The organism is Salinimicrobium terrae DSM 17865 (genome assembly GCF_000424665.1).
GTDB classification, from domain to species: Bacteria; Bacteroidota; Bacteroidia; order Flavobacteriales; family Flavobacteriaceae; genus Salinimicrobium; species Salinimicrobium terrae.
This window is the reverse complement of sequence record NZ_AUKI01000023.1, coordinates 1-57,671: the sequence shown is the minus strand read 5'-3', so window position 1 is coordinate 57,671 and position 57,671 is coordinate 1. Positions and strand designations below refer to the sequence as shown.

Annotated in this window: 46 protein-coding genes and 1 pseudogene (1 of these 47 running past the window's edge); 27 read left to right on the top strand and 20 right to left on the bottom strand. The window is 40.1% G+C overall.

The annotated features are described in order from the left end of the window. The 7 genes from H148_RS0111025 to H148_RS0110985 all read left to right on the top strand — a co-directional run. Positions 1 to 1,270, top strand: partial view of a S9 family peptidase gene (locus H148_RS0111025; RefSeq protein WP_029034849.1) — the 3' portion only. Its footprint begins 617 nt before the window's first position; only the last 1,270 of its 1,887 coding nucleotides appear in the window; its start codon lies off the left edge, out of view; it ends in the stop codon at positions 1,268 to 1,270. A 145-nt stretch (positions 1,271 to 1,415) separates the two neighbouring features. Further along, positions 1,416 to 1,754, top strand: a complete 339-nt coding sequence (locus H148_RS0111020; protein WP_029034848.1) for a hypothetical protein — start codon at positions 1,416 to 1,418, stop codon at positions 1,752 to 1,754. Between the two features lie 125 nt (positions 1,755 to 1,879). Further along, complete coding sequence (locus H148_RS0111015; protein WP_029034847.1) at positions 1,880 to 2,353, top strand: membrane protein; 474 nt, start codon at positions 1,880 to 1,882, stop codon at positions 2,351 to 2,353. Positions 2,354 to 2,713: 360 nt separating this feature from the next. After that, positions 2,714 to 4,525: an ABC transporter ATP-binding protein gene (locus H148_RS0111000; protein ID WP_245583422.1), complete on the top strand. Its 1,812-nt coding sequence runs from the start codon at positions 2,714 to 2,716 to the stop codon at positions 4,523 to 4,525. A gap of 90 nt (positions 4,526 to 4,615) precedes the next feature. After that, positions 4,616 to 5,164 carry a 2'-5' RNA ligase family protein gene (locus H148_RS17750; RefSeq protein ID WP_051286404.1) on the top strand — a complete coding sequence of 183 codons (549 nt, stop codon included), beginning with the start codon at positions 4,616 to 4,618 and terminating at the stop codon, positions 5,162 to 5,164. A gap of 105 nt (positions 5,165 to 5,269) precedes the next feature. Beyond that, positions 5,270 to 7,249 carry a monovalent cation:proton antiporter family protein gene (locus tag H148_RS0110990; protein ID WP_029034845.1) on the top strand — a complete coding sequence of 660 codons (1,980 nt, stop codon included), beginning with the start codon at positions 5,270 to 5,272 and terminating at the stop codon, positions 7,247 to 7,249. Positions 7,250 to 7,353: 104 nt separating this feature from the next. After that, positions 7,354 to 9,039, top strand: a complete 1,686-nt coding sequence (locus tag H148_RS0110985) for a formate--tetrahydrofolate ligase (protein ID WP_029034844.1) — start codon at positions 7,354 to 7,356, stop codon at positions 9,037 to 9,039. Positions 9,040 to 9,098: 59 nt separating this feature from the next. Here the strand turns inward: H148_RS0110985 and H148_RS0110980 are convergent, their stop codons facing one another. Then, the gene (locus H148_RS0110980) at positions 9,099 to 9,542 is read right to left on the bottom strand and encodes a DUF2267 domain-containing protein (RefSeq protein WP_029034843.1); all 444 of its coding nucleotides are present in this window, start codon (positions 9,540 to 9,542) and stop codon (positions 9,099 to 9,101) included. Positions 9,543 to 9,765: 223 nt separating this feature from the next. On the opposite strand from H148_RS0110980, the gene H148_RS0110975 reads away from it, so the two are divergent. Genes H148_RS0110975 through H148_RS0110965 form a run of 3 tightly spaced genes read left to right on the top strand, consistent with a single transcriptional unit; the run spans position 9,766 to position 13,184 of the window. Further along, entirely contained in the window at positions 9,766 to 11,223 is a 1,458-nt protein-coding gene (locus H148_RS0110975) for a RimK family protein (RefSeq protein ID WP_029034842.1), read from the top strand. Further along, positions 11,220 to 12,446 carry a carboxylate-amine ligase gene (locus H148_RS0110970; protein ID WP_029034841.1) on the top strand — a complete coding sequence of 409 codons (1,227 nt, stop codon included), beginning with the start codon at positions 11,220 to 11,222 and terminating at the stop codon, positions 12,444 to 12,446. Before H148_RS0110975 ends, H148_RS0110970 begins: the two co-directional genes overlap by 4 nt. Before the next feature lie 48 nt (positions 12,447 to 12,494). Next, a complete protein-coding gene (locus H148_RS0110965) occupies positions 12,495 to 13,184 on the top strand; it encodes an N-formylglutamate amidohydrolase (protein WP_029034840.1) in 690 nt (229 codons plus the stop codon). Here H148_RS0110965 and H148_RS0110960 read toward each other — a convergent pair. From H148_RS0110960 to H148_RS17745, 3 genes and pseudogenes are all read right to left on the bottom strand, one after another. After that, positions 13,181 to 13,594 (bottom strand): OsmC family protein, encoded by a 414-nt coding sequence (locus H148_RS0110960; protein ID WP_029034839.1) that lies wholly within the window; start codon positions 13,592 to 13,594, stop codon positions 13,181 to 13,183. The genes H148_RS0110965 and H148_RS0110960 overlap by 4 nt on opposite strands. Positions 13,595 to 13,604: 10 nt before the next feature. After that, a complete protein-coding gene (locus H148_RS0110955) occupies positions 13,605 to 14,657 on the bottom strand; it encodes an NAD(P)-dependent alcohol dehydrogenase (RefSeq protein ID WP_029034838.1) in 1,053 nt (350 codons plus the stop codon). A 57-nt stretch (positions 14,658 to 14,714) separates the two neighbouring features. Next, a pseudogene (locus H148_RS17745) lies at positions 14,715 to 15,592 on the bottom strand (AraC family transcriptional regulator). 220 nt (positions 15,593 to 15,812) lie between these two features. Here H148_RS17745 and H148_RS0110945 point away from each other — a divergent pair. Further along, complete coding sequence (locus H148_RS0110945) at positions 15,813 to 16,400, top strand: T9SS type A sorting domain-containing protein (protein WP_156877244.1); 588 nt, start codon at positions 15,813 to 15,815, stop codon at positions 16,398 to 16,400. Positions 16,401 to 16,473: 73 nt separating this feature from the next. Here the strand turns inward: H148_RS0110945 and glgB are convergent, their stop codons facing one another. Genes glgB through H148_RS0110930 form a run of 3 tightly spaced genes read right to left on the bottom strand, consistent with a single transcriptional unit; the run spans position 16,474 to position 24,610 of the window. Beyond that, entirely contained in the window at positions 16,474 to 19,314 is a 2,841-nt protein-coding gene (gene glgB / locus H148_RS17740) for a 1,4-alpha-glucan branching protein GlgB (protein ID WP_342663251.1), read from the bottom strand. 3 nt (positions 19,315 to 19,317) lie between these two features. Then, entirely contained in the window at positions 19,318 to 22,617 is a 3,300-nt protein-coding gene (gene treS / locus H148_RS0110935; protein WP_029034836.1) for a maltose alpha-D-glucosyltransferase, read from the bottom strand. 13 nt (positions 22,618 to 22,630) lie between these two features. Continuing rightward, the gene (locus H148_RS0110930) at positions 22,631 to 24,610 is read right to left on the bottom strand and encodes an alpha-1,4-glucan--maltose-1-phosphate maltosyltransferase (RefSeq protein WP_029034835.1); all 1,980 of its coding nucleotides are present in this window, start codon (positions 24,608 to 24,610) and stop codon (positions 22,631 to 22,633) included. A 192-nt stretch (positions 24,611 to 24,802) separates the two neighbouring features. On the opposite strand from H148_RS0110930, the gene treZ reads away from it, so the two are divergent. The 4 genes from treZ (at position 24,803) to malQ (ending at position 33,258) form a co-directional block, all read left to right on the top strand. Beyond that, positions 24,803 to 26,623 carry a malto-oligosyltrehalose trehalohydrolase gene (gene treZ, locus H148_RS0110925; RefSeq protein WP_029034834.1) on the top strand — a complete coding sequence of 607 codons (1,821 nt, stop codon included), beginning with the start codon at positions 24,803 to 24,805 and terminating at the stop codon, positions 26,621 to 26,623. A 68-nt stretch (positions 26,624 to 26,691) separates the two neighbouring features. Continuing rightward, positions 26,692 to 29,118: a DUF3536 domain-containing protein gene (locus tag H148_RS0110920; protein ID WP_029034833.1), complete on the top strand. Its 2,427-nt coding sequence runs from the start codon at positions 26,692 to 26,694 to the stop codon at positions 29,116 to 29,118. Next, positions 29,115 to 31,751, top strand: coding sequence for a malto-oligosyltrehalose synthase (gene treY, locus H148_RS0110915; RefSeq protein ID WP_029034832.1), 2,637 nt, complete (start codon positions 29,115 to 29,117; stop codon positions 31,749 to 31,751). The genes H148_RS0110920 and treY overlap by 4 nt, the downstream gene beginning before the upstream one ends. A 1-nt stretch (position 31,752) precedes the next feature. Continuing rightward, positions 31,753 to 33,258 carry a 4-alpha-glucanotransferase gene (gene malQ, locus H148_RS0110910; RefSeq protein ID WP_029034831.1) on the top strand — a complete coding sequence of 502 codons (1,506 nt, stop codon included), beginning with the start codon at positions 31,753 to 31,755 and terminating at the stop codon, positions 33,256 to 33,258. 89 nt (positions 33,259 to 33,347) lie between these two features. Here malQ and H148_RS0110905 read toward each other — a convergent pair whose 3' ends face one another. From H148_RS0110905 to H148_RS0110865, 9 genes are all read right to left on the bottom strand, one after another. Further along, positions 33,348 to 33,668 (bottom strand): four-helix bundle copper-binding protein, encoded by a 321-nt coding sequence (locus H148_RS0110905; protein WP_029034830.1) that lies wholly within the window; start codon positions 33,666 to 33,668, stop codon positions 33,348 to 33,350. A gap of 98 nt (positions 33,669 to 33,766) precedes the next feature. Next, the gene (locus H148_RS0110900) at positions 33,767 to 34,549 is read right to left on the bottom strand and encodes an ABC transporter permease subunit (RefSeq protein WP_029034829.1); all 783 of its coding nucleotides are present in this window, start codon (positions 34,547 to 34,549) and stop codon (positions 33,767 to 33,769) included. After that, positions 34,542 to 35,249 carry an ABC transporter ATP-binding protein gene (locus H148_RS0110895; RefSeq protein ID WP_029034828.1) on the bottom strand — a complete coding sequence of 236 codons (708 nt, stop codon included), beginning with the start codon at positions 35,247 to 35,249 and terminating at the stop codon, positions 34,542 to 34,544. Before H148_RS0110895 ends, H148_RS0110900 begins: the two co-directional genes overlap by 8 nt. Further along, entirely contained in the window at positions 35,243 to 36,478 is a 1,236-nt protein-coding gene (locus H148_RS0110890; protein ID WP_029034827.1) for a nitrous oxide reductase family maturation protein NosD, read from the bottom strand. The genes H148_RS0110895 and H148_RS0110890 overlap by 7 nt, the downstream gene beginning before the upstream one ends. Beyond that, positions 36,475 to 36,918: a nitrous oxide reductase accessory protein NosL gene (locus H148_RS17735; protein WP_083961649.1), complete on the bottom strand. Its 444-nt coding sequence runs from the start codon at positions 36,916 to 36,918 to the stop codon at positions 36,475 to 36,477. Before H148_RS17735 ends, H148_RS0110890 begins: the two co-directional genes overlap by 4 nt. A 10-nt stretch (positions 36,919 to 36,928) precedes the next feature. Further along, positions 36,929 to 37,537 carry a hypothetical protein gene (locus H148_RS0110880; RefSeq protein WP_029034826.1) on the bottom strand — a complete coding sequence of 203 codons (609 nt, stop codon included), beginning with the start codon at positions 37,535 to 37,537 and terminating at the stop codon, positions 36,929 to 36,931. Between the two features lie 93 nt (positions 37,538 to 37,630). After that, on the bottom strand, positions 37,631 to 39,598 hold the full coding sequence (gene nosZ / locus H148_RS0110875) for a Sec-dependent nitrous-oxide reductase (RefSeq protein ID WP_029034825.1): 1,968 nt from the start codon (positions 39,596 to 39,598) through the stop codon (positions 37,631 to 37,633). A gap of 90 nt (positions 39,599 to 39,688) precedes the next feature. Beyond that, positions 39,689 to 40,282: a fasciclin domain-containing protein gene (locus H148_RS0110870; RefSeq protein WP_029034824.1), complete on the bottom strand. Its 594-nt coding sequence runs from the start codon at positions 40,280 to 40,282 to the stop codon at positions 39,689 to 39,691. A gap of 25 nt (positions 40,283 to 40,307) precedes the next feature. Continuing rightward, positions 40,308 to 40,814, bottom strand: coding sequence for a c-type cytochrome (locus H148_RS0110865; RefSeq protein WP_211222989.1), 507 nt, complete (start codon positions 40,812 to 40,814; stop codon positions 40,308 to 40,310). A gap of 248 nt (positions 40,815 to 41,062) precedes the next feature. Between H148_RS0110865 and H148_RS0110860 the strand changes: the two genes are divergently transcribed. Further along, entirely contained in the window at positions 41,063 to 41,491 is a 429-nt protein-coding gene (locus tag H148_RS0110860) for an RrF2 family transcriptional regulator (RefSeq protein WP_029034822.1), read from the top strand. A gap of 37 nt (positions 41,492 to 41,528) precedes the next feature. Here the strand turns inward: H148_RS0110860 and H148_RS0110855 are convergent, their stop codons facing one another. Together H148_RS0110855 and pta are read right to left on the bottom strand one after the other, a co-directional pair. Beyond that, positions 41,529 to 42,716, bottom strand: a complete 1,188-nt coding sequence (locus H148_RS0110855; RefSeq protein WP_037325100.1) for an acetate/propionate family kinase — start codon at positions 42,714 to 42,716, stop codon at positions 41,529 to 41,531. A 27-nt stretch (positions 42,717 to 42,743) separates the two neighbouring features. After that, positions 42,744 to 44,837, bottom strand: a complete 2,094-nt coding sequence (pta, locus tag H148_RS0110850; protein ID WP_029034820.1) for a phosphate acetyltransferase — start codon at positions 44,835 to 44,837, stop codon at positions 42,744 to 42,746. Between the two features lie 190 nt (positions 44,838 to 45,027). On the opposite strand from pta, the gene H148_RS0110845 reads away from it, so the two are divergent. The 6 genes from H148_RS0110845 (at position 45,028) to mscL (ending at position 52,744) form a co-directional block, all read left to right on the top strand. After that, positions 45,028 to 45,762: a class I SAM-dependent methyltransferase gene (locus H148_RS0110845; protein ID WP_029034819.1), complete on the top strand. Its 735-nt coding sequence runs from the start codon at positions 45,028 to 45,030 to the stop codon at positions 45,760 to 45,762. Positions 45,763 to 45,936: 174 nt separating this feature from the next. Further along, positions 45,937 to 47,031: a redox-regulated ATPase YchF gene (ychF, locus tag H148_RS0110840; protein ID WP_029034818.1), complete on the top strand. Its 1,095-nt coding sequence runs from the start codon at positions 45,937 to 45,939 to the stop codon at positions 47,029 to 47,031. Positions 47,032 to 47,272: 241 nt separating this feature from the next. Further along, positions 47,273 to 49,126 (top strand): DNA topoisomerase IV subunit B, encoded by a 1,854-nt coding sequence (locus tag H148_RS0110835; RefSeq protein WP_029034817.1) that lies wholly within the window; start codon positions 47,273 to 47,275, stop codon positions 49,124 to 49,126. A 1-nt stretch (position 49,127) separates the two neighbouring features. Then, positions 49,128 to 49,610, top strand: coding sequence for a hypothetical protein (locus tag H148_RS0110830; protein WP_029034816.1), 483 nt, complete (start codon positions 49,128 to 49,130; stop codon positions 49,608 to 49,610). Beyond that, the gene (locus H148_RS0110825; RefSeq protein WP_029034815.1) at positions 49,611 to 52,289 is read left to right on the top strand and encodes a DNA gyrase/topoisomerase IV subunit A; all 2,679 of its coding nucleotides are present in this window, start codon (positions 49,611 to 49,613) and stop codon (positions 52,287 to 52,289) included. It begins immediately after the preceding gene. Beyond that, on the top strand, positions 52,289 to 52,744 hold the full coding sequence (gene mscL / locus H148_RS0110820) for a large conductance mechanosensitive channel protein MscL (protein WP_037325092.1): 456 nt from the start codon (positions 52,289 to 52,291) through the stop codon (positions 52,742 to 52,744). Before H148_RS0110825 ends, mscL begins: the two co-directional genes overlap by 1 nt. A 43-nt stretch (positions 52,745 to 52,787) precedes the next feature. On the opposite strand, the gene H148_RS0110815 is transcribed toward mscL, so the two are convergent. Then, entirely contained in the window at positions 52,788 to 53,162 is a 375-nt protein-coding gene (locus tag H148_RS0110815) for a hypothetical protein (protein WP_029034813.1), read from the bottom strand. Between the two features lie 31 nt (positions 53,163 to 53,193). Continuing rightward, a complete protein-coding gene (locus H148_RS0110810; RefSeq protein ID WP_029034812.1) occupies positions 53,194 to 53,601 on the bottom strand; it encodes a helix-turn-helix domain-containing protein in 408 nt (135 codons plus the stop codon). A 278-nt stretch (positions 53,602 to 53,879) separates the two neighbouring features. Here H148_RS0110810 and H148_RS17730 point away from each other — a divergent pair, with 278 nt between their 5' ends. From H148_RS17730 to H148_RS0110785, 5 genes are all read left to right on the top strand, one after another. Next, positions 53,880 to 55,043, top strand: coding sequence for a M14 family metallopeptidase (locus tag H148_RS17730; protein ID WP_037325089.1), 1,164 nt, complete (start codon positions 53,880 to 53,882; stop codon positions 55,041 to 55,043). A 78-nt stretch (positions 55,044 to 55,121) separates the two neighbouring features. Continuing rightward, entirely contained in the window at positions 55,122 to 55,601 is a 480-nt protein-coding gene (locus H148_RS0110800; protein ID WP_029034811.1) for an Lrp/AsnC family transcriptional regulator, read from the top strand. A gap of 83 nt (positions 55,602 to 55,684) precedes the next feature. Beyond that, on the top strand, positions 55,685 to 56,755 hold the full coding sequence (locus tag H148_RS17725) for a YihY/virulence factor BrkB family protein (RefSeq protein WP_083961647.1): 1,071 nt from the start codon (positions 55,685 to 55,687) through the stop codon (positions 56,753 to 56,755). 115 nt (positions 56,756 to 56,870) lie between these two features. Continuing rightward, the gene (locus H148_RS17720) at positions 56,871 to 57,470 is read left to right on the top strand and encodes a type 1 glutamine amidotransferase domain-containing protein (protein ID WP_051286398.1); all 600 of its coding nucleotides are present in this window, start codon (positions 56,871 to 56,873) and stop codon (positions 57,468 to 57,470) included. Further along, positions 57,463 to 57,671 (top strand): ISAon1 family transposase N-terminal region protein (locus H148_RS0110785; RefSeq protein WP_029033138.1); only part of this gene is annotated, 209 nt, incomplete at its 3' end. The genes H148_RS17720 and H148_RS0110785, both read left to right, overlap by 8 nt.

Genomic DNA, 57,671 nt, shown 5'->3' with positions numbered 1-57,671 from the left:
TGATCTAAGTTCCGGTACAACTACAAATATTACCGATGACAATGAGGGCTATGACACACAACCGGCTTTTTCTGCAGAGGGAGTATTGGCCTGGCTTCAAATGGATGAGCCGGGATATGAATCAGACAAAAATGACATCATTATTCTTCAGGAGGGAGAAAAGGTAAATCTAACGGGTAACTGGGATGGAACAGTCAGTAGTTTTGAATGGAGTAACGACGGAAAAACTATATATTTTATAGCACCGGTGATGGGTACAAAACAACTTTTTGTACTTGAGCCTTATAAAAAAGGAGTTCCAGAAATCAAACAACTTACAGAGGGACAGTTTGATATAACCGGACTCGTGGGACAGACAGGCAATACAATGGTGGTCACCAGAACAGATATGAATCGCGCTGCTGAAATCTACACTGTAAATCTAAGAACAGGAGATTTAACTCAACTTACCAGTGTCAATGATTCAATTTACCAGGATATACTATTAAGCGAGGTCGAAAAAAGAATGATCCCTACTACAGATGGTAAGGAAATGCTTACCTGGATAATTTATCCACCCGACTTTGATCCAACAAAAAAGTATCCAACTCTGCTGTATTTGCAGGGTGGACCTCAATCTCCTCTGTCTCAGTTCTATTCCTATAGATGGAACTTTCAGTTAATGGCTGCCAATGGTTATATAGTAGTGGCACCAAACAGAAGAGGAATGCCGGGATATGGTGTAGAATGGAATGAACAGATAAGTGGGGACTGGGGCGGACAGAATATTCAGGATTATTTATCGGCCATTGATGCAGTAAGTAAGGAACCTTTTGTAGATACAGAAAGAATTGGTGCCGTGGGAGCTAGCTATGGTGGTTACTCTGTTTTCTATCTGGCAGGAATGCACGAAAACCGATTTAAGACATTCATTGCACATGACGGGATCTTCAATACTCGCAGTATGTATGGAACAACAGAAGAACTCTTCTTTGTAAACAAAGATCTTGGTGGTCCCTATTGGGAAACTCCTACTCCAAAAGCCTACACAGATTTTAATCCAATTAATTTTGTAGACAAATGGAATACTCCCATTATGATCGTGCAGGGAGGTAAGGATTTTCGGGTGCCGGTGGGACAGGGGCTTGAGGCATTTCAGGCGGCGCAGTTGCGCGGTATTAAGAGCAAGCTACTTTATTTTCCAATGGAGAATCATTGGATCTTAACTCCACAAAATGCCATAGTGTGGCAAAGGGAATTTTTTAAATGGCTGGAGGAAACCCTAAAATAATGAATCATTTTATTGACATTGGAAATAAGTAAAGCTTAGGAGAACCCCGAGGAATGAGTCGCAGGCCCTGAAATTATATTGTGAAGCTATACGACTAAATTAAATATTTTGTTAATTTCGATTTATAGTTTTTAAATTTCAAACAATGAAGGCCAGAACCTGTCCAAACTGCGGCTATAAATATTCATTTTGGCTGCATCTTCGAAAACATTTTTTTCAGAACGTTTTTTCCTCCTGGGAATGTAGAAATTGTGGTGCAAGGCTTACAGTAGATGCCCGCAGGAGGATCCTTCTTGCAGTAGTAGGAATTTTACCTGCAGCTGCACTTCCAATTCTGGTGGATTTCTTTATGGGTTATTACCTGGGTCGTCCTATAAGCTGGACAGTTTCTATTGTATTAGTAATAATCTGGGCCACTTATATTTTTAGTCTTGATCATTTTTACCTTGCCGAAGGAAAGTCCATCCAGGGAGATAAAGAATAAGCTTTAAAAAGATTAATTTTAAGGAGATTTAAATTTAAAAACCGAAGAAAATTTTTCGTAAATAGTTATAAAAGGCTTGGATCCAGAAATTAGGACAGGAAACATAAAGTAACATTTTTGTATTAATGGATTATTTTACCCTTGCCCGCGTTCTTCACGTTTTGGCTGTTGTACTGTGGATAGGAGGTGTTGGGATGGTTACTACCGTCATAATACCGGCAGTTAAGAGGATGAAATCCAGAGAAGAGCAAATGGAAGCCTTTGAAAAGACCGAAGGAAGGTTTTCTCTGCAGGCTAAGATTACTACTCTAATTACTGCAATTACCGGTTTTTATATGCTGCATCTTTACGGTTGGGAAAGATTACTGGATCTAAAATTCTGGTGGATACACGCAATGATCCTGGTGTGGCTGATTTTTACTGTAATTCTCTTTATTCTTGAACCATTTTTCTTACACAAATTATTCAGGAAATATGTAAAAAAGGATCCAGGTAAGGCGTTCGAAATAATCCATCGGGCGCATTGGGTATTGCTTATTCTTAGCCTGCTTACAATTTTTGGTGCCGTTGCAGGCAGTCACGGCTGGTATTTCATTTAAATATTAACTGAATTAGCAGGAATTTTTTTTGCTGAATGACATAATTTGTAATTCTGATCGTCTTTAGGAGCATGGGCCATTTTCTATAGATGAGTTAAAAACTTAAAAGATTCATCGTACAACTCTTTATGTGGCATCACCTTCGGGAAAATTAATTCCTGCCGAAGAATATCCGAAACTTAAGAATTTTCTTGCTGAAGATCTTCATTATTTTTTCTGGATCTTTAGAAATCTATAGGTACACCTAAAAAATGGAGTGGTTATATAGCCGAAACAATCTGCTTTAAAAATGCTAATTTTGGGATCTCTGTAGCTGCCCTAATTTTAACCTGAAGCATTTTGCCACGACCAAAACAATCCATGTCGCCAAATAAGTTTAGATTCAGGGAAAGCTTTTCTTCTCTGAAGTTTGTTCCCCGTTTTTTTAATGAGATACGGAAAGTTAATCCCGGGCTCTTCTATGCCAATGTGCTGGGGCGGCTTATAAATGCCCTCCTGCCTGTTCTAATGCTTTTGGTGGGTAAGCTCATCATTGATGAGGTGGTTCTTCAAATTGCGGCAGAGGTGAAGGATATGGATCGCCTGTGGATGCTGGTCGCCGTAGAATTTGCATTGGCAATAATTTCGGACTTTTTAAGCCGTGGAATTAGCCTGAGTGACGCGCTGCTTGGAGATCAGTATTCCATTGATACTTCTGTAAAGATCATCAAAAAAACTTCTGAAGTCGACCTCGATGAACTGGAAGATTCAGAATTTTATGATAAGCTGGAAAGAGCCCGGCAGCAAACAACGGGAAGGGTAGGACTTATGTCAAACATCCTAACCCAGGGAGAAGACATTATTGTAATCATTTCCTTACTGGTGGGGGTGGTTGCTTTTGAACCGTGGCTTATAATTCTACTGGTGGTCTCTATTATTCCTACGATGATCAATGAGGTCAAATTCAGCGGCACCAGTTATTCCCTTGCCAGGAGCTGGACCCAGGAACGCCGGGAACTTGATTATTTACGTTATGCCGGGGCGAGTGATGTTACGGCCAAGGAAGTAAAATTATTTGGTTTAAGTGAATATCTCGCTCACAGATTTAAAGACTTATCTGACAAGTATTATGTACAGAGCAAAAAACTGGCAAAACAACGTGCGGGCTGGGGTTCATTTTTCAATATGATTGGAACAACTGCTTACTATGCTGCCTATGTACTAATAGTATTCCGCACCGTGGCCGGCATATTTTCTCTTGGAGATCTCACCTTCCTTGCAGGTTCCTTTAACCGCCTGCGCCAGAAGTTGCAAGGCTTTTTTACGCGCTTTACCGCCATAACAGAGAGTGCGCTTTACCTTCAGGATTATTTTGAGTTTCTTGATCTTAGCTATGTAGAACGTACTTCTGAAGGAAAACATCCTCTTCCCGGAACCATCCGTAAAGGTTTTCAATTCATCAATGTCGGGTTTCAGTATCCGAAGTCCGAAAGATGGGTGGTAAGAAATATTAATTTTGAACTAAAGGCTGGAGAAAAACTTGCATTTGTGGGAGAGAACGGAGCCGGAAAAACTACGCTGATAAAGCTTCTGCTACAATTTTATGAACCTACGGAAGGAGAGATCCTGCTGGACGACATTCCAATAAAAGATTACGACCGTACAGCTTATCAGCAGTATTTTGGAGTCATCTTTCAGGATTTCGTAAAATTTGAACTTACATTGAGGGAGAATATAGCGATGGGGGAGATCACAGAAATTGAAGATCAGGCGAGGATTGAAGGGGCGGCTTCAAAAAGCCTTGCAGATCAGGTAGTGACTGAGCTTCCTTTTGGATACGATCAGCAGTTAGGGAAAAGGTTTAAACAGGGAAAAGACCTTTCAGGAGGGCAGTGGCAAAAAATTGCCATTGCAAGGGCTTATATGAAAAATGCCGAAGTCTTAATCCTCGACGAACCCACTTCGGCTCTTGATGCACGTGCAGAGACTGAAGCTTTTGACAGGTTTATAAAACTTACAGCAGGTAAGACTGCAGTGATTATTTCCCACCGCTTTAGTACGGTAAGAATAGCCGACAGAATTATGGTACTCAAAAACGGTGCTGTGCTGGAAATAGGAACACATGAGGAACTTATGCAGAACAACAGGCTCTACTCTGAATTGTTCAACCTTCAGGCCGCAGGTTATAAATAAGTGCTTTTAAAGCCTTCGCTTTTCATAATCCTTTTTTAAGTATTAAAATTTAAAATTCATTTCATAACCGCAAGATCCAACCTCTCAAAAATGGCAATTTCTAAAGCACTTTATTTTGTAGCTCTTGTTCCACCTCCCGCAGTAAAAGAGGAGGTGCTGGAAATGAAAAAGGAAATTAAAAACAGGTTTGGAGCTGCTCATGCTTTAAAATTGCCGGCTCACATTACTTTAATACCTCCTTTTTGGCTGGAACAGGAACAGTCGTTTATAGATGCTTTAGGCCTGACCATTCAAAAAATTAAATCATTTTCTGTGGAACTAAAGGATTTTGGACATTTTGGGCAGCGGGTGATCTTTTTAAATGTTGAAGATCATGAGCCTATACGAGAGCTGCACCAAATTCTTTTGAAATCGATGGCAGAGTTCCTTCCCGGTAATAAAACCTCCAAAATCCATCCCCATATTACTATCGCTACAAGAGATCTCACAAGGGAAAAATTTTCCCTGGTGTGGGAGGAATTCAAAAATCGGCCTTACCAGGCGCAGTTTAAATGTACTGCTTTAACTCTTTTTAAGCACAATGGTAAAACCTGGGACATTCTGGAAGATTATTCGTTTTCAGGAAAAGAAGATTTTTAAATGCCATTTTAAAGGGGAAATATTTTTCTGCTAAACTAATCTGTCAAAAGCTTCATGTTCGTTAGGATTTAAATAAATTAGGGATTAGTAAATTTAATTTTCAACATGCATTTTCCTTTACTTCAGGACATCGTGGTTTTAATGGGATTTTCGGTGGTGGTAGTATTGCTACTGCAGCGCCTGCGACTACCATCTGTTCTTGGATTTCTTATAACCGGAATAATCATAGGACCTTTTGGATTTGGATTAATTGAGAATCCACATCAAATTGAATTACTTTCAGAAATTGGGGTAATCCTGTTGATGTTCGTGATTGGAATGGAGCTGTCCCTCAAACAACTGGCTTCTATGAAGCGTACCGTTTTTTTGGGCGGTTTTATGCAGGTGGCACTGAGTATCGCAGTTACAGCTTTTATTTTTTATGTTCTCGGATTTTCCTGGAATGAATCTGTTTTCATCGGGTTTCTCTTCTCCCTCTCAAGTACGGCAATAGTTCTAAAGATCCTTTACGACCGTAATGAGATGACCGCTCCTCATGGACGTATGGCCCTGGGTATCCTCATTTTTCAGGATCTTATTGTGGTGCCTATGATGTTGGTAACTCCAATCATGGCAGGAACTTCTACTAATGTTCTTCATGAAGTGCTCTTTTTGATCCTGAAAAGTGCCCTGGTTCTTGCACTTACTTACATTGGAGCCAAATATATTGTTCCGCGAGGGATGCACCTCATTGCGCGATCAAGAAGTAAAGAACTCTTCTTGCTGGCTACAATAACCCTCTGTTTTACGGTCGCATTTATTACTGCTGCAGCCGGTCTTTCACTGGCTTTTGGTGCCTTTCTAGCAGGACTTATTATTTCTGAATCTGATTACAGCCACCAGGCCACCAGCACTATTCTCCCTTTTAGGGAGCTCTTCATAAGTTTCTTCTTCATATCGATAGGAATGTTGCTGGACCTTGACTTCTTTATGAAGAACGGCTGGATGATCCTTCTTATGGTCCTGATCGTATTCATAGTAAAAGGAGGATTGGTTTCGTTAACTGCGGCAGTCTTAAAGTATCCTTTGAGAACCGTTCTGTTGACGGGAATGGCGCTTTTTCAGGTAGGGGAATTTGCTTTTATTCTTTCCAGGATCGGAATCGAAAATGGTCTCCTTTCGCCGCAAATGAACCAGTATTTTCTTTCGGTTTCGGTTTTCACAATGTTGCTCACGCCATTTATCTTTCTCTTTTCGGGTAAGAGTGTAAATTTTATTCTGAAGAGGGTTTCACCCGGTTCTGCCAGAGTCGAGATGCATGGGGAAGTTTCTCTTAAGGGAGATGGCGATGAAGGTCCCGAGGATCACCTGCTTATTATAGGTTATGGGATCAATGGTACCAACCTGGCCAGAGCTGCGAAATATGCAGACATTCCATATATGATTTTGGAGCTTAATGCTCAGGTTGTGAAGGAGGAAAAAGCCAAGGGTGAGCCTATAATTTATGGAGATGCGGTGCAGGAACACATGTTGGAAGCAGTAAACGTTCAGAAGGCCAGAGTAGTGGTGGTGGCCATCTCCGATCCCCGGGCTACTAAAGCAATCGTTTCGAACATTAGACACATTTCGCCATCTGTACATATAGTGGTGAGGACCCGGTATGTCAAGGAAATCGAGACGCTACTTTCCCTGGGAGCCGATGAAGTTATTCCTGAAGAATTTGAGACTTCAATAGAAATATTTTCCCGGGTCTTAACCAATTTTCTTGTACCTATCGATGAATTGGAGACCCTCATTGATTCGGTAAGGGCAGACAACTATCAGGTGTTTCAATCCCGTAAACGCCTTCCTACTTTCAGTTCCTCTACTATACCCGATTTTAAAATTAGTTGTATACGAGTAATGACAGAAAGTGGATCTGTAGTGGGTAAAACTATTGAGGAAATAGATGTGAGGAAGAATTTTGGAGTGAATGTTCTGGCGGTTTCCCGTAAAGGAGAAATGATCAAAACAATTCTTCCCAATGTCAAGCTTCTAAGGGAAGATCTGGTGTTTGTAAGCGGGGATCAGGAACATATCGACTCTTTTTATAAAGCAGTTACTTAGAATTAACGAAAACGTTTGAAAAAAGTGGTAAAACCTGATCCTTATCATTCCCGGTCCTTAACGTTGACCGTATTTTTGACCTGTAATTAAAAGCTCAAAGATCAATGACGACAACTACACCGCTTACAGATCTGGACATCGCCCAAAAAGTAAAATTAATCCCAATAACAGAAATAGCAAAGAAGCTTGGTCTTGATCCCGACGACATTGAGATGTACGGGAAATATAAGGCAAAATTACCTCTGAATAAGATTGACAGGGAGAAGGTAGATAAAAGTACCCTTATCCTGGTGTCGGCTGTATCTCCCACTCCGGCCGGGGAGGGAAAAACGACGGTTTCTATTGGTCTTTCGGAAGCTTTGAACAGGCTTGGAAAAAAGACTACTGTAGTTTTAAGGGAACCTTCCCTGGGACCGGTATTCGGTATTAAAGGAGGAGCAACGGGAGGAGGATATTCTCAGGTCTTACCCATGGAAGATATTAACCTTCATTTTACGGGAGATTTTTCGGCCATTGAAAAAGCGCATAATCTTCTGGCAGCTTTAGTTGATAATAATATACAGTCAAAAACTAATAATCTGGGAATTGACCCAAGAACCGTTTCCCTGAAACGGGTGATGGATGTGAATGACCGTGCACTGCGAAACATCGTAATTGGCCTTGGCGGAACAGGTTCGGGTATCCCAAGGGAAAGCGGATTTGATATTACTGCGGCTTCAGAAATCATGGCCATAATGTGTTTGGCCGAAAACCTGGAGGATCTAAAAGGCCGTTTAGGAAGTATATTCATAGGTTTTACTTTTGACAAACAACCTGTATACGCCCGTGACCTGAATGCACAAGGCGCCATGGCTACCCTTCTCAAGGATGCACTTAAACCAAACCTGGTACAAACGATAGAAGGGAATCCTGCTATTATCCACCTGGGGCCATTTGCCAATATTGCTCAGGGAACAAACTCAGTTATAGCTACCCGCATGGGAATGAGTCTTTCTGACTATACTGTGACCGAAGCAGGTTTTGGATTTGATCTTGGTGCAGAAAAATTTCTCGATATCAAATGCCAAAGTGCCGGTTTAGCTCCAAAAGTCGTGGTGATGACAACCACTATAAGAGCTTTGAAATATCATGGAGGCGCACCTCTTTCTTCGCTCACTATTCCTAATGTTGAAGCTTTAAAAAAAGGATTGCCGAACCTTGAAAAACATTTGGAAAATGCCAGACAGTTCAATATTACTCCTGTTATAGCCATTAATAAATTCTACAGCGACAGCGATGAAGAAATACAAGTGATTAAGGAACTGGCAGAAAAATTGAAAATTAAAGTGGCCATCTCCGACGGTTGGGCAAAAGGAGGGGAAGGAGCCTTAGACCTGGCTAATAAAGTAATCGAAGCTATTGAAGAAGGAAGGTCAGACTTTAAACCATTATACGACTGGGAAGATTCTGTGATCTATAAAATTGAAACGATAGCTAAAAAGATCTATGGTGCCGAAAAAGTTGAATTTGCACCAAAAGCTATGCGGGATTTAAAGACTATTACTAACCTTGGGCTGGAAAACCTGCCGGTTTGTATAGCTAAAACACAAAAATCATTATCAGATGATCCTATACTTTTGGGAAGACCCTCCGGGTTTACCCTACATGTTCGTGAAATTGAGATCGCTGCCGGGGCAGGATTTTTGATTCCCATCACCGGAGATATGATGCGTATGCCGGGGTTGCCTGCGCACCCTGCATCGGAGAAAATAACTGTTGATTTGGAAGGAAATATTTCGGGGCTAATTTAGAGCAAGATTTCTTTTCTTCCATGAACAAGAACCTTCCGGAATTCCGGAAGGTTTTCTTTTTATTGTACTAATTTTTGCACCTCTTCTGGTAACTGGCCTCTTAAATGTTCCAGTTGATTCCCCTGCATAAAGAGTTGTAAAGAATTCAAAGTGATGGAGATAATCTCTTCTGTAGATTTATTCCAGGGAAAATCTTCTTCTCCATGCTGCGCCTGAAGAATTTCAACCTCATTCTTCATTTCATCAATGGTGTTGTAATTTTTTGGAGGCTTTTCATTGTACTTCCAGCCTTCAACGTAGATACCTTTAAAGATCATTGGCAGGGGGTCCATCAATTGCATTGATTCTCCTGGGTGTATGCGATCCCGTACTGTGTGCATTACTGCCCGCCATATAATTAAAACCCTTTCTTTTTCCTCAGGATGACCTAAATTTCGTGCCAGTTCATTTACATAATCATAAGCTTCTTTTGCAAATTTGTCAAAACTTAAATTAGATGCCATAGCGTATATTACTTTAGATTAAACTTTAGTTCCTTATCATATTTAATATAAGGAAAATGAGGATAGAATAAAAAAGTTTAAAGATGCTTAACTTACTGCAAAACATATTTTATAAAAATTTATAACAGGTACTTTTCTCAGGATTAAAAAGTTTGAAATTTAATTGAGCAGAAGGATTTTCGGTCAAAATTTAATATACATTTGATGTAAATATTATTATTTAATGAAGAAGTTTTTAGTTGTAAATAAACCCGAAAATTGGAATCTTTCCCTTGAGAATATGGAAGTGATTTCTGCCCGGGATTATCTTACAAATCCCGAATATTCGCGTCTCAAGAAGGCCCGTATTTTCAATTTATGCAAGGATTACTCGTACCAAAGTAAAGGCTATTATGTATCTCTCCTGGCCGAGGCCCGGGGACATCTTGCAATTCCCACAGTCATGAATCTTGTGGATCTTAGAGAACCAAAACTCGTGAAAATTGTCTCAGATGAATTCGATGACCTTATTCAGAAAAGTTTAAAGGGAATTAAATCTCCTGAATTTACCCTCAGCATCTATTTTGGCCAGAATGTGGCGCAGAAGTACCGTGAGTTGAGTGCCATGTTTCACAGACATTTTCAGATCCCTTTTTTAAGGGTCAAATTTAATTATACCAATAAATGGAATATTAAATCAATAAAGGCTTTATCCGAAATTGAAATTCCGGAGGAGCATCGTCCTTTGATGCATGAATTTGCAGTTCAGTATTTTGCAAAAAAACGCTATGATACTCCGAAAAATGAATCATATGAATATGATCTTGCCATTCTTGTACAGGATCATGATCCCGCACCGCCAAGTAATCCAAAAGCACTAAAAAAATTCGCTGAACTAGCCGAAAAAATGAACTTTTATGTGGAATTTATTTCTCCTAAGGATTTATCCAGGCTTTCGGCTTTTGATGCTTTGTTTATCAGGCAAAGTACAGAAGTGAATAATGAAGCTTATGCCTTTGCCAGAAAGGCACAGCAGGAGGACATTGCCATTGTGGATTATCCCGATGCGATCCTCAAGTGCTGTAACAAGGTCTTTATGGCTGAAGCTCTTGAAAATGCTGGAATACCTACTCCCAGAACTATAATTGTACATAAAGATAACCGGAATAATATTATTGAAAAAACCGGACTCCCCCTGGTACTCAAATCTCCCGATTCTACTTTTTCTTTCGGTGTCAAAAAAGCAGCTACAGCCGAAGAATATGAGAAGCTGGTAGGGGAGATGCTTAAAAAGTCAGAATTGGTGATAGCACAGGAATTTACTCCTTCAGATTATGACTGGAGAATAGGAATCCTGGATGATAAGCCCCTTTTTGCCTGCCGTTATTACATGGCAAAAGGTCACTGGCAAATCTATAACTGGAACGCCAAGAAAAAAGATGATCAGGAAGGGAATGCCGATGTTATGTCTATAGAAGAGGTGCCAAAACGAATATTGGATGCTGCTTTAAAATCAGCAAAATTAATGGGTAAAGGGCTCTATGGAATTGATGTCAAAGAAGTAAATGGAAAACCGCTTGTAATTGAAATTAATGACAATCCAAATATTGATTTTGGCGTGGAGGATCGCTTTTACGGCGACAAAGTGTATATCGAAATCCTTACAGCTCTAAAGAACCGTCTAGAAAAGAAAAACGAATGAGTTATCACCTTTTTGAAGTTTTTGGGATAGAGCTGGAATATATGCTCGTAAATTCCTCTACATTTAAAGTATATCCTATAGTTGATAAACTGCTCACCAGGAAAAACGGTACGCTTTCTTCAGATGTGGAAAATGGAAAAATTGAATGGAGCAATGAACTTGTAGCTCATGTGGTGGAAATGAAAACCAACGGTCCCACGGCCGATCTTGAGTCGCTTGATGAATTATTTGCTGAAAATGTAGCTGAAATGAACCTGTTGCTGAAGGATTTTAATTCTCAACTGTTACCTACTGCAGCTCACCCCCTGATGCATCCTGAATCTGAAATGCAGTTATGGCAGCATAATTACAGCAAAATTTATGCGCTTTATAATCGCATTTTTGACTGTCGGGGTCATGGTTGGAGCAATGTGCAGAGTATGCATATAAACCTTCCTTTTTCCGGGGATGATGAATTTGAAAAACTGCATGCAGCCGTTAGGATCTTGCTACCCATTATTCCGGGATTAAGTGCCAGTTCTCCCATTTTTGAAGGGAAATTTACGGGTTATAAAGATGCCAGAATGCATGTTTATAAAACAAACCAGAAGGAAATTCCGGAGATGACCGGAAAGGTTATTCCTGAGCGACTATTCAGTAAGAAAGATTATACCAAAGGAATCTTTGATCCCATTAATAAAGCCATAAAACCGCACGATACCGACAATATTCTGGATCATCATTTTTTGAATTCCCGGGGTGCCATTGCCCGCTTTGATCGTGGTGCAATTGAGATACGGGTTATAGACGTGCAAGAATGTCCAAAAGCCGATATTTCTATTGCCGTGCTCATCATTGAAGGCTTAAAACTACTGGTAAGCGAAGAACTGGTTTCTCTTGAAGATCAAAAAAAATGGCATGAAAATGACCTTTTTGAGATCTTTAATTCAGTCATTGTTGATGCCGAAGAAACTACTATTGAAAACCCCGCATTCGCCGATATATTTGATTTACAGCCTAGAGTTAGTGTAATGCAGATTTGGAATAAAATATATGCTCTTGTCAAAGAGAATATTTCTGAAAAACATCAAAGTAGTATAGAATTTTTGCTCCAGAACGGCAGTCTTTCCACGAGAATTTTAAAAGCCCTGGGAGAGAATCCTTCAGAAGAGAATATTCTGAGAGTTTATCGGGAACTGGGAAAGTGCCTGGAGGAGAATAGTTTTTATGTCAATAATCAGTAACTATTGACTATTAGCAGTCAATAAATTTTAAATCCTGAATTTTAAATCTTGAATTTACTTCTGACTTGTGAACATGCCGGAAATGAGATCCCCGATGATTACAGTTCCTTTTTTTCCGGAGCGGGAGAGGATTTGGAAACTCATCGTGGATATGATCCCGGGGCTTTGGATCTTTTTCGGGAGCTTTCACGTTTGGCAGTATTTAGTCAGGAGTATATGATAAGTCGCCTCCTGGTTGAACCAAACCGTTCCTTAGGTCATCCGCAACTGTTTTCAGAATTCACAGCTCCACTTGCAGAGGCTCAAAAAGAGCAAATTCTGGATGACTTTTATTTGCCTTATCAGAATTACATTGAAGAAAAGATTGGTTCATTAATTTCTGAAGGGAAGATAATACTTCATATTTCTGTGCACACTTTTACGCCTCAACTGCACGATGAGATAAGAAACGCCGACATTGGTTTACTGTTCGATCCCGCCAGGAAAAAAGAAAAAGAGTTTTGTGAAAAATTCAGAAGTGATCTTCTTCAGCAGGATAAAGAATTACTGGTACGTTATAATTACCCATACCTGGGAATTGACGACGGATTCACAACTTATCTCCGCCAAAAATTTCCGGAGCAATACTTGGGGATTGAACTGGAGATAAATCAAAAATATGTACAGGAAAATAAAATGAAAAAGCGCCTCAAAAATGTCATTTTTGAAGCGCTTTCTAATTATAAATCTGAGTCTTAGCCGTTAAGGGTAGACTCGATAGTAATATTTGTGTTTAGTAATTTAGAAATAGGGCAGTTTTCTTTTGCATCGGTCACCAGCTCTTTAAATTTTTCCTGAGAAATTCCCGGCACCTTGGCCGACAGGATAAGATGGGATTTAGTCACACTTCCATCTTCAAAGGTAATCTCACATTTGGTTTCCAGCTCTACCGGGTTAAAATCCTGCTCACTTAAGTTTGCCGAAAGTTGCATGGTAAAGCAACCTGCATGAGCCGCCCCTATAAGTTCTTCAGGATTTGTTCCTTTTTCGTCCTCAAACCGTGTATGGAATGAGTAAGGGGTTTTTTGCAGCACCTGGCTTTGAGTTGATAAATTTCCTTTTCCTTCTTTGATCGTGCCGTTCCATACGGCTGTAGCTTTTCTTTTCATTACTTTAATTTTAGTTTTTTAGTGATTTCATATCTATTACGAACCGGTAGCGCACATCTGCGCTTAAAGTCCTCTCGTACGCTTCGTTTATTTGATCAATATTGATCATTTCAACTTCTGATACTATGCCATGTTCTGCACAGTAATCCAGCATTTCCTGAGTTTCTTTAATTCCTCCCACCAGAGAGCCTACAAGGCTTCTTCTTTTCATGATCAATTGTCCCGCCTGCACATCTGAAGGTTTTGGAGGTATCCCAAGCAATACCATAACTCCATCTGTTTTCAGGAGGTTGAGATATTGGTTGTAATCGTGTTGTGCCGAAACTGTGTTGATGATAAGGTTGAAACGCCCGGCCATCTTTTTCATGTTTTCCTCATTAGTGGTAAGTTCAAAATGGGCAGCGCCTAATTCATTCGCATCCTGTTCCTTTTCGGGAGAACGGCTTAACATGGTAACTTCGGCCCCCATGGAGGAAGCGAGTTTTACTGCCATATGCCCTAATCCTCCTAATCCAACTACGGCTACTTTATCTCCCTTCTTCACGTTCCACCGGCGAAGCGGAGAATAGGTTGTTATACCGGCACACAAAAGTGGTGCTACGGCCTCAAGAGGTAGTTTATCTGAAATTTTCAGAACAAAATCTTCCTTCACAACAATATGAGTGGAATACCCGCCATAGGTGTGAACCTTCTTATCTAATGGGGAAGGGGAATTATATGTGGCTGTAGGTCCGTTAAGGCAATACTGTTCAAGGTCTTCTTCACAATTCTCACAGTGACCACAGGAATCAACAAAGCAACCTACTCCCACCGTGTCACCTTCCTTGTATCGTGTCATTTCATTTCCAACTCTTGTAACTTTTCCCACGATCTCATGTCCCGGAATGCAGGGATATTTAGTTCCACCCCATTCGTTACGGGCAGTGTGAATGTCGGAATGGCAAACTCCACAGTATAGAATTTCAATTTCCACATCCAGAGGTCCGGGTTCATTCCTGTTTATTTTATACGGAGCCAAATCTTTATCTGAAGCTTCGGCTGCGTATGCCTTAATGTCTTTCATGTATTCTTTTTTTAGGCTATTGAAGATACGGCTTTAACAAAGAAACTTCAGCCTAAATCAGGTTAAAACTACCTTAAGTTCATTCCGGTACACGGAAGGGGATTTTCCAGTAAACTTTTTAAACTGCTTATTGAAGTGGCTAAAATTATTGAAACCACTCTCAAAACAGACATCAGTAATACTTATTTGTTTCTCATGCAGTAGTTTGGCAGCATGTACAAGACGATATTCATTTACAAACTGGATAAAAGTCTTTCCGGAAGTCTTCCTGAAATACCTGCAAAAAGCCGGTACAGTCATACTCACCATGTCCGCAACTTCTTCCAGATTTATAGACCTTTGAAATTCGTTCTTTACAAAATTGAATACAAGATTTACCCTTTGATTGTCCTGAAGTCCTGTCTCTAAAATAAAACCTTGTGCGTTTAGTACCGAATAATCTCTTGAGCTTTCCAGTAACCTGAAAATTCCAACAGACCCACGAGGCGTTCGAACGTATCTTTTTCTTCAAGAGACTCAATTCTTTCTCCAATAACTTGTTTTGATTCTCCGGAATATACTATTCCCATTTTTGCCCTTTCAAAAAGTGCTTTAATGTTCTTCATTTCGGGAATGTCAAAGAATCGGGCTCCCAGAAAGTTGGGGTTTAATTGGATAACAGTTTCTCTGTCATGTCCTGAAAGCCCTTCGGTAAAGCCACAATGTGGAAGATTTGATCCTATTAGAAGAAGGTCACCAGTGCGGTAGTAGGAAATATGACTTCCAATTTGTCTTTTTCCAGAGCCTCCATTCACATATACTAATTCGATCTCCGGGTGATAATGCCAGAAAGTATGATTTTTATTTTGATGATCCTTGTTGTAGGTTCTATAAGAGAAAGAGCTGCCAAAAACTGGCTCAACTCTCTCAAGTTCCGGTTTTATGGATTTTTTCATTAAAAGCTGTTTATTGTGTGTATAATGTAACGTTTAGTTATTTGCCTTACTTCATCTAAATTAACTCTATTATGTTCATTATTAACTTATATATAAAATCATATAATCAATAGAAATCAATATTAAACATATTTGTGTCAATTCTCAACTGTTTTTAGATCTAAATTCATCCTAAGTTTGTTTCATAATTATCACAGTATTAACCAAAAAAATGAAAATTATGAAAAAGCTTAAAAACATTTCAGTAGTTGCCTTTTTCCTGGCCTGTCTTTCTGCAGGTGCAATGGAAGTAGAAAAGGATGGTGTCAGCTTGAATGGCGGTCAAACTTTGGTGGTTGAACTGGCAAAAGTAAGCCAGGGAACTTTAATTTCTTTTGAGGATCAAGAGGGAGAAATTTTATTTAAGGATAATCTACTTATGAATGGAGATTACTCCCGGACCTTTTATCTCGAAATGATCCCAAATGGTATATACTTTTTAAAAGTGGACAAGAAATTTGCCACAAGGGTATGGAAGATATCTAAATCTTCAGAAGGGATTGATATATTAGGTAATTCTTCAATACTAAGTTTTAAACCTCAGTTCCGGCTACAGGAGAAACTGGTAAAAGTTTTTATGAGCAATCCTGCAAAAAATAGTGTTGACCTCATGGTGGAAGACAGAAATGGTGAACTGCTTGTCAATCTTAGAGATAGTAAAGATGTATTCAGCAAAACATTGGATTTCTCTAAGTTGCCGGCAGGTGAGTATTTCGTCACAGTCTTAAAAGGAAACGAAAAATTTAAAGAAAAAGTAGTAATTAATTAAGGATCAATAACTACTTAAAGAAGGCTGCCCCGGAATTTTCCGGGGCAGTTCTTATTTATATTTTACCGTCCTCTCATGATTTTTTAAGATAGACTACTCCCAGTGGTGGCAGTGTCAAAGATATAGAATGATCCTGCCTGTGTGCCGGCAATTCCTGACTCTCGATCTTATCCTGATTTTTGACATTGCTACCCCCAAACCTGGCGTCATCACTATTGAATATCTCCTTCCATTTTCCTGCTTTCTCGACTCCAACTCTGTAGTTTTCTCTTGGGACAGGTGTAAAGTTGCAGATTACCAAAATGTTGTCCTTAGAATCCTCTCCTTTTCTCAAAAAGCTGATAATACTATTCTCCTCATCATTGATATCCACCCATTCAAAACCTTCCTGGGAGAAGGCTTTTTCGTAAAAAGCAGGCTCCTTTTTATAAAGCTTATTCAACTCTTTAAAGGTTTCCTGAATTTGACGGTGAGGTTCTTCATTGGTCAAATGCCATTCAAGGCTCCCATCATGGTTCCATTCTGAAGGTTGCCCGAATTCAGCTCCCATAAAGAGCAGTTTTGTTCCGGGATGGGCGTACATATATGCATAAAGGGTACGCAGGTTGGCGAACTTATTCCAGCTGTCCCCCGGCATTTTATTCAGAATAGATTGTTTTCCATAAACTACCTCATCATGGGATAAAGGGAGCATGAAGTTTTCTGAAAAGGCGTAATTTGAGCTAAAAGTGATGGTATTTTGGTGATATCTCCGGTTAATAGGGTCTTCACTGAAGTACTTTAAAGTATCATGCATCCAGCCCATCATCCATTTCTGACCAAATCCAAGACCACCAATGTATGTTGGTTTTGACACCATTGGCCATGCTGTAGATTCTTCGGCTATGGTGACCACATCGGGATATTCTTTGTACACCACTTCATTAAATTCCTTAAGCAGACTAATGGCCTCCAGGTTTTCCCTGCCACCAAATTCATTTGGTTCCCATTCACCTTCTTTCCTGGAATAATCCAGGTAGAGCATTGAGGCTACGGCATCAACTCTCAATCCATCGGCATGGAACTTGTCCAGCCAAAAAAGAGCATTACTAATCAGAAATGACCGTACTTCATTCCTGCCGTAGTTAAAAATGTAGCTCTGCCAGTCGGGATGGAAACCTTTTCTTGGATCGGCATGTTCATAAAGATAGGTTCCGTCGAAATAATGTATTCCGTGAAGATCTGAAGGGAAGTGGGAAGGAACCCAATCCAGGATCACACCTATACCGGCCTGGTGCAGACTGTCAATAAGCTGCATAAACTCCTGTGGAGTACCAAAACGACTTGATGGGGCGAAATATCCTGTGATCTGGTAACCCCAGGAACCAAAGAATGGGTGCTCCATCACCGGCATAAACTCTACGTGAGTAAAACCTAACTCCTTTAGATACTTCGGTAATTGTTCGGCTAACTCCAGGTAGCTAAGGGAGCGAAAATTATCTTCGGGAACCCTTCTCCAGGATCCTAAATGTATTTCATAAACCGACATTGGCTGGGGCTTTCCTTCCTTCTTTTGCCTGTCCTTCATCCAGGATTTATCTTTCCAGGTATTCTCAAGGTCCCAAACTACAGATGCTGTATTTGGAGGTGTTTCCCATTGAAAAGCAAAAGGATCACCTTTTTCGGCTTCGTAGCCGTTGTTAGACTTTATAAAATACTTATATAAACTGCCTTTTTTGGCACCGGGGATAAACACTTCCCAAATACCGGAATTGTCCCAGCGGGCATTCATAGGATGTGCCTGACGGTCCCAATTACTGAAATCCCCAATAACCGAAATACTTTCAGCGTTAGGTGCCCATACCGCGAAGTAAACTCCTTCTGTCCCCATATATTCCATAAGGTGGGAACCTAGTTTGTTATATAAATGATAATGCTTTCCTTCACGAAATAAATGCACATCAAATTCGGTTAATAAAGTCGCCTCTACAGGTTTATCTGAAGATGATTTCTGTTCTTCTTTTTTATTTGTAGTGAAGTCTTCTACTGTCTCTTTTGCTTTTTGTGCTGCCGCAGTTACTTCTTCTTTGTCTGGCAGCATTTCCTCTACCTTTTTCTTAGCTTTTTCAGCTGCCGGAATGATTTTCTCGGCAAGACTTCCTGCTGCTGCTTTTAGATCCTCGGGATCTGGGATGAGGTCTTTAGCCTTTCTTTCAAGGTCTTTTTTTGTTCCTTCTGATGGCGTTGCCTTTTTCTTAAGGTTATCTGCAGTTTCTTTTGCTGCATTCTTAAGGTCTTCGGAAGGGGAAGTATTTGGCAACTTCATTTTTTCCTCGGCACTAATTCCCGGAACTTTTTTTGTTCGGGACATCTTTTTAGCCGGTTTTCTTTCTGTTGTTTTTTCTTCAGAAATGTTCTTTTTTGTTGCGGTTTTCTTTTTTGCAGCTGTTCCTGAAGTTTTTCGGGTGCCGGTTTTCTTTTCCGGACTCTCTTCAGGGGTAGTAGTAACCTTAGTTGCAGGTGCTGCAACATCCGGCACTTGTTCATCTGTCAAAGGCTTCTGGAATTTAGCCGGTTTAGTAGGAGTGTCTCCTTTTTTCTTTCCTGAAGTTGTCTTCTTTGCAGAACTTTTTGGTTTAGGTTTTGCTGCACTGTCAGCTTCAGGCATTTTAGCTTTCGGCAACCCAGCTTTCAATTTCGTAGGCTTCTTCACTTTTTCTTCTGAAGAACCTGCTTTTCCTGCAGCCTTTTCTGAAGTAGACTTTTTGGCTTCAGTTTTTTTCGGAGTCTTTTTTCCGACACCTTTAGGTCCTTTTACTTCTCCAGATTCTTCAGCAGAAGTTTTTCCTTTATCCACAGGACCTTTGGGAGCCTTCCCGGTTCCTGAAACATTTTTATCTATATCTTTTTTATTGTTGTTCTCTTTCTTAGCCATAATTTATTTTTTAATGCATGATTTAATTCCCCGTAGTGGGATCAAGACCCAATCTGGACGGTTATTTAATTCATAATTCATTTCGTAGATCGCCTTTTCAAGCAGGAATACCTGCATAAGGATCTCTGTATCTTCCTTATCTGGTGGAATAAAATCGTTGTTCCCAACATGATCGTAATATCCTTTGAGGAACATTTGCGTCACCAGGTAATACCAGTTTTCTGCCCAGGTATCCAGTTCACCTTCTTTGTTATGATCTGCTATTTCAGATTCAAGAATGCTTCCAAAGGCGGCATAGTGGAAGGAACGAACCATTCCAGCCACATCGCGCAGAGGAGATCTCTTTAATCTTCTCTCACTAAATGATCTGGCAGGTTCTCCTTCAAAATCTATGATTACAAAGTCTTTTCCCGTCCATAAAACCTGCCCCAGGTGATAATCTCCATGGGTTCGTATTTTCATGATTGGGATTTTGTGGTCGTAGACTTTTTTAAAGGTGTTTAAGACTTCTCCTTTCATATCCAACACTTCCCTGGCTTCTTCCTGAATATGTTTCGGAAGGGTTTTAATGCTTTTCTGAAGATTTTGGAAAGCATTCCTTGTTAAGGATTGCAGAGACGAGAATAGTGATCTCTGATAATGCAGGGAAAATGGTTCGGGTTCGAAATCTGTTTCCTGCGGGTTAGCCGCCAGTGCCCTGTGCATCTCGGCTGTTCTTTGCCCCAGTAGGAACATTCTCTCCGGAAATACAGCCCCCATCAATTCCTTCATATTTTCAGGAAGATCCTGATAGGAAAGTGGTGCGAGCGTATGCTCTACCGGTTCAAACTCGGCATCTTTAGGTAGCGTTAGCACCCTGTCAAAAAAGCGGTTTAGAGCGTCTTTTGTGTAATCCCATGCGTCACCCTGATTCGGAATAAGATCCTGCATCATCCCTAACACAATAATGTTTTTGGCATCGGGCTTATATTCAATAGCACCCACAAAACGCGGAGAATTTTTGTATTCAGTCTTTTCAGTAAGATACCTTGTGATCTCAAGATCGGGATTGATAGTATTATCCAGTTTACGATATAGCTTCAGGAAATACCTGTTGTCGAAAATAAGAGAAGTGTTACTTTGCTCCGCATTAAGGATTTTTGAATGTAACTTTTCTGCTTCGGCCTCAAAATTGTCTTCACTGTGATAGAATACAAGATTTGCACGACCGCTGTTAATTTTCCTACCTTTTTTAATGTTCCTGAAGAGCACATTTCTAAAACTTTCACTGTAAACAGCATCGAATAAGTATCCTTCTTCATCTCCCACCTGCAGTTTGGCAATTATACCTTTTCCGGGAACTTCCTTGTACTCTTCGTCCATTTTTGGACTTACAAATCCCAGGGGAAGCTGGTATACTTCCGGTAGACCATCATTATAGCTTACTTCAATAGTTATTAACGTGGAAGGAATATCCTGAACAGGAATATCTACTTTATTAATAACAGTTATGTTCTGGATCACTCTTGATTTCCCACCAAACCAACGGCAGGAGTTAAGATATTCCGGCAGGATATCATGTTCAAATTTTGATTTGATCTTGTTTTGTAAAAGCTGTGCCCATTCATCAATTTTTAGAACAGGTGTTTCAGATTTTGCAATATGACCTTCTTCTTTTTCAAGCTTGAACCAGTAGTAACCATGAGGTGCCATGGTAAACAAATAAGGATGCTCTGTGATCCTGGGGAATTTGTTATGGCTAAACACTTCTATAGGAATGTAGTCCTCGTACGCTTCCAGATCTAGCTCGGCTGCCTGTGGAAAACGTGAAAGATTTCCAAGTACCAAAATATCTTCATCTTCAAAAGTTCTTGTATAGGCAATAATTTTTGCGTTGCTGGGTGAGAGGAAATTGATATCTCCGCGCCCAAAAGCTTTATACTTTTTCCTCATGCTAATGATCCTTTTCATCCACCATAGGAGGGAAGAAGAATTCATTTGCTCGGTCTCCACATTTATTGATTCATACTTATAAGAAGGATCAATAATTACAGGAAGATAAAGCTTGTGTGGGTTCGCATGAGAGAACCCTGCATTACGATCTGATGACCATTGCATTGGTGTCCTTACTCCATCCCGGTCTCCCAGATAGAAATTGTCACCCATTCCTATCTCATCTCCATAATATATTACCGGAGTTCCAGGTAACGAGAATAGCAACACGTTCATCAGCTCGATCTTGCTACGGTTGTTATCTAACAGGGGAGCTAATCGGTGCCGTATACCCACATTGATCTTTGCCTGTGGATCTTTCGTGTATACTTTGTACATGTAATCCCGTTCCTCATCGGTCACCATTTCGAGGGTAAGTTCGTCGTGGTTACGAAGGAAAATTGCCCACTGGCAATTTTCAGGAATTTCGGGGGTTTGGTCAATAATATCCATAATTGGGTATCTATCTTCCATTTTAACCGACATAAACATTCGCGGCATAATTGGAAAGTGATAATTCATGTGACATTCATCACCTTCGCCAAAATATGCTGCTGAATCTTCCGGCCACATATTTGCTTCAGCAAGTAGAAGTTTGTTTTCATACTTATTGTCTACATGTGTACGGAGTTTCTTCAGAAATTCATGAGTTTCAGGTAGGTTCTCGCAGTTGGTTCCTTCTCTTTCAAAAAGATACGGAACAGCGTCCAGTCGAAAGCCATCTACTCCAAGGTCAAACCAGAAATCCAGTACATCAAGTACTTCCTGCTGTACCTGTAGATTATCAAAGTTAAGATCGGGTTGGTGGCTGAAGAAACGGTGCCAGAAATATTGTTTTGCCACTGGATCCCAGGTCCAGTTGGAAGGCTCGGTATCGGTAAAGATAATACGGGTATCTTTATATTTAGTGGGATCATCGGTCCACACATAATAATCTCTTTCCGGTGAACCTATCGGCGCGTTTCGGGCCCGCTGGAACCACGGGTGTTGATCGGATGTGTGATTGATGACCAACTCTGTGATAATTTTTAATCCGCGTTTATGGGCTTCTTCAATTAACTTTTTGAAAATATCGAGATCTCCATAGGAGGGATTTATGCTGTAATAATCGGCAATATCATATCCGTCATCTTTAAGAGGAGAAGGGTAGAAGGGAAGCAACCATATGGCATTGACTCCCAGGTCTTCCAAATAGTCAAGCTTCTGTAGCAGACCTTCAAAGTCTCCTATTCCGTCTCCATTACTATCAAAGAACGCTTTGATGTGAAGTTCATAAATAATAGCATCTTTATACCAGGTTTCCTGATCGCTCGCTTGCAGTGGTTTGATCATTTGTTTTATCTTTTTATTGTATTGGTTTTTTAGTTTCAACTTTTAATATATGTGCGGGGATTGCCCGGGGATGCAGTTCGACGTAATTCCATTCGTTCTGCCATATATAGCTCGCACCGGTTAGAAGATCCTTGACGGAATACGAATCGCCATCTTCGATCTTAAGCCTTTTTAAAGGAACACTTACCCAACCGGACTGAGTATTATTTGGATCAAGATTCACAACGATGATCAGCTTATTAGTTTCATCCTGATCAATCTTGGAATAACATATTATCTGATCGTTATCTGTATCACAGAATTCGATATTCCAGGTAGTTTGCAGTGCTGCATTTTCTTTCCTAATCCTGTTGAGAATACTTATCATTTCTTTTGTTCGCGTATTGCGGTGCCAGTCCCAGTGATAGATTTGATATTTCTCTGAATGTATATACTCTTCTTTTCCCGGATAAGGTTCATTAAGATTGAATTCGAATACAGGTCCGTATAATCCATAGTTGGAGGACATAGTGGCTGCCAGAATTAATCTTGTAATGAATGAAGGTTCATCTTTGTGCTCCAGGGAAATAGGAAGAATATCGGGTGTATTTGGCCAAAAATTAGGTCGGTAATACTCTCTGACTTCTGTTTTAGTCAGCTGTGTAAGATATTCCTGAAATTCTTCTTTTGTATTCCTCCAGGTAAAATAGGAGTAGGATTGGTTAAACCCAATCTTTGCCAGTTCCTCCATCACTCTTGGGCGGGTAAAAGCTTCAGCAAGGAAAATAATACCATCGTGCTTTTTATTGATCTCTTTTATGCACCACTCCCAGAATGGAAAAGTTTTGGTGTGTGGATTATCTACTCTAAAAACGTTCACACCTTTATCAATCCAGAACTCTACGATGCTCTTTAATTCCTCCCAAAGATTTTCCCAATCTTCGGTCTCGAAGTTTACCGGCAGTACGTCCTGGTATTTCTTTGGAGGATTTTCAGCATACTGAACTGTGCCGTCGGGGCGCCATTTAAACCATTGCGGGTGTTCCTTTACGTAAGGGTGATCTGGTGCACATTGAATAGCGAAGTCAAGTGCTATCTCAATGTCCATGTCCTTAGCTTTTTTTACAAGGCTGGTAAAGTCTTTCATAGTTCCCAATTCGGGATGAATGGCTTTGTGACCACCTTCTTTGGCTCCAATTGCCCATGGAGATCCTGGATCGCCTTCCTCGGCTTCAGTGGCATTGTTTAGTCCTTTCCGGTGACTTCGGCCTATAGGATGAATCGGTGGAAAATAGATGGTGTCAAATCCCATTTTTGCCACCTCAGGAAGTACATTCTCACAATCCTTAAAGGTTCCGTGCCGGCCTTTTTCAGGAGACGCAGAACGGGGAAAGAATTCGTACCAGGCACTAAAAAGCGCTTTTTTTCTTTCCACTCTTACGTCGAGATTTCTTTCGTAAGGAAAAGCTTTGTTGCGGTCACGGGATTCATACATTGTCCGGGAGGCACCGTCACTTAAGGCTTCAGAAAGGGCTCTTTCCTCGTGCTCTTCGCTTCGTAAAAGCTTAATCCAGTCCTTTAATTTCTTTTTATTTGGAGCAGAGGCACGGGGAAGGGCTTCTTCCATGAGTTCTGCACCTATAAGAAGTTCAACTTTTATATTTTGATTGGCGGCTGCCTTTTTCTCCAGGCCATCCTGCCATGTGCTGAAATGGTCCACCCATGACTCCAGAGTGTATTCGTAATCTCCGGTCTCAGTTAATTTGAAGGTAGAACTCCAATGGTCATTTCCTTCAAAAACCATAGGCTGTTCCTGCCATTTTTTTTCACGGCCCTTACCTTTTTTCTTTTCCCGATACAGGAGGACTGCATCCACCTTGTCATGCCCGTCTCCAAAAATATCAGCTTCAACTGTTATTTCTTCGTCAATTATTCGTTTTATGGGGTACTTTCCGCAGTCAATTTGGGGTTTTACGTTTCTAATACTAACTCGCTTATGACCATCAATTTTCATATGTATTGTTTAAAGATAATAGGTTGATTAATTTCCTGAAATGCCAGTGATTTCAGGTCTTCGTGCATTCTAAAACACTTAAATTTAGGCAAGTAATAGCACACCCTTAGTTAAAAAAGTATTAAACATTAAATCTTCCGTTTTATCCTTCTTAGCTTTGAGAGTATTTGAAAATTCAGGAAGAAAGATTTTATGGGAAAGAAAATTGGTGCGGTATATATAGGACATAAAAAAGTTGAATTTTGCGTATGGGCACCTTTTGCCAAATCTCTTGAAGTTGTTTTGAAGAATACCCAAAAGGCGATTGCACTTACTAAAGACGATCAGGGTTATTGGAGCAAATCCATCAACGATGTTGAGTCGGGAACGCTCTACAAGTACAGGCTCAATGAACAGGACGAATTTCCGGATCCTGCATCTCTTTCTCAACCAGAGGGAGTCAACTCCTGGTCCCGCGTGGTAGATCATTCCGCTCACTCCTGGAAGGATAATTCCTGGAAAGGCAGAGAGCTGAGCGATATGTATATTTATGAAGTACATGTGGGGACTTTTACTTCTGCAGGGACATTTGAAGCCATAATAGACAAACTTGATCACCTTGAAGAGCTGGGGATCAATACCATAGAATTGATGCCAATATCACAGTTTCCCGGAAAGCGAAACTGGGGCTATGACGGCGTTTATCCCTATGCCGCACAGGATAGTTATGGCGGAGTGAGCGGTCTTAAGAAGCTTATCGACGCCTGTCATGACCGCGGGTTCAGCATCTTGCTTGATGTGGTTTATAACCACCTGGGTCCCGAAGGAAATTATATTTCCCAGTACGGCCCTTATTTCACAGATAAATACCATACTCCGTGGGGCAGCGCAATTAATTTTGATGATGAATATTCCGATTTTGTGAGGCATCACTTTATTCAGAATGCTTTGATGTGGCTGGAAGATTTCCATTTTGACGGCCTGCGACTGGACGCAGTTCATGAAATCATTGACCGGGGAGCAAAGCATTTCCTTAAAGAGTTGAGCGAAAAGACCGATGAACTGGAGGCGAAAACCGGGAAAAAATATGTTCTAATTGCCGAAAGTGATTTAAACGATACAAAACTGATAAAAGATTATTCTGAAGGGGGATTTGGGCTGGAAGGCCAATGGGTAGACGATTTTCACCATTCGCTGCACACCATTCTCACTGGCGAAGATGCGGGATACTATGTCGACTTCGGAAAAATGGAATATCTAGCCAAAGCTTTTAAGCAGGCGTTTATATACGACGGAATATATTCTTCTTTTCGAAAACGTACTGTGGGTAACGATCCTCAGGGGATGACACCTTCCAACTTTGTGATCTGTATCCAGAATCACGACCAGGTGGGAAATCGTTTATTGGGAGAACGAATGGCCGAGCTGGTGAGTTTTGAAAAGCAGAAACTTGCGGCCGCGACCATACTTTCGGCTCCTTTTGTGCCCATGCTCTTTATGGGGGAGGAGTTTGGAGAAAAGAATCGTTTTCAGTATTTTATTAGTCACAACGATCCCGATCTTGTAAAAGCTGTACAGGAAGGGCGGAAAAAAGAATTTGAATATTTCTTCCATTCCCATTCCGATGCGGTTTTTCCCGATCCACAGGCAGAAGAAACATTTAAAAATTCAAAGCTGAACTGGGATTTTAAGCAGGAAGAGCAAAAAAGCCAGATTTTGGGCTTTTACAAAGAATTACTAAAGCTGAAAAAGCAAGGTGCTTTCGATCTTTTTAAGGATCAAAACGTTAATGCAGAAGCCGATGAGGAGAAAAAAATTCTGATAGTTTCAGCCGGGGATGATAATTCAGCTATAACAGGGATCTATAACTTCGGAAGTAGTTCTTATTCAGAAGAAATTTCTGATAAAGATAATCTGCAGGTCCTGATATCTTCCGCAGATAAAAAATGGGGAGGAGAAAAGGAGGTTGAGGACCTCTTGAATTCAGGAAAGATCACAGTTCCGGCCGAAGCAGTACTGATCTTCAGATCATAAAAAAATCCCCATCTAAAATGCCCTTTTTGGAACCTTAGTTTCGTGGGTAAATATTTAAAAAAAAAATTATGAGCAAGAAATATGTATGTGTGCACGGACATTTTTACCAGCCGCCAAGAGAAAATCCATGGTTGAATAAAGTAGAGATGCAGGAATCTGCCTACCCGTACCACGATTGGAATCATAGGATCAACGCAGAATGTTATGTAAGAAATTCGGCTTCCCGAATTCTTGACGAGGACCAGAAGATCCAGGCCATTATGAACAATTATGCCTGGATGAGCTTCAATATTGGTCCAACACTTCTGGGATGGATGGAAAATGAAACTCCTGAAACTTATGAGGCAATCCTTGAAGCAGATAAAATGAGCCAGGAAACTTTTTCAGGACATGGATCTGCGCTGGCACAGGCGTACAATCACCTAATTATGCCTTTGGCAAATGCCCGTGACCAGGAAACTCAGGTTATCTGGGGAATTGAGGATTTTAAATCCCGATATAATCGCATGCCCGAAGGTATGTGGTTGGGAGAAACAGCTGTAAATACAGATGTGTTGGAGGTCCTGGCAAAGCATGGAATAAAATTCACTATTCTTTCGCCGTATCAAGCCAAACAGGTGAGAAAAATAGGCGATAAAGAATGGGAAGATGCATCAGGCGCTAAAGTGAACACACGTCGCGCCTATAAGTGTAAATTGCCTTCGGGAAATGAAATAAGTCTTTTCTTTTACGATGGCCCTGCTTCACAGGCTGTTGCTTTTGAAGGCCTTCTGAATAACGGTCATAGTTTTGCCGAAAGGTTGAAAGGACAGGTTGCCGAGCATGATAAGATGGAATTAGTCCATATAGCGACCGATGGAGAAAGTTACGGGCACCACCATAAGCTGGGGGAAATGGCGCTTTCTTATTGTCTCCACTCTTTAGAAGAGGATGAAGATGTAAACCTTACCATTTATGGGGAATTTCTTGAAAAATTTCCTCCTGAGTATGAGGCGCAGATCATTGAAGATACTTCCTGGAGTTGTTATCATGGAGTTGAACGCTGGCGTAGCGACTGCGGGTGTAACACCGGCGGGAATGGAGATTGGAATCAGGAATGGCGTAAGCCTTTAAGAGAAGCATTTGATGGGGTTCGGGAGAAGCTCATCACTCTTTATGAACAGGAGATGGAGCCGTATAATTCAGATCCCTGGGAAGTAAGAAATAAATATATACAGGTGATCCTTAACCGGGATTCCGGAAATGTAAAGCACTTCTTAACCGAAAATTTTGGTGCAGATCTTTCTGAAGAGGATGAAGTCAAATTGCTCAAACTTCTCGAAATGCAGTACCATACTATGTTGATGTACACCAGTTGTGGCTGGTTCTTCGACGAGGTGAGTGGTATTGAATCCATGCAGGATATTTTTTACGCTCAACGTGCGGTACAGTTGGCCGAAGAAATAAGTGGCGACAGTTATGAGCCCGACTTTGTAGAATCTCTTAAAAAGGTTCCGAGCAATATGCCGGAATATGATTCGGTACATAGGGCTTATGAGCTATATGTAAAACCAACCGAACTAGATATGATAAGGATCGGTGCCCACTACGCGATTTCTTCGATTTTTGAAGAATTCCCGGAAGAAGTGAGTCTTTACAACTTTAGTGCTACCACAAAGGCCAGCCATTATTATGAGGCCGGGAAGCAAAAGTTGATCATTGCCCGTACGGAATTTCGTAGTGATATCACCTGGGAAAAAGTGGATATTTCTTATGCGGTTCTTTATATGGGAGATCATCATATTTTTGGGGGAGTAAGAAAATATATCAATCCCGAAGCACTGGAAGAACTTCACGATAAAATGTCCTTTTATTTCGAAAAGGGAAATATCTACGAGATCTTTAATCTTATGGATACCCATTTTGGAAATCATAACTATTCCTTCTGGCACTTATTCCGTGATGAGCAACACAATATTATGAAACAGGTTATGGAAAATAATCTTAAAGGGGCCGAAGGTGCCATGCAACAGCTGTATGACAATACTTATCCTTTATTAAAGACCTTTCAGGAGATCAATATGAGAGTCCCGTCCAGGCTAAAATTACCTGTGGAGATGGCAGTGAATAACCGTCTTATTAAGGAACTTCGTAAGAAGGATTGCAACTTTAAGAAAATTGAGAACCAGCTTAAGTCGGCAGTATCCATTGATACCAATCTGGATATGGTGACACTTAATTTTCAGGCAGATCGGCGGTTAACTGAAAGAATGTATGAGCTTGAGAAAAATCCATTGGATATAAAGTTGTTGAATAGAGTAAACAATCTCTTGAAAATGCTGAAGGAAACACCGCTAACTCCTGAAAAATGGGAATCTCAAAACATAGCCTTCGGAATCAAAGAAGAACATTATGAGGAAATGCTGGAGCGCAGTGAAGCTGGTGATGATGAGGCAAGCAATTGGATTCAGGCATTTCATAAGCTGGAGGAATCTGTAAATCTCGCCGTGGAATGAAAAATCCAATCTCAACATATCGCGTACAACTCTCTCCTGAATATACTTTTGATGATTTAAACGAGATCCTGGATTATCTGGAAGAACTGGGAATTTCCACTGTATATTCTGCACCTTTTTTCCAGGCCCGAAGGGGTAGTAGTCATGGCTATGATATAATTAATCCTTTTCGGCTCAATAAGGAGATCGGGAGACTGGACATGTTCAGGAAGATTAGCGGCAGACTTAAGCAGAAAAAGATGTCATGGCTGCAGGACATAGTGCCCAACCACATGGCTTTTGATGGTGACAATATCTGGTTGCAGAGCATTTTTGAATTGGGACCTGAATCTGTACACTACAATTTTTTTGATATTGACTGGGAGAAATCTGAAAAGGTTATGGCTCCATTCCTTGGGAGTCCGTTACCCGAAGTTATTAAAAACAAAGAGCTCCAGCTTAAGGTCTCAAAAAAGGGATTTTATTTCAAGTATTTTGATCATGAATATTTAGCTTCTGCGCGTTCTTACGCTACAATTTTGGGATCAAAATTTGGTGCAAAATGGAAAGATAAATTCAAGAATTTTTCCGGAGAAAATGAAGATTGGGAAGAGTTAAAAGAATATTTCCTGCGGGAGTATGATAAGGAACCCGATTTTAGAAATACAGTCGACAATAGGATAGGAGAAATTAATGCTTCTGAAGAAAAGTTGAAGAAAATTCTGGAAGAACAACATTTTTTGCCTTCCCACTGGAAGGAAACGGAAACCAATATCAATTACCGCCGATTCTTCACGATCAATGATCTCATTTGTCTTCGAATGGAAGACAGGGAAGTATTTGAAAGTTACCATCGTTTTATATTACAGCTTTGTGAGGAAGGCTTGATCCATGGTTTACGAATAGATCACATTGACGGGCTTTTAGATCCAAAAGAATACCTGGAGCGACTAAGAGAAAAGCTTGGTGACGACTTTTATATTACGATCGAGAAGATCCTTGAGTGGGATGAAAAACTTCCTGTACACTGGCCTGTGGAGGGAACCAGTGGATATGGTTTTCTTGCTACGGTGAACCAACTGCTTACCGACCCCAATAGCGAAGAAAAATTTTTAAAAGCGTACCAAAAGCTCTACCCAAAACTTACAGATTATCAAGACCTAATATATCGTCAAAAGTTATTTATTCTGGAAGAGAGAATGGGTGGGGAATACAAAAACCTTTGGGAAATGGCCTTGAACCTGGAGCTTTTGGAAAATAAAGATAAGAATAGAGAAGCTTTGGGAGCCTTTTTGGCTGCTTTTCCGGTTTACAGGATATATCCTGAAGAATACCCGCTAAGAAAACGGCAGAAAAAAATCATAGAAACAGCTTTTCAAACAGCTCAAGGTCACAAACCGGAGCTTGAGCAGGAGTTGGAGAAAATTAAAGATACCTTCCTCGGAGAAGCTGACAGAGACCGGGACAATATGCTCCAGTTCCTACAACGATGCCAGCAATTCACCGGGCCGCTGGCTGCCAAGGGTGTGGAAGACACAACCTTTTATATCTTCAACGAATTAATTTCTCACAATGAAGTAGGGGATTCTCCAGAGAATTTTGGGCTTACCATATCAGGATTTCACGAGAGAATGAAATTGCGCCTGGAAGATTTTCCGCTTTCGATTAATGCTACCGCTACCCATGACACCAAGCGCGGGGAAGATGCCCGGATGAGAATTAACGTCTTGAGCGAAATGGGGGAGGATTGGTTTAAAAAAGTAAGTGAATGGCATTTACTTGCAAAGAATTTAAGAAATGACAATTCGGTTCCCAATGCGAATGAAGAATATTTTATTTTCCAGATGTTGATAGGGGCCTGGCCGTATGAAGGTGAGCCGGGAGAAGAGTTCTTCGAAAGATCTACAGCCTACCTGCAAAAGGTGCTGCGTGAAGCCAAGGAAAACTCCTCCTGGGCCGCACCCAATGAACGGTATGAAAACAAGGTTTACGACTTCTTAAAGAATTTATTGGCTTCTGGGGAATTTAAAGATTCGTTTAGGACATTTCATAAAAAAATTTCGGCTTACGGAGCTTTAAAATCCCTTTCCCAATCATTACTGAAAATTACTGCACCCGGTATTCCCGATGTCTACCAGGGAACTGAGCTTTGGGATCTTAGTTATGTTGATCCGGACAATAGGAGGCCTGTAGATTATAAGCTTCGGAAAGATTATTTGGAGCAAATGAAAGCCGTGGCTCCTGAAGAGCTGCAACAGGAGCTTCAAAACCTGAAGCAGACCTATACCTCCGGAAAGATCAAGATGTTCTGTTTGCACCATGCCCTTATTACCCGAAGAGAAATTCCTGAAGTTTTTGAAGAAGGGGAATATATTCCGCTGGAAGTAAAAGGTGAAATGGCAGAAAAAGTTTTGGCTTTTGCCCGAAAAAATAAAGAAAATATAGCCATAGTTGTAGTACCGGTGATGGTGGTTGATCTTTTTACTGAAGATCTTCAGGTAAACCTACAACAAGAACTAAAAATAAACTTACCCGAAAAGCTGAAGGGAACATTCAAAAATGTATTTTCGGGCGAGGAATTTTTTTCCGGAGAAATTGCTATCCGCGATTTATTTAAAGATTTTCCTGTAGCACTTTTAAAACTGAATACTTAATATGAAATTAAAAAGAAGCAGTGGAATTCTTTTACATATAACCTCCTTACCCGGAGAATTTGGAATAGGGGACATGGGTCCCGAAGCCTATAAATTCCTGAATTTTTTAAAAAGATCTGGTCAAACTTACTGGCAAATTCTTCCCTTAAATCCCACAGATGGAATTTATCAACATTCTCCCTACAGCAGCCATTCGGCTTTTGCAGGTAACCCTTTATTGATCAGTCCGAAATTACTGGAAGAAGAAGGATACATCGACCTCAAAGATTTTCCTTTGCCTTCAGGAATGAGCGCTGAAAAAGTCACTTTTGACACTGTACAATTATACAAACAACAAATTTTTGATGCTGCTTTTGAAACTTTCAAAACCGAAAAGATACAGGAGCAGGACTTTAATGAATTTACAGAAACCCATAAGGACTGGCTTGAGAATTATTGTCTTTACCTGGCTCTTCGACATAAATACCACAAAGCGAATTGGCCGGATTGGCCAAAAGAGTTGAGGGATAGGGAGCCGCAGGCTCTTGAGAAAGCAAAAAACGAACTAAAACAGCAAATTGAGCGGGAAAAATTCGTTCAGTTCCTGTTTTTTTCTCAGTGGTCAGGTTTAATGATGGAAGCGCATAGGCAGGGAATCCACATTTTTGGAGATGTACCATTTTACGTAAATCACGACAGTGCCGACTGCTGGGCAAATCCCGAAATTTTTAAACTGGATGGGGAAAAGCAGCCAACACATATTTCGGGCGTACCGCCAGATATGTTTAGTGAAACAGGACAGCTATGGGGAACACCGGTCTACGACTGGAAAGAACTTCAAAAGCAAGACTATCATTGGTGGATTGAACGCCTGCGGCAAAATCTTCTGCTATTTGATGTTGTAAGAATAGATCACTTTAGAGCTTTTGCAGCTTATTGGGAAGTAGAAGCAGGGGAGGAGACTGCGATAAACGGAAAATGGGCTGAAACTCCCGGTATAGATTTTTTTAAAGAAGTTCAAAAGGAGTTTCCAAAAATGCCATTTATTGCTGAAGACCTTGGAGTACTGGATCAACCGGTGTACGATTTGCTGGAAAAATTTAAATTTCCCGGGATGAAAGTATTACAGTTCTCATTTGGAGATACGAACCGGGAGAACCCTTATATTCCTTATAACCACAATTTTAATAGCATTGTTTATACCGGCACACACGACAATAATACAACGAAAGGCTGGTTCAAGGACAGTGGCACCGAAGTGAAGGAGCACCTGGATCTATATACTGGTGAAAAAGTAACAGAAGGAAATGTGCACATAGTATTAGGTCGAATGGCCTTACAGTCTGTAGCTGCTGTAGCGATCTTGCCATTGCAGGATATTGCAGGACTTGGAGGCGAGTCCATAATGAACACGCCCGGTAGTACAAAAGGGAACTGGTCCTGGAGAGTTACCTTTGACGAAATGGAGAAATTAGATGCAAACGAGTTGTTCCGGGAGAGCGAGTTGTATGGACGGATAAAGAAGTAAAAATTCTTTACTAAAATGTCATTTTAGAGTGGTAATCTTTATAAAGTAGATAATAAAAAACCCGGAGGTTAAACCGGGTTATTTTGTTATTATGCTGCAAACTTTTTACAGGCTTCTTCACATTCACGGCAAGCCTTGGCACAATCTTTACAATGCTGAGAATCGTGCTTCTCACATTCTTCTGCACATTCCCTACAAACCTGCTCGCAGTATTTTACTAATCCTGTTACATTGGCATTCTTAACCGTTAGAATATCTGCAAGTGAAGCACAGGCAGAGGCACATACTTTATCTTTTCTTATACATTCTACCATCTTCTTGAGATTGTCCTCATCCAGACAAGCATCTGCGCAATAATTACAATGGTTGATACAGTTCGACAGCTTATTTAAAAATTCCTGATTTCTCATTATAAACGATTTTGGTTAAACTTTTTTTCTAATATATAAGTTACCAAATGATCTACTAAAGAGCTACAAATTGCTGTTAAACAATGTTCAAGGAAGGGTTAAAAGTCTTTTTTCTTTACGATTCGGGCAATATTTAATAATGGCAGAATCGTCCATAATACTAAAACTGAAAGGGAGATTACAGACCCAAAGGAAGTTCCGAAGAACTGCTTAAAAACGGCACCGGTATAACCGAGCAGGGCGGATATGTCCAATTTCAGAAGGATGAGGATTCTAGACAAATCAATAGGATTCAGCATGGTTGCGATCAATGAAAATTTATCAAGTGGATATTCCTGAAAATAGACCAGCGAAAGCAAAAATACTCCGTCATATACCACAGCAAGCAACAGCCACATGAGGATGGCGTAGCCAAAACCTTTGATCTTATTCTCGCTGGAGAGGGCAATATTGAAAGCCAGGGCAGAGAAGATAAGTGTGAGGAAAACTCCTGTAATTAATAACATTGTAAAATCCCAGATTGCCGGGGATTGAAATAATCCATAGGCTATAAAAGGAATGCCCAACCCTAGTACAAGACTAAGAGAAAGAGAAACGGCAACTCCCAGGTATTGTCCAAGGAAAATAGAGGTTCTTTTTACAGGTTGGGCAAGAAGGAGCTCTGTGAATTCCCTGGAATTATAAAAGTACATGACCCCGAAAATTGTCCCAATGAGGGGCACCAAAATAATGATGACATTCATAAGGGTTATAACGGCGTTAGAAAGGTCGTTGTTAAGGAATAAGAGTACAATTCCCAAAAGCAGGTAAAACAGAAAGTATATGTAACTCCAGCTGCTTCGGGTAAGGTCAAAAAAACTGTATTTTAATATCTTAAACATGTTCTCCGGTTAACAGGGTTGCAATGGCGTGTTCAAAATCACGCTGATTTGTTTTTTCTTTTAATTCTTCTACCGAGCCGTTAAAATAGATCTTTCCTTCCCAGAGGAAAACGATCCTGTCTGACACGCTTTCTACAAATTCCATTATATGAGAAGTCACAAGAATAGTTTTTCCACTGGCTTTCTCTTTATGAAGCAACTCCTTTAATTTAAGGATCGAAACAGGATCCAAACCTGTAGTTGGTTCATCCAGGATCACCAGGGGACTGTCAAACATAAAAGTGAGTACCAGGTTTACCTTTTGTTTCATTCCTCCCGAAAGGTTGGTTAGTTTTTTATCAATAAACTTGTTCACCCCAAAAAAATTGATCAGTTCCTGCTCACGTTTTGCTTCCCCTCTTAAATCTTTGATCATTTTAAGTAATTCGATCACAGTGAGGTTTCCGGGGAAATTGGCGATTTGGGGTAAATAATCTATTTCTTTTCTATATTCCCAATTGTTTTTTAATGGTTTGCCATTAATATGAATACTGCCTTTTTCCGGCACTACCATTCCAAGAATACTTTTTATTAAAGTGGTTTTTCCCGATCCATTTGGACCCAGCACCGCGATGATTCCATGATCATCAATATTAAGTTCCAGTCCGTCGAGAACGGTATGTTTTCCGAATTTTTTATGGAGGTTCTGTATACTTACCATTTTATCTTTTTCATTTGGGGATGGTGATCTATTAAATCTTTGGGAGTGAAAATAGGAGAGACCTTTTCTGAAAAATCGAGTAGGCCTATGAACATGCTGCGAAGCAAAACAATGGCTTCAGGCGTTTGGGTTACCAAATAGGAAAATAATTTTACTGGCCTGTAGGCCACATCTCCTATGCCGTCTTTGTTCAGGTCATATCCACTGTATTCACTCCAGTAATTTCTGTCGAATTCATTTTCATTAATACGGCCTGTATAGGCAACATCGAAAGAATTGTACAGGAAGTTATTGCGGGTAAAAATATTTTTATAGCAGGCTCCGCGGATTTTGATACCATAGCCGTTATTGATGAAATCATTCTCAACGTAATCGATTCTGTTAGTGCCATCGGCGCTTATGGCAATGGTATTTTTTTCGAATACATTATGTTTAAGTTCCGCGTCATTAATTTCTTTCAGTAGTAAGCCAAAGGAGGCGCTACCCCAGCTCTTTTTAAAAACATTGCGGTACATTTTAATATGTTTTGAAAACATGACCGCTACTCCGGCGCCATTGCTTTCAAACACATTATCCAGGTACTTATTATGATCGGAGAACATGAAATGTAGGCCATAGCGCAGGTTGTCTCTGCATACATTGTCTGAAATAATACTTTCACCTGCAAATTCCAGATAAATCCCGTCACGCATTCCCGAGACAACGTTATTGCTGATCTTGATTTCCTTTGAATGCCAAAGGTGAATACCGTTTCCGGAATTATCCTGCCTTACCGATTTACTCTTTATTCTGTTTCCGGTTATGCTTCCTCCTGTGGATTTCTCGATAAGAATTCCGAAGAAAACATTTTCCAGCCTGTTGTTCCGAATAGTGAAATTTGTTGAATGCGCCATTAATATTGCAGCAAATTCACTGGTATGACTGGTACTGATATTTTTAATATGCAGGCCTTCCATGGTAAAATTGTTTGCCTGGATACTAAATGCTGTACCTTTCTTTTCGGCATCTATTACGGGATAATCTTCCCCGATGATGCGGATTGATTTGTTAAGGATCTTTATATCGTGCTCCCTGTAAGTTCCGCTTTTGATTCTAATAACGTCGCCGTCCTGTGCCATATCCACAGCGGCCTGGATCGAAGTAACCTCACAACTGTGACAAACCTCGATCTCCCGGGCCTGTGTGGAAAGTACACTAAGAATAAAAAGAAGAAGCATCCATCTTCTCATTGAACTTCATTTGAGGTTACTGATTTTTCACTCTGGAACTGAGCTTTTAATTCGTTCCAGGTATATGTGGGGGCATTTTTAGCAGTAGCCTTTATGGCAGCAAGATTTTCGCCCATGGGACTGTTGATACTGTCATTTATTATGAATTGGGCTTCATTCACCTGAAGCATTGTTCCCGGTTGAGAATAATTGGCTACCTGTTTTATTGCCATTTCTGCTTCATTCCGTTGCAGATCGTGCACCATGCATTCTATTGCATCATATTTGAATTGTTTCCCCTTAGTGCTCACGGCCTGGGCGGCATGAGCCTTACTTACGATCGTCATTTCACAGAAGTGACACGAGTCTTCGCCATATCTAATAGCCTCGGGTTTTGTACTACAGGAGGCAAGAACTCCCAGTAATGATAACGTATACAGTAAACTCTTTATCTTTTTCATAATTTACTATTTAAGATTTTTCTACTCTTCTTCCGGTGAAAAAAGCAATCAAAGTCAAAAACATACCCAGGAATAGTAAATATGCTCCTGTCCTCGGATATGATTTTGCCTCGAAATTGAGGATTTGATCTGTACCCCAAAGTGGAGGTTTGTAATTAAGAGGATTTCCTTCTTCATCGGTTAATTTAATAACAGCATTAGGATCTAAGTCTGTGCCGTAATCCAGCAACCAATTATTGAAGTCATACATTCCCAGTAGTCCGAGAATACTCATAAGAATAAACCAGGCCAGGAACCAGTTGGGGCCAAGAATTCCAAAAAATCCGAGGATTCCCACCAGTACACCAAGTGCGGCCATTCCACCAATTACCAAGGGAAAAACTTCAAACTCCCACATTTCTTCAGGTTTCGGGATCTTTTTCATCCCAATATATTTATTGACACCATCAATATTTTGAATGTCAAATTCCTCTTCTCCTTCAATTCCAAAGATATAAATGTTCATTCCCAGAGGGTCCGGATATTGAGGAGCTCCAAGTTGAATATTCCATAAAGGAAAGATAAACAGACCTAATAACAGCAGGGAACCCACTGTCATTAAAATTCCAGACTTTTTCATTATTAGTTGTTTTAGACAAGAAAGCGGGACGGAATCCCGGCCCGCTTTCGGTCAATGAAAAGCTATCTTTTAACTAACTAACTAATTAAACTACTACGACTCTCCATCTAATGACCATTTGAGCTCTACGTTTGAGTTCGCTGGAGATACCCGAACATAACCCTGCATTTCCTGGTGAAGTGCAGAACAGAAATCTGTACAGTATAGTGGCCATACTCCTTCTTTTTTGGGTTCCCACAACAGAGTTTTAGTTCCACCCGGCATAACCAGTAATTCGGCAGTGTTAGCACCTATCATGGCAAAGCCGTGGGGTACATCAAAATCCTGCTCAAGGTTGGTAACGTGGAAGTAAACCTTGTCACCAACTTTTATACCTTCAATATTATCTGGCGCAAAGTGACTTCTAACCATGGACATGTAAACGTGGACTTCATTTCCATCTCGTTCCACACGGGTTTCAGATTCATTTTTCACCGCATATTTATGCTCGTTTTCATCCAAACGGAATATCTTTTTAGAATTTTGCTTTACAATATCCGCAGGAATTCCTGCTGCATAATGTGGTTCACCTATAGTTGGGAAGTCGAGCAGCAGTTCCATTTTCTCACCTGAAATATCATATAGCTGTGCAGAATGATTCATTTCAGGCCCCGTTGGTAAATATCGGTCTTTGGTGATCTTGTTCATCGCAACCAGGTATTCTCCAAAAGGTTTCTGAGAGTTTCCACCAGGGATCATAAGGTGTCCTACAGAATAATAGGTAGGTTTTCTGTCAAGGATTTCAAAGTCGCTTAATCGCCACTTTACAACTTCCGAAGAAATAAAGAATGTAGTATAAGCATTTCCTTTTCCGTCAAATTCTGTATGAAGAGGTCCTAATCCCGGCTCTTCCACGATTCCTGCAAGAACAGCATCATAATTAAGCACTGGCATTCCATAAACTTCCCCAATAAAGTTTTCTTCTTCGATCGCCTTTAGCATTTTTGAGAAGGAGTGGACAGTTACCTGGGCAGCAAGTTTACCACTACCAACAATATATTCTCCTGTTGGATCCACATCACAACCGTGGGGAGATTTGGGAGTAGGGAGGAAGTAGATCGCACCCGGAACATCTGTAGGATTAACTGTCATAATTCCCTCTTTCATTGTAGAAGTGGCAGAATGCTTGTGGTGGTCAAACACGTTGTGCGCATATTCTGCAGGCATCATTTCCCCACCGCCATTGTTTACATACTCTTCAATCTTTTTCCAGTTCACTGCCACGATATAATCTTTATCGTTTTGAGAAGCATTTACCTCAAGAAGGGTATTTGCCTCTTCAGAGTTATAGGTGGTAGCAAACATCCATCCGTGAGAAGCAGCTCTACCAGGGTGAGCAAGATCAAAACTGAATCCGGGCATGATCACCTGGAAGGCTATCTCCATTCCACCTGTTTCCTGATCTACCTTTACAAAAGTCATAGGACCTTTAAAGTTACCCTTCATTTCGTCAATTGTCATATCCTTTTGAGGAGACGGAATAGAAAAACGGGTACCGGCAACCAGGTACTCAGTATTCTCAGTAATCGCAAAACTGTGGTTTCCTGCACTGTTTGGGATCTCCAGAATCTCTACTGTTTCGAAAGTAGTAAGATCAATTCGTGCTACTCGCGGAGTGTTGTTCTCATGGGTGAAAATCCATCTTCCATCAAGTTCTCCATTTGTTTGAGAAATGTCCAGGTGGTGAAGATCTCCCCATGGTACAAATCCATAAGAAGTATTGAGCATGGCTTTTGTTTCTTCATTGTAGCCGTAGCCTTTTTCAGCATCTTGTGAGAAAACAGGAATAACTTTCAGCATTCTTCCTGATGGTAAACCATACACAGAAAGCTGTCCGCTAAAACCACCGGAAAAGAATCCGTAGTATTCATCATGCTCTCCGGGAGCCACGTAAACTTTCTCGGCGGCACTGGCAGCCATTAAACCTCCCGATCCTTGTTTGGAAGATTCGGTGTTGTTGCCGCAGGACTGCATGAATAGTCCCAGAACACCAAGAGCTGCGAATTTAAAAATGTGTTTCATTAAAGTGGAATTAAATGATTGTTGTTAAAAACTTTATATATTATTTTGAAAAATATTCCCGATTTAATTAAGTATGTGTATTGTTAGATCTTAAAGGTTTTCCGGAAGAATTACTTCATCTATTACATGCACCCAGCCATTACTCACTTTTACAGTACCAATGATCTTTTTACCTCCTACATAAATATCATCTCCGTCCATTGTCACTTCCACATTCTCGCCAGATGCCATATAAAGAGTACGACCTTTTTCGACATTTTTAACTAGTGTTTCAACCGGGTAATTACTAGGAGCCACATGATGCTTTAATATATAGGAGAGATCTCTTTTATTTTCCGGCTTAAGAAGGTTTTCCACAGTTCCTTCCGGAAGCTTCTCAAATGCTGCATCTGTAGGAGCAAATACCGTCAAAGGACCTACGTTTACCAGGGAATTTTGCACTCCGGCAGCCTCAACAGCCGCTTCAAGTGTATTATGATCCGGTGATTCAATCGCTAACCGCAGCGCATTTGGAGTTTCACTATCGTCATCTATATAAGCCTGACCCTGATTCGAAACGGGTTGATCATGATTCATTTCGGCATGAGGTTCAGAATTTTCGCTACTGCCGTCCTGTTTACAGCCTGTGAAGAGTATGGAACCCGCCATAAGAATCAAAAAGGATAAAGAATGGATTACTTTCATATTGAGGAGTTATAGGTTAAACAGATCAATTGTTTTGGTCATACTGTCTAAAGTATTCCAGAATGGCCCTGGTTTCTTCTTCGGTAAGGTTCTGATTGGCCATTACTGCCATATTGGATTCTATAAGAAGTTTTTTGGCAATGGGATCTTCCTTGATCATTTGCTCAGGATTTAAGATCATGTTCATGATCCATTCAGGAGTTCGTCTTTCGGTCACACCGGCGATCTCCGGACCGATAAACTTTTTATCCATTTTGTGGCAGGCAGAACACATGTTCTTAAACAATTCTGCACCTCTGGTGGCCATAGACTCATCGATATTCTCACCAAGTTCGAGATTATCTATAGGACCAATTCCCTTATTCTGCATATTGTCAACCTCTGCCGTAGTGGAGGCGGCTTCCTCAATTACTTCTTCCTGTACAATACTACTATCGTCGGAAAGATTGATTTTTTCCTTTTCTTCCTTTTCACCGCAAGCAATTGCAGAGAAGATGAATAGTAGGCTTAAAAATTTAATTGTTAATTTCATGATAAATTTTATTAATATTACAGGGCAAAATTAGTTATTTACTTTTAATAAAAGATAAAAAGGTCTTAATATTTTTTAGGATTAAATTAATGTCTGGTTTGGTCATTCTTTTCTCTAATAATTAGGACAAATATCTCCTGATTAAAAAAGATAAAATATGATAAGAATCAGGATTATATTAAATTTGGGATCTAGCTGTCTGAATTTTATTTCTGAACTCAAATAATTCTAATCAACCTCAACAAATAATGTTATCAAGTTCCAGTAAATATGCAGTAAATGCCGTACTTTATCTAGCGGTCCATTCAAATGAAAAGAATAAAATAAGAGCAAAGGAAATAGCAGAAGCTATTAAGCTGCCATCGCCGTTCCTCTCTAAATTATTACAATCCCTGTCCAGAGAAAATATAATTTCTTCCTCAAAAGGACCAACAGGAGGGTTTTACTTAACAAAAGAAGCGTTGGATACGCCTTTAATTGATGTTGTAAATATTATTGACGGAACTAACAGGCTGGATGATTGTGTTCTTGGTTTGAAGAAGTGCAGTTCCGAACAACCCTGTCCCGTCCACTTCTCTGTGCAGCCATTAAAACAGAAGTTCAGGAAAGAACTGGAGGAAAATATTAGTGTATTTGCCGCAAAAGTAAAAAGCGGAGAGGCTTACCTGTTTGTGTAAAACTCTCCGCTCAAAAATGCTATTTTTTAAAGGTATGCTATTGCATAGCTAAAGTTTGTTTAGCAATCTCCAGCTCTTCATTTGTTGGAATCACCAGGATCTTTACTGCTGAAGTTTCAAAACTAATTTCTCTTATTTCTTTAGAACGAATCCTGTTTTTTTCATCATCAAGCTTTAAGCCCAGATACTCCATATCTCTGCAAACCAGCCTTCTTATAACGTCTGAATTTTCTCCTATCCCTGCTGTAAAAACAACAGCGTCAAGACCATTCATGGCGGCAGCATAGGCTCCAATATACTTTTTGATTCTATAGGCATTCATTTCCAAAGCCAACTGACACTGCTTGTTACCTTTTTCAGCCTGCTCCTCGATATCTCTAAGATCACTGTAGCCGGTGAGGCCGAGCATTCCACTTTTGTGGTGAAGTAGATCACTCACTTCCTTCGCAGAATAGCCCAGCTGTTCGACCATATAAAATATGACCGATTGGTCAATATCTCCACTACGTGTACCCATGATTAGTCCGTTCACCGGTCCAAATCCCAGGCTGTGGTCAATACTTTTGCCGTCTTTTACTGCTGTCATACTGCAACCATTGCCAAGGTGGACGGTAACAAGTTTAGTATTCTTTTTCTTCAAAAAGTCATTTGCTTTTTCTGAAACATATTTATGGCTGGTACCGTGAAAACCATACACCTGAATTTTTTCCTCTTCATAAAACTTGTTAGGAATGGCATATTTACCAGCTTTGGCAGGAATACTTTGGTGGAAAGCAGTGTCAAATACAGCTACCTGCATTGACTGGGGAAAAATTTCCTCGGCAACTTCTATTCCTTTAAGATTTGGCGGATTGTGCAAAGGTGCCAAAGAAAACAGCTCTCTGATTTTTTCTTTCACCTTGTCATCTATAACAATGGTATCCGAAAAACTTGCGCCTCCATGTACTACCCGGTGGCCAATTGCAGGAATATCGGCAGGATCCTGGATCACACCATAATCGCTGTGCATAAGGTGTTTTGTTACCTCCTTTAGTGCTACGGAATGATCTTTAATTTCCATTTCTTCGGAAGTAGAATAAACCTCCGATTTATAATAAAGTTTTCCTGAAGCCTGTCCAATACGTTCCACAAGTCCCGAAGCTAAGACCTCTTCAGAAGGCATGTTGATCAACTGAAATTTTAAAGAGGAACTTCCGGAATTAATTATTAATATTTTACTATTCATATTTTTTATATTAGATTCAAGGTAGCACTATATACCTTGTGCCTGAATTGCTGTTAAAATAACCGTATTAAACACATCATCCACGGTACACCCACGGCTAAGGTCGTTCACCGGCTGGTTAAGCCCCTGTAACATAGGGCCAATTGCCAAAGCTCCTGTTTCCCGCTGGACAGCCTTATAGGTATTGTTTCCGGTATTAAGATCTGGAAAAATAAGAACGCTTGCCTGTCCCGCAACTTCAGATCCAGGTAATTTGCTCTTTCCAATATTTTGATCAACTGCAGCGTCATACTGGATTGGTCCTTCAATCTTAAGGTCGGGACGTTTTTTCTTTACAATTTCTGTTGCCTCACGAACCCTGTCTACATCCTCTCCTTTTCCCGAACTTCCGGAAGAGTAGGAGAGCATGGCGATCTTTGGCTCGATTCCGAAGGCTTTACTACTTTCAGCAGAAGAGATACAGATCTCTGCAAGTTCTTCGGCTGTAGGATTTGGGTTGATCGCACAATCTCCAAAAACTGAAACTCTGTCTTCAAGACACATGAAGAAAACAGAAGACACTATCGAAACTCCGGGTTTTGTCTTTATAAACTGCAGTGCCGGTCTAATTGTATGTTGAGTAGTATGTGCCGCACCGGAAACCATACCATCTGCATGACCTTTATAGATCATCATGGTTCCAAAGTAGGAAACATCGCTCATAAGATCACGGGCAATATCCATGTTAATATTCTTATGTTTCCGCAGTTCGTAAAAGGTATTTACATATTCATCAAAGTTATCAGACTTTGTAGGATTAATGATATTCAGCTTATCGAAATCCATTGGAAGAGCGAGGTTCATTATCAATTTTTTGATCTCATCCTCATCCCCCAAAATGGTAAGATCTACGATGTCCATAGCAATAAGACGGGAAGCGGCGGTTAGGATACGCTCATCTGTACCTTCGGGAAGAACAATATGTTTACGTTGCTGCTGGGCACGTTTTACCAGGCTGTACTGGAACATTCGAGGCGTAAGACCTTTGGCTTGCAGTCCTGAGAATCTCTCTATAAGTGGATCTATATCAATATACTTTTCAAAAGTGCTTATGGAAGTTTCAATTTTTTGGGTACTATCAGCGTAAATATTGGAGTTGATGGCGCCCACTTTGTTGGTTACGTTGAAGGTCCCTTCTTCCACAGAAATAATGGGAACCACCTGTGAAAGCCCTTCAATAAGCTGAATGATAGAATCTTCGGGAATTAATCCTCCCGTGAGAATAATTCCGGAAATTCGGGGGTAATTACTTGAAATGTGAGCCTGAAGTGCCCCCAGGATAATATCTGCCCGGTCCCCGGGAGTGATCACAAGACTTTCGTTTTTTAGATGCTTAAGGTAGTTGCGGAGTTGCATCGCTCCAACCCCAAAACTGCCGGATTGGTTATCAAGAAATTCTTCTCCAAAAAGCACTTTTCCATCAAGTGCTTCCACAATCTCTTTGATAGTTGGATTGGCAAGAGTGTCGATTAGAGGCAACGCAAAAACAGCAACATCATCTGGAAGGAACTCCCTCATGCCACTGGTAGCGATGGTGAGGTTATCAAGTTCAATTTTATTGCTTACCATCGCCATAACCCGCACATCCTTTTTAATGAATGTTTGATAGGCCATTTGCAGGCTTCCCATTAATCCTTCCTTGGATTTGCCACGGCCGCTTGCTATAATGATTACCGGTAAGCCAAGGTTTTTTGCAATATTGACATTTTCATCAAATTCGAAAACACTGCCTTCTCCCGAAAAATCACTGCCTTCAACGAGTACAAAATCGAAAGTTTCCTCAAGTTTCTTATATTTTCTAATGATGGTGTCAATAATTTCACCCGATTTTCCATCATTGCGTTTTTGAGTTACTTCGCTCCTGGTATAAGCGTATGAATCTTCATAAGACATAGGAAGATCAAAATATTTTAGGATCGTGTCGATATGATTATCGAGTTTTCCCGGCTTTTCCTCATTAATTATTGGCCGGAAATAGGCCACCTTTACAGTTTTTCCTAATAAGGCTCGCATTAGTCCCAGGGAAATCAGGGATTTGCCACTGTTGGGTTCCAATGTCGCTATATAAAGTCCTTTGTTCATAGTTTTTATAATTCTGATGCAAAAGTAAGGCTTATAAAAAAGTTCAAACCGGGAGAGAGGTTAAAAAGTCGTGAAAATCTGATGAAAATCACCTCAAGCAGGACAGTTTCGTCCTGTTTTTTTCCCCGGAAAAATTTTCTTTAAAAATGCTATTTTAGAAAGGTACTATTTCAGCTGAAGTTTATAACTTATGAAAGACCTCTTCTCGTCCTATTCCGACGATTACTCCCGGTATCGTCCCACGTATCCTGTAGAACTTTTTAATTTTCTCCGGAAGCTTTGCCGGTCCGGAGAAAGAGCGTGGGATTGCGGTACGGGTAACGGGCAGGTGGCAGGGGAACTGGCCATGTTTTTCGAGCAGGTAAATGCGACAGATATCAGCATTCATCAACTTGGACAGGCAGTTCAGAAATCAAATATTCAGTATTCTAAACAACCTGCAGAGAAGACTGCTTTTCCAGGTGATCATTTTGATCTCGTCACCGTAGGGCAGGCTGTTCATTGGTTTGATTTTGAAAAGTTTTATACCGAAGTTAAAAGGGTGCTTAAAAAGGATGCGGTAATTTCTATTTTTGGATACTCCCTTTTTAAAAGTAATTCTGAAACAGATCAAATCATCCGTCATTTCTACAATAACATTATAGGACCTTATAGGTCCCCGGAAAGATGCTTTTTAGAAGATAAATATAATACGATACCCTTTCCGTTTGAGGAAATTGAAGCTCCGGCGTTTGAGATGAAGCAGCAATGGAGTTTTGAACGCTTAATTGGGTATCTTAACACCTGGTCGGCCGTTAAAGCGTATGAGAAGGAGAAAAATGCAAATCCGGTGGAGCTTGTGAGGGAGGAACTTCAGGAGAGTTTTGGGGAAGTGGGAGAAATAGACTTTCCGGTGCTGCTCCGGGTGGGTAGAAATAGTGAGTAAGCTTCCGCAGTAAAATTCATATAAAAAAATTTCGGAATGGGTATCAAAAATGGCATTTTCAGAAGGTCTTTTCAGCCCTTTTTTTGGTGAAGATTTCCGAAGATTTTGAGCTGTTCAAAATTCCAATTCATATAACTATATTTGCAGCCGCTAAAGAGCATCAAAAAATATTATATGAAAGCCGGAATTGTAGGACTGCCCAACGTAGGAAAATCAACTTTATTCAACTGTCTCTCAAACGCCAAAGCGCAGAGTGCAAACTTTCCCTTCTGTACCATTGAGCCGAATATTGGAGTGGTAAACGTACCCGATAAGCGCCTGGAGAAGCTGGAATCTCTTGTAAATCCTGAGAGGGTGATGCCGGCAACTGTAGAAATTGTGGATATTGCCGGCCTTGTAAAAGGGGCGAGTAAGGGAGAAGGTCTGGGGAACCAGTTCCTCGGAAATATTCGTGAAACCGATGCTATTTTGCACGTTTTAAGATGCTTTGATAATGAAAATATTGTCCACGTTGATGGAAATATTAATCCTGTAAGAGACAAGGAAACTATTGATATGGAACTTCAGCTGAAGGATCTGGAAACGACCGAGAAAAAGCTGGAAAAGGTAAAGCGTGCTGCCAAAACCGGAAATAAAGATGCCCAGAAAGAAGAAGCTGCTCTGTTAAAAGTAAAAAAAGGACTTGAAGCCGGACAATCTGTTAGAGCAATTGAGCTGAATGAAGAGGAAAGGAACGAGTTTATTAAGCCTTTGCAATTCATCACAGACAAGCCGGTGATGTACGTGTGCAACGTAAATGAAGACGACGCCGTTTCGGGAAATGAATATGTTGATAAAGTTAAAGAATCGGTAAAAGGGGAAGGAGCTGAAGTTCTTGTGCTTGCAGTAGGTACAGAAGCAGACATTACTGAACTGGAGGATTATGAGGAGCGCCAAATGTTTTTACAGGATATAGGACTCGAGGAGCCGGGATCTGCTAAACTAATTCGTGGGGCCTACAACCTTCTTAATCTACAAACATATTTTACAGCAGGAGTTAAAGAGGTTAGAGCATGGACTATTCCAATAGGAGCCACAGCGCCACAAGCCGCAGGGGTGATCCATACAGACTTTGAAAAAGGCTTTATTCGTGCTGAAGTAATTGCTTACGATCACTATGTTAATTATGGCAGTGAAGCTAAAGTAAAAGAAGCCGGAAAGATGAAAGTGGAAGGGAAGGAATACATTGTAAAAGATGGTGACGTAATGCATTTCAGGTTTAACGTTTAAATTAGAACTGAGATTTTAATATTTCTGTATAAAATTAGGCCTCACAGGTTTCCAAACCTGTGAGGCCTTTTTAGTAATATTCCGGAACTTACCTTCCAAAAATGACAATTTTGGTCATGAATCTTGAACCCCGAATTTTGAATGCCCGGATTGTGAAACAATTGTTAATTATTTTGTTCATCATAGGTTTCAACTTTTTAGAGGAAAGCTTATATTAGCCACGAAACCGCAGGAGGCCCCTATGATCGAAGAAACAAAATATACCGAAGATAATATACGGTCATTAGACTGGAAGGAGCATATTCGCATGCGTCCGGGAATGTATATTGGAAAACTCGGCGATGGTTCCAGTGCAGATGATGGTATCTATATTCTTCTAAAAGAAGTTATAGATAACTGTATCGATGAGTTTGTAATGGGTGCAGGAAAGACTATTGAAATATCTGTGCAGAATCAAAGGGTGATCGTGCGTGATTACGGCCGTGGAATTCCCTTGGGAAAAGTGGTGGATGTAGTTTCCAAAATGAACACCGGGGGAAAATATGACACCCGCGCCTTTAAAAAATCGGTAGGTCTTAACGGAGTTGGTACCAAGGCAGTAAACGCCCTTTCCAGCAACTTTAGAGTGGAATCCACCAGAGACGGACGATCAAAATCGGCGGAATTTGAGCAGGGAAATCTTATTGAAGAAGAGGAACTTGAAGAGACTTCAAGACGGCGTGGGACCAAGGTCACTTTTACTCCCGATGAAGTAATCTTTAAACATTACAAATTCCGTTCAGAATACATAGAGAAAATGCTGAAGAACTACGTTTACCTTAATCCGGGGTTAACGATAGTTTTTAACGGCGAAAAGTTTTATTCAGAAAATGGACTGGCCGATCTTTTATCGGACAGCATTAACGTAGATGATCGTTTGTATCCAATCATTCACCTTCGTGGAAATGATATTGAGGTAGCGATCACTCATAGCAAAACTCAGTACAGCGAAGAATATCATTCTTTTGTTAACGGGCAGCATACTTCACAGGGAGGAACTCACCTGGCGGCTTTTAGAGAGGCTGTTGTAAAAACCCTGAGAGAATTTTACAATAAAAATTTTGAGGCCAGTGATGTTAGGAAATCCATAGTTTCGGCTATTAGTATAAAAGTAATGGAGCCGGTTTTTGAAAGTCAGACTAAAACCAAACTTGGTTCTACAGATATGGGGGGAGACCTGCCAACAGTGAGAACCTATATCAATGATTTCCTAAAGACCCACCTGGACAACTTCCTTCACAAAAATCCTGAAACTGCCGATTTGCTGCAGCGAAAGATCCTGCAGGCTGAAAGAGAGCGCAAGGAACTTTCGGGGATTAGAAAACTGGCAAAGGATCGGGCTAAAAAAGCCAGTCTGCACAACAAAAAGCTTCGCGACTGCCGCATTCACCTGGGAGATAGTAAAAAGGAGCGATACCTGGAAAGCACACTATTTATAACGGAGGGAGATTCAGCAAGTGGATCCATTACCAAATCCAGGGATGTGAACACCCAGGCGGTTTTCAGCTTGAAAGGGAAACCTCTTAACAGCTATGGGTTGAGTAAAAAGATCGTTTATGAGAACGAGGAGTTTAACCTGCTTCAGGCGGCGCTGAATATCGAAGAGTCCATGGAAGACCTGCGGTATAATAATATTGTGATCGCTACAGATGCCGATGTTGACGGGATGCACATAAGATTGCTGCTTATTACTTTCTTTTTACAATTCTTTCCGGAGCTAATCAAAGAGAACCATTTGTACATCCTGCAAACGCCTCTTTTTCGGGTGCGAAATAAAAAAGAAACAATTTACTGTTACAGCGAACTGGAAAGGCAGCAGGCAGTTCAAAAACTTTCAGGAAAACCTGAAATTACACGATTTAAGGGACTAGGGGAAATTTCTCCGGATGAGTTCAGACATTTTATTGGTGATGATATTCGGCTGGATCCTGTAATGCTCGACAAGGAAATGAGCATTGAGGAACTTCTGAGCTTCTACATGGGTAAAAACACACCCGACAGGCAGGAATTTATCATTGATAATCTTAAAGTTGAGCTGGACCTTATCAACGAATAACATGAAATTTAACAACAGGAAAGAAACCAGCATTATCCCCTCGATATATATTATTGTTGTGGCAGTCTTTCTCACCAATGCATTCGCTTCTGTTGAGTTCAAATATGACGATGTTCCTTTTAATTACAGTAGTCTGATCCCAAATGTAATCGCCCTGCTGGTTGGAATTTTCATTTTTATGGTAGGGAAGACATTTGAATTTGACAGTGACGGGGAAACCATAAACCTAAAAAGTAATGGAGTATTGGTGTCACAGTTTATACATTACCGGGAACAAAGGACCGAGGTGCCAAAATCAAAATTGAAGGACTTTAAGGTTGAGGATTATTTTTTATACAAACGCCTGCACATTTTTATTCATTCCAGAAATAGCAGGGGGTACAGGCACTACAAATACAATATTACTTTTTTGAACGGCAAGAAAGTCAAAGCTTTAAAAATGTCACTTGCCAAGATTTTGGAAAAAAACAAAGCGAAGGCTTAAATGGAGAACGAGAATCTAGACGATCATCAAGAAGAACAATTCGGACAGAACGAAGAGCTGAATTTAGAGAATAACGAGGTGCTTACAAAGGTAACCGGGATGTATAAAGACTGGTTTCTTGATTATGCTTCCTATGTAATCCTCGAAAGAGCCGTTCCTTCTCTTGAAGATGGGTTTAAACCTGTACAGCGGCGTATCATGCATTCTATGAAAGATCTTGATGATGGTCGCTACAATAAAGTAGCCAACATTGTAGGTCACACCATGCAGTATCACCCACACGGGGATGCGAGTATTGGCGACGCAATGGTGCAGATGGGTCAAAAAGATCTTTTAATAGATACCCAGGGTAACTGGGGGAATATTCTTACAGGAGACGGTTCAGCAGCAGCCCGGTATATTGAAGCAAGACTTTCAAAATTTGCCCTGGATGTAGTCTATAACCCTAAGATCACGGAATGGCAGCTTTCTTACGACGGAAGAAAAAAAGAGCCGGTAAATCTTCCGGTCATGTTTCCTTTGTTACTTGCACAGGGTGCCGAAGGTATTGCAGTTGGATTAAGTACTAAGATTCTGCCGCACAATTTTATTGAACTTATTGATGCCAGTATAAAACATCTGCAGGGGAAGAAATTTAAATTACATCCCGATTTTGTGACCGGTGGCATCGCTGACATTACCAATTACAATGATGGGATGAGAGGCGGCCGGGTGAGAGTGCGCGCGAAAATTTCTCAACTCGACAAAACTACACTGGTAATAAAGGAAATACCCTTTAGTACTAATACTTCTACTTTAATTGATTCTATTCTCAAGGCAAATGATAAGGGAAAGATCAAGATCAAGAAAATCGAAGATAACACCTCGAGTGAAGTCGAAATTCTTATTCATTTGCCCTCCGGGATGTCACCCGATAAAACCATTGATGCTCTTTACGCTTTTACAAACTGTGAAGTGTCTATTTCCCCCTTGAGCTGCATTATCATCGACAATAAACCGGCTTTCCTAGGGGTTTCGGAAATATTAAGAAGATCAACAGATCACACTCTTAGCCTTTTAAAAAGCGATCTGGAGGTAAAACTTGAGGAATTTCAGGAGCAATGGCATTTTGCATCCCTTGAAAGAATTTTTATTGAAAAGCGAATCTATCGCGACATTGAAGAGGAAGAGACATGGGAAGGAGTGATTAAAGCTATAGATGAAGGTCTAAAGCCTCATATCACCCATCTTAAACGCCCGGTCACGGAAGAAGATATTGTACGACTTACCGAAATAAGGATTAAGCGGATCTCAAAATTTGACCTGGAAAAAGCAGAGCAAAAAATTGAAGCTCTCGAAGGGGAGATCGCTAAAATAAAGCATCACCTGGACCATTTGGTAGATTATGCTGTTTCGTATTTCACCCGATTGAAAAAAGAATACGGCGCCGGAAAAGAAAGAAAGACGGAATTGCGCCTTTTCGATGATATTGAAGCCACTAAAGTAGTTATCCGCAACACAAAACTGTTTGTTAACCGCAAGGAAGGATTTGTTGGTACGGCCCTTAAAAAAGATGAATACGTAACTGACTGTTCAGACATTGATGATGTGATTTGTTTTACAGCGGAAGGTAAAATGATCGTTACCAGGGTAGATGCGAAGACTTTTATTGGGAAAGACATTATTCATGTGGCTATTTTTAAGAAGAAGGACCGCAGGACCATCTATAATATGATCTATAAAGATGGGAAAAGTGGTGCTTCGTATATAAAGAGGTTTGCGGTAACTTCGGTAACCCGGGACAGGGAATACGATCTTACGCAGGGCAAAAAAGGTTCTGAAGTACTTTATTTTTCTGCCAATCCAAATGGGGAAGCCGAAGTGGTTATGGTGTATCTGAGGCAGGTAGGCAGCATCAAAAAGCTAAAATTTGAGGTAGATTTTGCAGACATGGCTATAAAAGGCAGGGCTGTAAAAGGCAACATTGTTACCAAATATTCGGTTAAAAAGATAGAACTTAAGGAAGAAGGTGTTTCCACCTTAAAACCCAGGAGGATTTGGTTTGATGATACAGTAAGAAGATTAAATGTAGACGAAAGAGGGGATTTACTGGGAGAATTTAAAGGAGAGGACAGGTTATTAATTATTACTCAGAATGGGATAGCCAAAACAATTAAACCAGAATTGACTACAAGATTTGATGAGGATATTATTGTGCTCGAAAAATGGGCGCCAAAAAAGCCTATTTCGGCCATCTATTGGGAAGGTGAAAAAGAAAAGTTCTACGTTAAGCGTTTCTTTATTGAAAACGAAGAAAAGGAAGAAAACTTTATTGGGGAACATTCCAAGTCTTACCTTGAAATTGTTTCAACAGATTATCTTCCGGTTGTGGAGGTGGTTTACGGAAAGATTAGAGGGAAAGATCAAAAACCAAATGATCTTGTTGAGCTTGAAGAGTTTATTTCAATAAAAGGCATTAAAGCACTTGGAAACCAACTAACTGCGGAAAAGGTCAAACAGATAAACCTTATGGATCCCAAACCTTTTATTGAACCCGAGGAGACTGCTCCGGAAGACATGGAAGTTATAGGCGAGGAGAACGTAGAGAGTCAAAATTCTACTCCTAATTTTTCTGAAGGAAAGCTTCAAAGAGAAACGACCAAACCCGACGACACCCAGATAAAACTTTTTGACGAATAATGGCAATAGGTTTTCTCAAAGAATTTAAGGAGTTTGCCGTTAAAGGCAACATGATTGACATGGCAGTTGGCATCATCATTGGTACTGCTTTTAACCGTGTCGTTGATGTGCTGGTAAAGCAGGTAATCATGCCACCGCTAACCCTTCTCACCGGCAGGATCCAATATGCTGACAGGAAATATGTACTTAGAGAAGAAATACCGGCTATAGAAGGGGGAGAAGTAATTGAGGAAATAGCTGTAGGTTACGGCCTCCTTATTGAAGTCTTTATTGATTTCCTGGTAATTGGATTTGTAGTTTTCATGGTTGTGAAATTCATGAACAGGTTTAGGAGGAAAGCTGAAGACCCAAACAACGGAACTGTGGCTACTCCCAAAAATATTGAATTGCTCACAAACCTGAATAATTTAATGCAGGAACAAAATGATTTGCTACGGAAAAAAAGCAGGAATTAATCAAGAGGTTTAAGGTGTAGAATAAGAGCAGTAAGAATTCGTATTACTCCACTTTTATTACTGTCCCCCGCTGTTTCTTTGCATCTCCCACTAATCCATACTCGAAGGTGTACGTGTTGTCCTTGGTTGTTAGGATCTTCATGTGAATCGGCTTTTCTTCAGCCCGGTTCTTCGGGTTTAAATTGGAAAGCAGATATTCACAATCGTTGATCCAACGTACGGAAGAGGTATCTGCCTTTCCCCTGAAATAATCTATTTCAATACTGTCATTGCGCACAAATCTTGTTTTTACCAGCTCACCTTCAAGATATGACTCAAATTCAAAGGTACCCGTTCTAAAATCTTCACAGTTGCGTTGTGGTTCATAACAGGAGGTTAGTAAGCAGAGGGCACAGATTCCCAAAAAGACATTTTTCATGCGCCAAATTTAAGATCTTTTTTGGTGCTACTCAATTTTGATAGGCATCAAAAGTGCCATCAGTGTAAAGAATAAAGATTCTTTTTATCTTTTTGGAGTAGGAAGTGGCCATTTGTTCATTTGAAGGCAGCGGTGAGGAAGTAGAGAACAAATCCTTCACCTCATCCTGTTGAGGAGTAACGGCCGATTCTTCTTTTTGCTGTTGCATGGATTTCTTTGGAAAAGTTCCCTTTCCATTGAGAAGCCAATATAATTCTACTTCCGGAAAAGCATTTACGATCTTCATTACAAAATCGAGACTGGGTTTATTTCTTCCCGATAGGAGATGAGAAATAGAGGAGCGGCCAACTTCAATTTTATCAGCAAAAGAGGCCGCAGAAAGATCATGATATTCCATAATCTTATTGATTCGTTTTGTAAATTCTTCTACGTTCACCATTGTAAACACAATTGTAAAATTAATACGTTTACAAAAGTAACATATTAATTTATAACTGGCAATACCTCCTTAAAAACGAACTATAACTATGAATAAACACTTAATATAAACATATGTAATAATCTAAAAACAAGCTAATTAAATATAAATATAAACCTTCAAGGAAAATTTCCCAGTGTCAGGTATACTTATGCAACCTGAGTGTTTACATTCCTACACAATCTTAAACCGCTTCCGTGTTTACGATTGTAAATTATAGAATATTTACTTTTGTAAACATGGAAACTGCAGAAGAATTTATTGGGAATTACAGTCAGTTTAAAATTGACTGTTTACAAGGGCGTCTTATTAAATATGACAATTTACAGGAAGCTTTAGTTGAGTTAAAAAAGGTATATGAGATTGTAGAAATTGGGAAGTCATTTCTCAATATTCCCATACAAGCTATTAAAGTTGGATCTGGTTCAAAGAAAATTCTTGCCTGGTCACAAATGCATGGGAATGAAACCACCACAACAAAAGGATTGCTCGATTTTCTGAACTTTCTCAATAAAAACAGAGAGATAGATGTAGTGAAGGAAATTTTTCGGCAATGCACACTTCTTATTATACCCATGCTCAATCCCGATGGAGCTGCGAGGTACACCCGGGAAAATGTCAATAAAGTGGATCTCAACAGGGATGCGCTTAACCTCCATGAACCGGAGAGCAAAGTGCTTAGGAAATGTTTTGAAGATTTTAAACCCCATTTTTGTTTTAATCTACATGATCAACGTACAATCTTTGGAGCAGGAGAAAGAAAATTTCCGGCTACTATTTCATTTTTGGCACCTTCTATGGATGCAAAAAGGACAGTTACCAAGGAAAGAAAAAAGGCAATGCAGATCATATCGGCTATGAATATGGAACTGCAAAAGATAATTCCGGGACAGATAGGCAGATTTGATGACAGTTTCAACATCAATTGTACAGGAGATTTTTTTCAGGCACAAAAAGTTCCTACTATACTTGTGGAATGTGGCCATTTTCCACAGGATTACTTAAGAGAAGAGACTCGTAAATTTTTTGCTTTTTCTTTTTTTATAGGACTTAGGTCAATTGCTACAGGAAGGTATGATCAGGAAAACTTAGAAGATTATCTTCAAATTCCTGGCAATGAAAAAAGTTTTCGGGATATTATGCTTCGAGATGTAGTAATTAATGATGAAACAGTTGATGTTGCAATTCAATATTCAGAAAAAATTAAAGCAGGGGAGGTCTCTTTTGAGCCCCGGGTGGAAAGTATTGGAAAACATTTAAATTTCTTTGGGCATGAGGAAAGAAACTGTAGTGGTAAGGAAGTAAAGAAAATTGATGGAACAGATCTTATCGAAAACGATATAGTAGAGGTAATTCTGTTAAATAAAGAGAAGTTATCAATAAAATCGCCCGATATTCCGTGAATATTATTTATAATCTAATTATTTTGTATTAATTTTGTACTTCGTTTAAAAATTAGGAGAATCTACAAAAGATAAGATATGGCAAAGTTTAGATTAGATGAAACCGATCACCAGATCCTCAATATGTTGATCGACAATACAAGAACCCCATTCACCGATATAGCGAAGAAATTAAATATTTCAGCCGGGACAGTACATGTGAGGGTTAAGAAAATGGAGGAAGCGGGAATCATACTTGGCTCTTCGCTTACTTTGAATTACGAGAAATTAGGTTATGCTTTTATAGCCTATGTAGGTATATTTCTTCAGAATACTTCTCAAACAAAATTTGTGCTGGAGCGTATTAATGAAATACCATACGTTACAGTGGCGCATGTTACTACCGGTAAATTTAACGTGTTCTGTAAGATAAGAGCTAGAGATACTCAACATGCAAAAGAGGTAATTTTTAAACTGGATGACATTGAAGGTGTGTACCGTACCGAAACGATGATCTCTCTTGAAGAAAGCCTTAATGATAAAAAAAGGCTTATGCATTCTATTTTCGAAAACCTATAGTTTATTAAATGTTTATTAAAAGCCCTTCAAGCATTAGTTTGGAGGGCTTTTTTTATTAATTTCAATCTTATTACCTTTTGTACATGAGCTTAATCAAGCGAAAATTACTTACATTCTGGGCATTAATAAAGCATTCCTACACCAGCTGGAACAGGAATGACCCCTGGGCCCGTAGCGCAACCATTGCTTATTATGCTTTATTTTCTCTACCGTCTTTGCTTATCATAGTTGTTACTGTAGCGGGTTATTTTTTTGGAAAGGAAGCAGTACAAGGCAGGATAACGCAGGAGATTGGGGAATTTATTGGGATAGATGCAGCGCAGGCTATTGAAGGTATGGTTGCTAATGCTGCCCTTGATCAGACTTCTACCTGGGCATTGATTTTTGGTTTTGCTTTCCTTATTTTTGGTGCTACAGGAGTGTTTTTTCAGTTAAAGGCTGCAATGAACAATATTTGGAACATTGCAGTAAAAAAATATACTGTAAAGAGAATTATCATTAATAGAGTCATTTCTCTGGGAATGGTTTTTGTTTTGGGGTTGTTACTCCTTGTTTCCCTTATTCTATCGGCGGTTTTAGCAGCTATTAATGATTATGTAGCATCTGTTGCACCGGTCATTACTACTTTCCTGCTGGACCTGCTGAATTTTGCGCTCTCATTTACCATCATAATGTCTCTCTTTGCTGCTATTTTCAAATGGCTGCCCGATGTGAAGCTAAGGTGGAAAACTACCTACCTGGGTGCCATGCTCACAACCTGCCTTTTTCTTATAGCCGAGTATCTCATTGGCTTTTACTTTGGACAGAGCAATCCCGGCTCGGTATATGGCGGTGCATCTTCGGTAGTACTTATTCTTTTGTGGGTTTATTATACCTGTTTAATCGTCTTTTTTGGGGCCGAATTCACTGTTCAGTACGCGCTTCACAAAAAAGAAAAAGTGGAGCCAAATGAATATGCTGAACCTGCTATATATCAGGAACTTGAAAGACTTGAACAAAAACGGGGACAATTGATAGATGAAAAAAGGATTCTTGATACACTTCAATCCCACGCAGACAAGGAAGAGGAGGAAAATAAGTTAGGTGAAAAACGGGAAAAGGAGAAAATGGAGCGTACTAATCGCAAAAACGAAAATAAGAAGAAATCTACTTAAACACTTTTCATAAAGTTTAACCTTCCATTCCTTTATTTTATAGGCTTCTTAGCACATTCTGAGCAATGTGATCATTATCTTATATTAAATTGTTTAACAATAAAAAAGAAAAGATATGAATAAGAAGGTAGCCATTTTGGCAACAAACGGATTTGAAGAAGTTGAATTAACCTCTCCTAAAGAGGCAATGGAAGATGAAGGATTTGAAGTCCATATTGTTAGTCCGGAAAAAGGGAAGATAAAAGCATGGGACAAAACTAACTGGTCAAAAGAATATAATGTTGACAAGGTGGTTGGGGAAGTTAGTGCAAGTGATTACAATGCACTTATGCTACCCGGAGGAGTTATGAATCCGGATAATTTGAGAACAAACGAAGATGCTTTAAAATTTGTTCGGGATTTCTTTGAACAAAAGAAGCCTGTAGCTGCCATTTGCCACGCGCCATGGACGCTTATTAGTGCAGGAGTTGTGAAAGGCAGAACAATGACCTCCTATAACTCCATGAAAGATGATGTGAAAAATGCAGGAGCAAACTGGGTTGATAAGGAAGTAGTTGTAGACGAAGGATTCGTTACCAGTAGAAATCCAGACGACCTGCCGGCATTTAATGCTAAGTTGATAGAGGAAATCAAAGAAGGAAAACGGATCAATCTCAAAAGTTGTGGAGGAATTGAAGTAAAGCTAGATATTTGCAGAAAAACTAGAGGTGGATAATTACCTGGATTTACTTAAGCTTGTATTGCCGCAATTCCTTGTAGAGCATTTTGATTTGATAAGAAGTAGAAAAGAAAAAGAAGTACTTCACCTTTACTTTGAGGAACGCAATACTCCTCCTCAGGAACATTCCTCAAAACTTTTAGTGTCTAAAGGATTCCATAAAGAAGTTACTATTCAGGATTTTCCCTTGCGAGGTAA

Excerpts from the sequence above, each read along its gene's own strand:
- H148_RS0111020 (WP_029034848.1), top strand. The coding sequence starts at position 1,416 with ATGAAGGCCAGAACCTGTCCAAACTGCGGCTATAAATATTCATTTTGG.
- H148_RS0111015 (WP_029034847.1), top strand. The coding sequence starts at position 1,880 with ATGGATTATTTTACCCTTGCCCGCGTTCTTCACGTTTTGGCTGTTGTA.
- H148_RS0111000 (WP_245583422.1), top strand. The coding sequence starts at position 2,714 with ATGTCGCCAAATAAGTTTAGATTCAGGGAAAGCTTTTCTTCTCTGAAG.
- H148_RS17750 (WP_051286404.1), top strand. The coding sequence starts at position 4,616 with ATGGCAATTTCTAAAGCACTTTATTTTGTAGCTCTTGTTCCACCTCCC.
- H148_RS0110990 (WP_029034845.1), top strand. The coding sequence starts at position 5,270 with ATGCATTTTCCTTTACTTCAGGACATCGTGGTTTTAATGGGATTTTCG.
- H148_RS0110985 (WP_029034844.1), top strand. The coding sequence starts at position 7,354 with ATGACGACAACTACACCGCTTACAGATCTGGACATCGCCCAAAAAGTA.
- H148_RS0110980 (WP_029034843.1), bottom strand. The coding sequence starts at position 9,542 with ATGGCATCTAATTTAAGTTTTGACAAATTTGCAAAAGAAGCTTATGAT.
- H148_RS0110975 (WP_029034842.1), top strand. The coding sequence starts at position 9,766 with ATGAAGAAGTTTTTAGTTGTAAATAAACCCGAAAATTGGAATCTTTCC.
- H148_RS0110970 (WP_029034841.1), top strand. The coding sequence starts at position 11,220 with ATGAGTTATCACCTTTTTGAAGTTTTTGGGATAGAGCTGGAATATATG.
- H148_RS0110960 (WP_029034839.1), bottom strand. The coding sequence starts at position 13,594 with ATGAAAAGAAAAGCTACAGCCGTATGGAACGGCACGATCAAAGAAGGA.
- H148_RS0110955 (WP_029034838.1), bottom strand. The coding sequence starts at position 14,657 with ATGAAAGACATTAAGGCATACGCAGCCGAAGCTTCAGATAAAGATTTG.
- H148_RS0110945 (WP_156877244.1), top strand. The coding sequence starts at position 15,813 with ATGAAAAAGCTTAAAAACATTTCAGTAGTTGCCTTTTTCCTGGCCTGT.
- glgB (WP_342663251.1), bottom strand. The coding sequence starts at position 19,314 with ATGGCTAAGAAAGAGAACAACAATAAAAAAGATATAGATAAAAATGTT.
- treS (WP_029034836.1), bottom strand. The coding sequence starts at position 22,617 with ATGATCAAACCACTGCAAGCGAGCGATCAGGAAACCTGGTATAAAGAT.
- H148_RS0110930 (WP_029034835.1), bottom strand. The coding sequence starts at position 24,610 with ATGAAAATTGATGGTCATAAGCGAGTTAGTATTAGAAACGTAAAACCC.
- treZ (WP_029034834.1), top strand. The coding sequence starts at position 24,803 with ATGGGAAAGAAAATTGGTGCGGTATATATAGGACATAAAAAAGTTGAA.
- H148_RS0110920 (WP_029034833.1), top strand. The coding sequence starts at position 26,692 with ATGAGCAAGAAATATGTATGTGTGCACGGACATTTTTACCAGCCGCCA.
- treY (WP_029034832.1), top strand. The coding sequence starts at position 29,115 with ATGAAAAATCCAATCTCAACATATCGCGTACAACTCTCTCCTGAATAT.
- malQ (WP_029034831.1), top strand. The coding sequence starts at position 31,753 with ATGAAATTAAAAAGAAGCAGTGGAATTCTTTTACATATAACCTCCTTA.
- H148_RS0110905 (WP_029034830.1), bottom strand. The coding sequence starts at position 33,668 with ATGAGAAATCAGGAATTTTTAAATAAGCTGTCGAACTGTATCAACCAT.
- H148_RS0110900 (WP_029034829.1), bottom strand. The coding sequence starts at position 34,549 with ATGTTTAAGATATTAAAATACAGTTTTTTTGACCTTACCCGAAGCAGC.
- H148_RS0110895 (WP_029034828.1), bottom strand. The coding sequence starts at position 35,249 with ATGGTAAGTATACAGAACCTCCATAAAAAATTCGGAAAACATACCGTT.
- H148_RS0110890 (WP_029034827.1), bottom strand. The coding sequence starts at position 36,478 with ATGAGAAGATGGATGCTTCTTCTTTTTATTCTTAGTGTACTTTCCACA.
- H148_RS17735 (WP_083961649.1), bottom strand. The coding sequence starts at position 36,918 with ATGAAAAAGATAAAGAGTTTACTGTATACGTTATCATTACTGGGAGTT.
- H148_RS0110880 (WP_029034826.1), bottom strand. The coding sequence starts at position 37,537 with ATGAAAAAGTCTGGAATTTTAATGACAGTGGGTTCCCTGCTGTTATTA.
- nosZ (WP_029034825.1), bottom strand. The coding sequence starts at position 39,598 with ATGAAACACATTTTTAAATTCGCAGCTCTTGGTGTTCTGGGACTATTC.
- H148_RS0110870 (WP_029034824.1), bottom strand. The coding sequence starts at position 40,282 with ATGAAAGTAATCCATTCTTTATCCTTTTTGATTCTTATGGCGGGTTCC.
- H148_RS0110865 (WP_211222989.1), bottom strand. The coding sequence starts at position 40,814 with ATGAAATTAACAATTAAATTTTTAAGCCTACTATTCATCTTCTCTGCA.
- H148_RS0110860 (WP_029034822.1), top strand. The coding sequence starts at position 41,063 with ATGTTATCAAGTTCCAGTAAATATGCAGTAAATGCCGTACTTTATCTA.
- H148_RS0110855 (WP_037325100.1), bottom strand. The coding sequence starts at position 42,716 with ATGAATAGTAAAATATTAATAATTAATTCCGGAAGTTCCTCTTTAAAA.
- pta (WP_029034820.1), bottom strand. The coding sequence starts at position 44,837 with ATGAACAAAGGACTTTATATAGCGACATTGGAACCCAACAGTGGCAAA.
- H148_RS0110845 (WP_029034819.1), top strand. The coding sequence starts at position 45,028 with ATGAAAGACCTCTTCTCGTCCTATTCCGACGATTACTCCCGGTATCGT.
- ychF (WP_029034818.1), top strand. The coding sequence starts at position 45,937 with ATGAAAGCCGGAATTGTAGGACTGCCCAACGTAGGAAAATCAACTTTA.
- H148_RS0110835 (WP_029034817.1), top strand. The coding sequence starts at position 47,273 with ATGATCGAAGAAACAAAATATACCGAAGATAATATACGGTCATTAGAC.
- H148_RS0110830 (WP_029034816.1), top strand. The coding sequence starts at position 49,128 with ATGAAATTTAACAACAGGAAAGAAACCAGCATTATCCCCTCGATATAT.
- H148_RS0110825 (WP_029034815.1), top strand. The coding sequence starts at position 49,611 with ATGGAGAACGAGAATCTAGACGATCATCAAGAAGAACAATTCGGACAG.
- mscL (WP_037325092.1), top strand. The coding sequence starts at position 52,289 with ATGGCAATAGGTTTTCTCAAAGAATTTAAGGAGTTTGCCGTTAAAGGC.
- H148_RS0110815 (WP_029034813.1), bottom strand. The coding sequence starts at position 53,162 with ATGAAAAATGTCTTTTTGGGAATCTGTGCCCTCTGCTTACTAACCTCC.
- H148_RS0110810 (WP_029034812.1), bottom strand. The coding sequence starts at position 53,601 with ATGGTGAACGTAGAAGAATTTACAAAACGAATCAATAAGATTATGGAA.
- H148_RS17730 (WP_037325089.1), top strand. The coding sequence starts at position 53,880 with ATGGAAACTGCAGAAGAATTTATTGGGAATTACAGTCAGTTTAAAATT.
- H148_RS0110800 (WP_029034811.1), top strand. The coding sequence starts at position 55,122 with ATGGCAAAGTTTAGATTAGATGAAACCGATCACCAGATCCTCAATATG.
- H148_RS17725 (WP_083961647.1), top strand. The coding sequence starts at position 55,685 with ATGAGCTTAATCAAGCGAAAATTACTTACATTCTGGGCATTAATAAAG.
- H148_RS17720 (WP_051286398.1), top strand. The coding sequence starts at position 56,871 with ATGAATAAGAAGGTAGCCATTTTGGCAACAAACGGATTTGAAGAAGTT.